Annotated in this window: 53 protein-coding genes and 1 other RNA gene; 18 read left to right on the forward strand and 36 right to left on the reverse strand. The window is 61.6% G+C overall.

Annotated features, from left to right (window positions below; translation table 11 throughout):
- Positions 1-15: 15 nt before the first annotated feature.
- The 11 genes from BJ928_RS32520 to rimP form a co-directional block, all read right to left on the reverse strand.
- The gene (locus BJ928_RS32520) at positions 16-1032 is read right to left on the reverse strand and encodes a class I SAM-dependent methyltransferase (protein WP_047635768.1); all 1017 of its coding nucleotides are present in this window, start codon (positions 1030-1032) and stop codon (positions 16-18) included.
- A 316-nt stretch (positions 1033-1348) separates the two neighbouring features.
- On the reverse strand, positions 1349-3487 hold the full coding sequence (pnp, locus tag BJ928_RS32525) for a polyribonucleotide nucleotidyltransferase (protein ID WP_047635767.1): 2139 nt from the start codon (positions 3485-3487) through the stop codon (positions 1349-1351).
- A gap of 326 nt (positions 3488-3813) precedes the next feature.
- Positions 3814-4083 carry a 30S ribosomal protein S15 gene (gene rpsO, locus BJ928_RS32530; RefSeq protein ID WP_047635766.1) on the reverse strand — a complete coding sequence of 90 codons (270 nt, stop codon included), beginning with the start codon at positions 4081-4083 and terminating at the stop codon, positions 3814-3816.
- A 153-nt stretch (positions 4084-4236) separates the two neighbouring features.
- Positions 4237-5088, reverse strand: coding sequence for an alpha/beta hydrolase (locus BJ928_RS32535; RefSeq protein ID WP_047635765.1), 852 nt, complete (start codon positions 5086-5088; stop codon positions 4237-4239).
- Positions 5089-5182: 94 nt separating this feature from the next.
- Entirely contained in the window at positions 5183-6115 is a 933-nt protein-coding gene (gene truB, locus BJ928_RS32540; protein ID WP_047635764.1) for a tRNA pseudouridine(55) synthase TruB, read from the reverse strand.
- Between the two features lie 12 nt (positions 6116-6127).
- On the reverse strand, positions 6128-6535 hold the full coding sequence (rbfA, locus tag BJ928_RS32545) for a 30S ribosome-binding factor RbfA (protein ID WP_047635763.1): 408 nt from the start codon (positions 6533-6535) through the stop codon (positions 6128-6130).
- Between the two features lie 68 nt (positions 6536-6603).
- Positions 6604-7212 carry a hypothetical protein gene (locus BJ928_RS32550; RefSeq protein ID WP_047635762.1) on the reverse strand — a complete coding sequence of 203 codons (609 nt, stop codon included), beginning with the start codon at positions 7210-7212 and terminating at the stop codon, positions 6604-6606.
- Positions 7213-7300: 88 nt separating this feature from the next.
- Positions 7301-10048 (reverse strand): translation initiation factor IF-2, encoded by a 2748-nt coding sequence (gene infB, locus BJ928_RS32555; RefSeq protein ID WP_047635761.1) that lies wholly within the window; start codon positions 10046-10048, stop codon positions 7301-7303.
- A 101-nt stretch (positions 10049-10149) separates the two neighbouring features.
- On the reverse strand, positions 10150-10842 hold the full coding sequence (locus BJ928_RS32560) for an RNA-binding protein (RefSeq protein ID WP_047635760.1): 693 nt from the start codon (positions 10840-10842) through the stop codon (positions 10150-10152).
- Positions 10839-12449: a transcription termination factor NusA gene (gene nusA, locus BJ928_RS32565; RefSeq protein ID WP_047635759.1), complete on the reverse strand. Its 1611-nt coding sequence runs from the start codon at positions 12447-12449 to the stop codon at positions 10839-10841. Before nusA ends, BJ928_RS32560 begins: the two co-directional genes overlap by 4 nt.
- A 63-nt stretch (positions 12450-12512) precedes the next feature.
- Entirely contained in the window at positions 12513-13121 is a 609-nt protein-coding gene (gene rimP / locus BJ928_RS32570) for a ribosome maturation factor RimP (RefSeq protein ID WP_047635758.1), read from the reverse strand.
- Positions 13122-13399: 278 nt separating this feature from the next.
- On the opposite strand from rimP, the gene BJ928_RS32575 reads away from it, so the two are divergent.
- Both BJ928_RS32575 and BJ928_RS32580 read left to right on the forward strand, forming a co-directional pair.
- Positions 13400-13960, forward strand: a complete 561-nt coding sequence (locus BJ928_RS32575) for a hypothetical protein (protein WP_147413965.1) — start codon at positions 13400-13402, stop codon at positions 13958-13960.
- Positions 13960-14262 carry a transcriptional regulator gene (locus BJ928_RS32580; protein WP_047635756.1) on the forward strand — a complete coding sequence of 101 codons (303 nt, stop codon included), beginning with the start codon at positions 13960-13962 and terminating at the stop codon, positions 14260-14262. Before BJ928_RS32575 ends, BJ928_RS32580 begins: the two co-directional genes overlap by 1 nt.
- 107 nt (positions 14263-14369) lie before the next feature.
- On the opposite strand, the gene BJ928_RS32585 is transcribed toward BJ928_RS32580, so the two are convergent.
- A complete protein-coding gene (locus BJ928_RS32585; protein WP_082011988.1) occupies positions 14370-15644 on the reverse strand; it encodes a lytic murein transglycosylase in 1275 nt (424 codons plus the stop codon).
- A gap of 212 nt (positions 15645-15856) precedes the next feature.
- Positions 15857-16462, reverse strand: coding sequence for a recombination mediator RecR (gene recR, locus BJ928_RS32590; protein WP_047635755.1), 606 nt, complete (start codon positions 16460-16462; stop codon positions 15857-15859).
- Positions 16463-16519: 57 nt separating this feature from the next.
- On the opposite strand from recR, the gene BJ928_RS32595 reads away from it, so the two are divergent.
- Positions 16520-17143, forward strand: coding sequence for an MOSC domain-containing protein (locus tag BJ928_RS32595; RefSeq protein WP_047635754.1), 624 nt, complete (start codon positions 16520-16522; stop codon positions 17141-17143).
- Between the two features lie 2 nt (positions 17144-17145).
- On the opposite strand, the gene BJ928_RS32600 is transcribed toward BJ928_RS32595, so the two are convergent.
- The 4 genes from BJ928_RS32600 to ffs form a co-directional block, all read right to left on the reverse strand.
- Positions 17146-17757 carry a LysE family translocator gene (locus BJ928_RS32600; RefSeq protein WP_047635753.1) on the reverse strand — a complete coding sequence of 204 codons (612 nt, stop codon included), beginning with the start codon at positions 17755-17757 and terminating at the stop codon, positions 17146-17148.
- A 213-nt stretch (positions 17758-17970) separates the two neighbouring features.
- Positions 17971-18294 carry a YbaB/EbfC family nucleoid-associated protein gene (locus BJ928_RS32605; RefSeq protein ID WP_047635820.1) on the reverse strand — a complete coding sequence of 108 codons (324 nt, stop codon included), beginning with the start codon at positions 18292-18294 and terminating at the stop codon, positions 17971-17973.
- Positions 18295-18392: 98 nt separating this feature from the next.
- The gene (locus tag BJ928_RS32610; protein WP_047635752.1) at positions 18393-20264 is read right to left on the reverse strand and encodes a DNA polymerase III subunit gamma/tau; all 1872 of its coding nucleotides are present in this window, start codon (positions 20262-20264) and stop codon (positions 18393-18395) included.
- Positions 20265-20331: 67 nt separating this feature from the next.
- An RNA gene (ffs, locus tag BJ928_RS32615) (signal recognition particle sRNA small type) lies at positions 20332-20429 on the reverse strand.
- Between the two features lie 91 nt (positions 20430-20520).
- Between ffs and BJ928_RS32620 the strand changes: the two genes are divergently transcribed.
- From BJ928_RS32620 to BJ928_RS32640, 5 genes are all read left to right on the forward strand, one after another.
- The gene (locus tag BJ928_RS32620; RefSeq protein WP_047635819.1) at positions 20521-20931 is read left to right on the forward strand and encodes an HIT family protein; all 411 of its coding nucleotides are present in this window, start codon (positions 20521-20523) and stop codon (positions 20929-20931) included.
- Positions 20928-21887, forward strand: coding sequence for an NAD(+) diphosphatase (gene nudC, locus BJ928_RS32625; protein ID WP_047635751.1), 960 nt, complete (start codon positions 20928-20930; stop codon positions 21885-21887). Before BJ928_RS32620 ends, nudC begins: the two co-directional genes overlap by 4 nt.
- Before the next feature lie 13 nt (positions 21888-21900).
- Positions 21901-22587, forward strand: a complete 687-nt coding sequence (locus tag BJ928_RS32630) for a YafY family protein (RefSeq protein WP_047635750.1) — start codon at positions 21901-21903, stop codon at positions 22585-22587.
- An 82-nt stretch (positions 22588-22669) separates the two neighbouring features.
- Complete coding sequence (locus tag BJ928_RS32635; RefSeq protein ID WP_047635749.1) at positions 22670-22906, forward strand: hypothetical protein; 237 nt, start codon at positions 22670-22672, stop codon at positions 22904-22906.
- A 221-nt stretch (positions 22907-23127) separates the two neighbouring features.
- Positions 23128-23496 carry a VOC family protein gene (locus BJ928_RS32640; RefSeq protein ID WP_047635748.1) on the forward strand — a complete coding sequence of 123 codons (369 nt, stop codon included), beginning with the start codon at positions 23128-23130 and terminating at the stop codon, positions 23494-23496.
- A gap of 183 nt (positions 23497-23679) precedes the next feature.
- Here BJ928_RS32640 and BJ928_RS32645 read toward each other — a convergent pair whose 3' ends face one another.
- Both BJ928_RS32645 and BJ928_RS32650 read right to left on the reverse strand, forming a co-directional pair.
- The gene (locus BJ928_RS32645; protein WP_047635747.1) at positions 23680-24534 is read right to left on the reverse strand and encodes a prephenate dehydratase; all 855 of its coding nucleotides are present in this window, start codon (positions 24532-24534) and stop codon (positions 23680-23682) included.
- A gap of 24 nt (positions 24535-24558) precedes the next feature.
- Positions 24559-25314, reverse strand: a complete 756-nt coding sequence (locus BJ928_RS32650) for a 3-deoxy-manno-octulosonate cytidylyltransferase (RefSeq protein ID WP_047635746.1) — start codon at positions 25312-25314, stop codon at positions 24559-24561.
- Between the two features lie 151 nt (positions 25315-25465).
- On the opposite strand from BJ928_RS32650, the gene BJ928_RS32655 reads away from it, so the two are divergent.
- Positions 25466-26044 carry a cytochrome c family protein gene (locus tag BJ928_RS32655; protein WP_047635745.1) on the forward strand — a complete coding sequence of 193 codons (579 nt, stop codon included), beginning with the start codon at positions 25466-25468 and terminating at the stop codon, positions 26042-26044.
- A 62-nt stretch (positions 26045-26106) separates the two neighbouring features.
- Here the strand turns inward: BJ928_RS32655 and BJ928_RS32660 are convergent, their stop codons facing one another.
- Positions 26107-27264, reverse strand: a complete 1158-nt coding sequence (locus BJ928_RS32660; protein ID WP_047635744.1) for a patatin-like phospholipase family protein — start codon at positions 27262-27264, stop codon at positions 26107-26109.
- 119 nt (positions 27265-27383) lie between these two features.
- Entirely contained in the window at positions 27384-28328 is a 945-nt protein-coding gene (locus tag BJ928_RS32665) for an AEC family transporter (RefSeq protein WP_047635743.1), read from the reverse strand.
- Between the two features lie 396 nt (positions 28329-28724).
- On the opposite strand from BJ928_RS32665, the gene BJ928_RS32670 reads away from it, so the two are divergent.
- Positions 28725-29717, forward strand: coding sequence for an adenosine kinase (locus BJ928_RS32670; protein WP_047635742.1), 993 nt, complete (start codon positions 28725-28727; stop codon positions 29715-29717).
- 83 nt (positions 29718-29800) lie between these two features.
- Here BJ928_RS32670 and BJ928_RS32675 read toward each other — a convergent pair whose 3' ends face one another.
- Positions 29801-30403, reverse strand: a complete 603-nt coding sequence (locus BJ928_RS32675; protein ID WP_245432655.1) for a cadmium resistance transporter — start codon at positions 30401-30403, stop codon at positions 29801-29803.
- Between the two features lie 97 nt (positions 30404-30500).
- Positions 30501-31040, reverse strand: coding sequence for an SH3 domain-containing protein (locus tag BJ928_RS32680; protein WP_047635740.1), 540 nt, complete (start codon positions 31038-31040; stop codon positions 30501-30503).
- A gap of 191 nt (positions 31041-31231) precedes the next feature.
- Here BJ928_RS32680 and BJ928_RS32685 point away from each other — a divergent pair, with 191 nt between their 5' ends.
- The gene (locus BJ928_RS32685) at positions 31232-32233 is read left to right on the forward strand and encodes a D-glycerate dehydrogenase (protein ID WP_047635739.1); all 1002 of its coding nucleotides are present in this window, start codon (positions 31232-31234) and stop codon (positions 32231-32233) included.
- Between the two features lie 141 nt (positions 32234-32374).
- Entirely contained in the window at positions 32375-33688 is a 1314-nt protein-coding gene (gene murA / locus BJ928_RS32690) for a UDP-N-acetylglucosamine 1-carboxyvinyltransferase (protein ID WP_047635738.1), read from the forward strand.
- Positions 33689-33715: 27 nt separating this feature from the next.
- On the opposite strand, the gene BJ928_RS32695 is transcribed toward murA, so the two are convergent.
- The 3 genes from BJ928_RS32695 to recF are packed head-to-tail and all read right to left on the reverse strand — an operon-like array spanning position 33716 to position 36126.
- Positions 33716-34186 carry a GNAT family N-acetyltransferase gene (locus tag BJ928_RS32695; protein ID WP_183079486.1) on the reverse strand — a complete coding sequence of 157 codons (471 nt, stop codon included), beginning with the start codon at positions 34184-34186 and terminating at the stop codon, positions 33716-33718.
- Positions 34187-34191: 5 nt separating this feature from the next.
- Positions 34192-34962, reverse strand: a complete 771-nt coding sequence (locus tag BJ928_RS32700; protein WP_047635736.1) for a molybdopterin-synthase adenylyltransferase MoeB — start codon at positions 34960-34962, stop codon at positions 34192-34194.
- Between the two features lie 36 nt (positions 34963-34998).
- Complete coding sequence (recF, locus tag BJ928_RS32705; RefSeq protein ID WP_047635735.1) at positions 34999-36126, reverse strand: DNA replication/repair protein RecF; 1128 nt, start codon at positions 36124-36126, stop codon at positions 34999-35001.
- Positions 36127-36532: 406 nt separating this feature from the next.
- Between recF and BJ928_RS32710 the strand changes: the two genes are divergently transcribed.
- Positions 36533-37336 carry an APH(3'') family aminoglycoside O-phosphotransferase gene (locus tag BJ928_RS32710; RefSeq protein ID WP_245432653.1) on the forward strand — a complete coding sequence of 268 codons (804 nt, stop codon included), beginning with the start codon at positions 36533-36535 and terminating at the stop codon, positions 37334-37336.
- Positions 37337-37426: 90 nt separating this feature from the next.
- Here the strand turns inward: BJ928_RS32710 and dnaJ are convergent, their stop codons facing one another.
- From dnaJ to BJ928_RS32725, 3 genes are all read right to left on the reverse strand, one after another.
- A complete protein-coding gene (gene dnaJ / locus BJ928_RS32715; protein WP_047635734.1) occupies positions 37427-38563 on the reverse strand; it encodes a molecular chaperone DnaJ in 1137 nt (378 codons plus the stop codon).
- Positions 38564-38646: 83 nt separating this feature from the next.
- A complete protein-coding gene (dnaK, locus tag BJ928_RS32720) occupies positions 38647-40563 on the reverse strand; it encodes a molecular chaperone DnaK (RefSeq protein WP_047635733.1) in 1917 nt (638 codons plus the stop codon).
- Between the two features lie 510 nt (positions 40564-41073).
- Positions 41074-43470 (reverse strand): transglycosylase domain-containing protein, encoded by a 2397-nt coding sequence (locus BJ928_RS32725; protein WP_047635732.1) that lies wholly within the window; start codon positions 43468-43470, stop codon positions 41074-41076.
- Between the two features lie 339 nt (positions 43471-43809).
- On the opposite strand from BJ928_RS32725, the gene BJ928_RS39505 reads away from it, so the two are divergent.
- The 3 genes from BJ928_RS39505 to BJ928_RS32735 all read left to right on the forward strand — a co-directional run bounded on the left by BJ928_RS39505 (position 43810) and on the right by BJ928_RS32735 (position 44687).
- Entirely contained in the window at positions 43810-43998 is a 189-nt protein-coding gene (locus BJ928_RS39505) for a hypothetical protein (RefSeq protein WP_047635731.1), read from the forward strand.
- A 92-nt stretch (positions 43999-44090) separates the two neighbouring features.
- Positions 44091-44213, forward strand: a complete 123-nt coding sequence (locus BJ928_RS39765) for a hypothetical protein (RefSeq protein WP_281024163.1) — start codon at positions 44091-44093, stop codon at positions 44211-44213.
- Between the two features lie 231 nt (positions 44214-44444).
- Positions 44445-44687: a DUF982 domain-containing protein gene (locus tag BJ928_RS32735; protein ID WP_047635730.1), complete on the forward strand. Its 243-nt coding sequence runs from the start codon at positions 44445-44447 to the stop codon at positions 44685-44687.
- 229 nt (positions 44688-44916) lie between these two features.
- Here the strand turns inward: BJ928_RS32735 and BJ928_RS32740 are convergent, their stop codons facing one another.
- The 6 genes from BJ928_RS32740 to BJ928_RS32765 form a co-directional block, all read right to left on the reverse strand.
- Positions 44917-45819 carry an SH3 domain-containing protein gene (locus tag BJ928_RS32740; protein ID WP_047635729.1) on the reverse strand — a complete coding sequence of 301 codons (903 nt, stop codon included), beginning with the start codon at positions 45817-45819 and terminating at the stop codon, positions 44917-44919.
- A 449-nt stretch (positions 45820-46268) separates the two neighbouring features.
- Positions 46269-46493 (reverse strand): hypothetical protein, encoded by a 225-nt coding sequence (locus BJ928_RS32745; RefSeq protein WP_047635728.1) that lies wholly within the window; start codon positions 46491-46493, stop codon positions 46269-46271.
- Between the two features lie 30 nt (positions 46494-46523).
- The gene (locus tag BJ928_RS32750; RefSeq protein ID WP_047635817.1) at positions 46524-47978 is read right to left on the reverse strand and encodes an efflux transporter outer membrane subunit; all 1455 of its coding nucleotides are present in this window, start codon (positions 47976-47978) and stop codon (positions 46524-46526) included.
- A gap of 352 nt (positions 47979-48330) precedes the next feature.
- On the reverse strand, positions 48331-49275 hold the full coding sequence (locus BJ928_RS32755; protein WP_047635816.1) for a phosphoribosylaminoimidazolesuccinocarboxamide synthase: 945 nt from the start codon (positions 49273-49275) through the stop codon (positions 48331-48333).
- 146 nt (positions 49276-49421) lie between these two features.
- Entirely contained in the window at positions 49422-50105 is a 684-nt protein-coding gene (locus tag BJ928_RS32760; protein WP_047635727.1) for a phosphoribosyltransferase, read from the reverse strand.
- A 13-nt stretch (positions 50106-50118) separates the two neighbouring features.
- A complete protein-coding gene (locus tag BJ928_RS32765) occupies positions 50119-50847 on the reverse strand; it encodes a pseudouridine synthase (protein WP_245432654.1) in 729 nt (242 codons plus the stop codon).
- A gap of 422 nt (positions 50848-51269) precedes the next feature.
- On the opposite strand from BJ928_RS32765, the gene BJ928_RS32770 reads away from it, so the two are divergent.
- The gene (locus BJ928_RS32770; protein WP_047635725.1) at positions 51270-51989 is read left to right on the forward strand and encodes a response regulator; all 720 of its coding nucleotides are present in this window, start codon (positions 51270-51272) and stop codon (positions 51987-51989) included.
- 3 nt (positions 51990-51992) lie between these two features.
- A complete protein-coding gene (locus BJ928_RS32775) occupies positions 51993-53345 on the forward strand; it encodes an ATP-binding protein (protein ID WP_047635724.1) in 1353 nt (450 codons plus the stop codon).
- Positions 53346-53409: 64 nt separating this feature from the next.
- Here BJ928_RS32775 and BJ928_RS32780 read toward each other — a convergent pair whose 3' ends face one another.
- The gene (locus BJ928_RS32780) at positions 53410-53616 is read right to left on the reverse strand and encodes a hypothetical protein (RefSeq protein ID WP_047635723.1); all 207 of its coding nucleotides are present in this window, start codon (positions 53614-53616) and stop codon (positions 53410-53412) included.
- Between the last annotated feature and the right edge of the window lie 300 nt (positions 53617-53916).

The raw sequence follows: 53916 nt of genomic DNA on the forward strand, positions 1-53916 counted from the left end.
GGCCGCCTTCGTCGCTTACTTCTTTGCCCAGAGAACCTTGAAGCGGGCATTGCGGCAGGTTTCGCCGAACTCCTTGAAGTTTTCCGCCAGAACCGGCTCGTAGGGCAGGCCGCGATTGGCGACCAGCATGAGCCGTCCGCTGCCGCGCAGGGCCGACGCGGCGGTCTTGATCATCGCCTGGCCGAGCGAGGGCTCGGCGGCATGGCCCTCATGGAAGGGCGGGTTCATGATGATAAGGTCGTACTTGTCCTTGACCGGCTCGCTCGTGAGATCGTGCCAGAAGAAGCGCTGGGCGACCTTCGGGCAGTTTGCCAGCAGATTGGCGCGCGCGGCCTCCAGAGCGCCGTAGTGGGCCTCGTAGAGGTCGATACGCTCGATCCTCGGTGATTTCGTCGCGAGCTCGACGGAGAGGTAGCCCCAGCCGGCACCGAAATCGGCGGCGTCGCCGGCAAAGTCGGTCGGCAGACGCGAGGCGAGCAGTTCCGAGCCGGCATCGATCCGGTCATGGGAGAACATGCCTGGCGCCGTGGTGAAGCGGCCCTCGACACGTGTTGCCGGCTTCGCAAGCTGTGCCGTCGCCGCCTTGATGTCGGCAGGGCGTGCAAACCAGAAGGCAACGCCGTGATATTTCGGCATGTGCTCGATTGCGAGACCGAAGGCCTCGATGCGCTTGCGCAATGGCTGGATGCCGTCTTCCTTGCCGCCGGCAACGACGATGAGGCCGCCTTCCCTAACGCGAGCAAGCGCTTCGGCGATATGATCTTCATTCTCGCCCTTGTGTTTGCCGCAAAGCACCAGCGCGCCATCATAGCCGTCGCCTTCGATCTCCGGCGTCACATTGATGCGCTGCGCCTGCAGCTGGCGATAGAAGGGGCGGAAGCCCTGAACGGCGGACAACTCGGCGGCAAAGCCCCCCGGCAGCGAGAAACCCGCTTCGGCGCCGAGAAACAGGATGCGCTGACCCTCGCCGGGCGCGTCGACAGTGCCGGAGGCAAAGGGGTGAAACAGGGTCTTCAGGGCATCGCGGCTCATGGGCGTGGTCTCGTCTCGGGAATGGGTTTCGTCTGTCGGATATGCGCCGCTTACTTGAGCATGCTTGCCCCTCACCCTAACCCTCTCCCCGTTGAAACGGGGAGAGGGGACGACAGAGCAAGACGACATGCCTCCGGATGGGGAGGATAGTGATCGAGCACGGTCATGATCCCCTCTCCCCGCATGTGCGGGGAGAGGGCTAGGGTGAGGGGCCGGGAACACGGTTTCAACGAAAGCGGGCCAAGCCGGCGGCATTCAATACAAAAAGGGGCGCGGAAAAAATCCCGCGCCCCGGAACGTCGATGAAGGCGCGGGCTTATTCGGCCGCGTCGTCCTTCTTCTTGTCGGCGGCGATTTCCTGGCCGGTTGCCTGATCGACGACCTTCATGGACAGGCGAACCTTGCCGCGCTCGTCGAAGCCGAGCAGCTTGACCCAGACCTTGTCGCCTTCCTTGACGACGTCCTGCGTCTTGGCAACGCGCTCGGAAGCGAGCTGCGAGATGTGAACGAGGCCGTCACGGGCGCCGAAGAAGTTGACGAAGGCGCCGAAGTCGGCGGTCTTGACAACAGTGCCTTCGTAGATCTGGCCGACTTCCGGCTCGGCGACGATCGAGTGAATCCACTTGCGGGCCGCTTCGATTTCCTTGCCGGAAGACGAGGCGATCTTGACGGTGCCGTCGTCTTCGATGTTGATCTTCGCACCGGTCTTTTCGACGATTTCGCGGATGACCTTGCCGCCGGAGCCGATGACTTCGCGGATCTTGTCGACCGGAATGTTCATGACTTCGATGCGCGGTGCGAATTCGCCGAGCTGGCCGCGGCTTTCGGTGATGGCCTTGGCCATTTCGCCGAGGATGTGGGCGCGACCGCCCTGTGCCTGGCTGAGAGCGACCTTCATGATCTCTTCGGTGATGCCGGCGATCTTGATGTCCATCTGCAGCGAGGTGATGCCGTCGGCAGTGCCGGCGACCTTGAAGTCCATGTCGCCGAGGTGGTCTTCGTCGCCGAGAATGTCGGAAAGAACCGCGAAGCGTTCGCCTTCCAGGATCAGACCCATGGCAATACCGGCAACCGGCTTGGCCAGCGGAACGCCGGCGTCCATCAGAGCGAGCGAGGTGCCGCAAACTGTTGCCATCGAGGACGAGCCGTTCGACTCGGTGATCTCGGAGACGACGCGCAGCGTGTAGGGGAACTGCTCAGCCGACGGCAGCATCGGGCGGATAGCGCGCCATGCGAGCTTGCCGTGACCGATTTCGCGGCGGCCCGGGGAGCCCATGCGGCCGGTTTCGCCAACCGAGTAGGGAGGGAAGTTGTAATGGAGCAGGAAGCGCTCCTTGTACATGCCCGTCAGGCTGTCGACATACTGCTCGTCTTCGCCGGTGCCGAGCGTGGCGACGACGATTGCCTGCGTTTCACCGCGGGTGAAGAGAGCCGAGCCGTGCGTGCGCGGCAGCAGGCCGACTTCCGAGACGATCGGACGAACGGTCGACAGGTCGCGGCCGTCGATGCGGCTCGAGGTGTCGAGAATGTTCCAGCGAACGATCTTGGCCTGAAGGTGCTTGAAGATGGCGCCAACTTCTTCGGCCGTGTACTTGGCTTCGCCTTCCTCGGGAAGGAAGTGTGCCTTGACCTTCGCCTTGACGGCGTCGACGGCGGCGTAGCGATCGGCCTTCTGGGTGATTTTGTAGGCTTCGCGCAGTTCGCCTTCGGCAAGGCCGAGCATTTCGGTTTCGAGCGCGGAGAAATCCTCCGGCGTGAAATCGCGCGGTTCCTTGGCGGCGACTTCGGCGAGCTGGATGATCGCGTCGATCACAGGCTGGAAGCCGCGATGACCGAACATGACGGCGCCGAGCATGACGTCTTCAGGCAGTTCCTTGGCTTCGGACTCAACCATCAGAACGGCGTCCTGCGTACCGGCGACGACGAGGTCGAGGGTCGACTCGTCCATCTCGTCGAGATGCGGGTTCAGCACGTATTCGCCGTTGATGTAACCGACGCGGGCGCCGCCGATCGGGCCCATGAACGGAATGCCGGAGAGCGTCAGGGCTGCAGACGTCGCGACCATGGACAGGATGTCCGGATCGTTTTCGAGGTCATGCTGGATGACGGTGACGACAACCTGGGTGTCGTTCTTGTAGCCTTCCGGGAAGAGCGGGCGGATCGGGCGGTCGATCAGGCGGGAAACGAGCGTTTCGTTTTCGCTCGGACGTCCCTCGCGCTTGAAGTAGCCGCCGGGGATCTTGCCGGCGGCATAGGTCTTTTCCTGGTAGTTGACGGTGAGCGGGAAGAAGTCCTGGCCCGGCTTCGGCGACTTGGCGGAAACGACGGTCGCAAGCACTACGGTCTCGCCATAGGTGGCGACGACGGCGCCATCGGCCTGGCGGGCGATCTTGCCGGTTTCCAGCTTCAGCGGGCGGCCTGCCCACTCGATTTCTACGGTATGGATATCGAACATATCTTATCCTTGCACTATGCGGGAAAAGGCGCCGTGGCCGACGATTTCGGCAGGGCGCATCTTCAACCGCACGAAATGTGACGCATCACGGGCAAGACAACGAGAGGCTTTCGAAATCAGGCCGAAGCGCTAGGCTTCGGCTGAAAGCATCCAGCAATCCTGCCCCATGACAGGTCAACGGTTGTTTTTGGCAGGTCCGGCCCATCCGGCCCGCCGGCAGCTTCGCGTTGCGCCAATGTAAAGGCGCCAAGCGAAACAGTCTTGAGGGTTCATACCCCTCATAAGCATCCGGCGGGCGTTCAGCAGAACGCCCGCCGGAGATTCTATTAGCGGCGGATACCGAGGCTGGTGATCAGCTTGGTATAACGGCCTTCGTCCTTCTTCTTGAGGTAGTCAAGAAGCGAGCGGCGGCTGGAAACCATCGTCAGAAGGCCACGACGGGAGTGGTTGTCCTTCTTGTGGTCCTTGAAATGGTCCGTGAGGTTGTTGATGCGCTCGGTCAGGATCGCAACCTGGACTTCCGGAGAACCGGTGTCGCCTTCGACGGTAGCGTATTCCTTGATCAGCGCAGCCTTGCGCTCAGCAGTGATCGACATCGGATGATCCTTTCTATGAGAGGAGATTGAAGTCGCCAAACGCCGGGATGTCGTCCAGCATTGGCCGCGAATGCAATCAGGCATGCCTGATGCTGGCGCTGCCTATAAACCAAATGAGCGGCAATGGAAAGAGGCTTCTCCCCGGGGCGCTTTTCAGCGGCCCGCCATGGCATTCCGGATCATCGCATCGTAGCCTTCTGGGTCCTGCAGCATGGCGAAATGGCTGGCGTCCTTCAGGATGACGAGCTTGGCGCCTGGGATCTCCTTTGCCATCATCTGCGTATGGTCGAGCTTGACCGCCTCGTCATGGTCGCCGATCGCAAGCGTCACGGGCACCGTGATCTTGCCGAGGTCGGCTGCGGTCCATGCCGGCTGCGTCGCCCACATCTGCGAGATCTGGTTGACGAAGGCATCGTATTCGTTCGGCGTCGGCGACAGCTTCTTGTAGTAGTCGCCGGCGACATTAATGTAGTCGTTGAAGGTCTTGTTGCTCATGACGTCGGGCTTGACGCCGTCGGTGGTGACATTGGCCGCCTGGGCGATCACGCGCGTCAGCTTTTCGGGATGCTTCGTCGCCATGTCGATGCCGATGATGCCGCCGTCGGACCAGCCGACCAGCGTCACCTTGTCGATCTTCAGATAGTCGAGCAGCGCGACGTAGTCCGCGGTCATCAGGTCGTAGCCGAAGGGCTGCTGGCTGCGCGTCGAACGGCCGTGTCCGCGGCTGTCGGCAACGATGACGAGATGATCCTTGGAGAAGTCGGCAACCTGATGGCCCCAGATGTCAGCATTCCCGAGACCGCCGTGGATGAAGAGGATGGGGTCGCCGGCTCCGTATTCGGCGTAATACATCTTGATGTCGTTGACATCGGCCATGCCGCTCGTTTTCGGCTGCGGCATGGGCGGGAAAGCCGGCAGACTGGCCCAGCGCTCGGCGGAATTCGCACTCGCCATTGTGAGGAACAATGAAAGGACTGCCAGTATCCCGATGGTCATTCTGCGCATGTTCTCCCCCCTTGAACGGGCCGCCATGGCCCGTCGGGGAGCATATCGCATCGCCATTGTCTCGCAATAGCCGCCTGTGCCGGCTGGCCGAAGGTCAGCCGAAGACGCGCTTGGGGCGGAATTCGCCCTGGCCGATCTCGCCGATGGCGATCAGCTTGCCGCGCGCCGTGGCGTAGGCCTCGGTCTCGGCAACCGGCGCATCGCGGCCGCGCACCAGGATCGGGTTGCCCATCTTCAGGCGATGCGCCTGATCATCCGTGATGACGAGATGCGGCAGAGACGACAGGGCCTCCGCCGTGTCGATCAGCAGGGCATCGAGGGCTGCAAGCCGCTCGTCCGCATCCTCGATCGCTTCAAGCGCCACGAGATCGGCAAGCGGCACCATCGTCTCTTCGGCGAAGGGAGCGACGAAGCTGCGGCGCAGGCCGGAAATATGGCCATAGCAGCCGAGGTCGCGGCCGAAATCGCGGGCAAGCGCGCGTACATAGGTACCCTTGCCGCATTCGACTTCGAAATGCGCCGTGTTGGCATCGGGGCAGGCAAGCAGCGTCAGGCGGAAGATTTCGACCTCGCGCGAGGGGATCTCGACCGTCTCGCCCTCGCGAGCCAGATCGTATGCGCGTTCGCCTGCGATCTTGATGGCGGAAAACTGCGGCGGGATCTGCTGGATGACGCCGGTATAGTTCGGCAGCAGCGCGCGGATGTCCTCTTCGCCCGGACGCTTGTCCGATGTGGCGGTCACTTCGCCTTCGAGGTCGTCGGAAGCGCGTTCCTCACCCCAGGTCACGGTGAATTCATAGATCTTGCGGCCGTCCATGACGTAGGGAACCGTCTTGGTGGCGTCGCCGAGCGCGATCGGCAGCATGCCGGAGGCGAGCGGGTCGAGCGTGCCGGCATGGCCGGCCTTCTGGGCCTTGAACAGCCACTTGATCTTGGAAACAGCTTCAGTCGAGCCGAAATCGATCGGCTTGTCGAGGATGAGCCAGCCCGAAATCGGGCGGCCCTTGGGCTTGCGTGGCTTGGACATTCTCTGTCTCTGTTATTGATCTTGGTCGTTGTCGTCTTCGAGGTCGCGGCTGACCTCGGGCGAGCGCAGCAGCGCATCGATCTTCTTGTAATTGTCGAAGCTCGTATCGTCGCGGAAGCGGACTTCCGGCATGTACTTCATCTGGCGAAGCTGCGGGCCGAGACGGCCGCGGATATATTTCGCATGGCGGTTCAGCGCCTCGATGACGGCGTTGTGGTCGGAAACGCCGAGCGGGGTCACAAAGGCGGTGGCGATCTTCAGATCCGGTGACATGCGCACCTCGGAAATGGAGATCACGGTGCGCTCGATCAGGTCGTCGCGCACTTCGCCGCGCTGCAGAACCTGCGTGATCGCTGAGCGCACCTGCTCGCCGACGCGAAGCATGCGCTGCGAAGGCGCGGAAGAAGTTGGTCTGGTCATGGTTGTTCCGTTAGCAGCGTCCCTTGGACGCGATAAAGCGGGTCACATGACTCGATCCGGCGCAAAGGTCAAGGCTGGACCGGGTTTGCCGCCCGCCAGAAGCCGAGAATCCTTGCAAAAGCGGCGTCCTGTGCCGCCTGATCGGCAAAAGCGGACGTCGGGATATAGGTGACGAAGGATTCGGTGTCGAATTCGATGCGCCCGTTGCGACGCCCTATATTGCGGATCTCGCGCCAACCAAGCCAGATCGATGTCTGTGCCGAAGCCCACGTGCCGCCCTCAGATGTGATCGTCACGGTGATGGCGACGTCGGGCCGTATGCGCGATTGCATCGCGGCGAGACGCCGTCGCGTGAGCCAGCGCGAGTAGATCAGGATGAACGCATAGATGATCAGGGTGGGGATAAGCCAGATGATCGCCATGTCGCCGAGATCCATGGATCGCGACATTCCGAAGACAGGTACGAAGATATATGCGCGCAGCAAATGAAACAGCACCGGCAGACCCGCGCCGACACCGATTGCCGAGACGAAGAACCAGGCGGCCCGATTATGGGCGTTGGCAGGTCGGCGAAGGGCGAGGCGCCGCCCTGCCTGACGCATGACGTCAACATGCTCTGCCGGCTGGCGAACGAAGGAGACGGTGATGGAACGATCGTCTTCAGGCTCTATCGTCATGGCTGCAGCTCATTCTCGCCCGGTTTCGCCTAAGAAAAAACCGCCGGTTTTGGCCGGCGGTTTTGTATCTCGCAAATCGAAGGATCGATTACAGTGTGCGGGTGATGTGCTCGACGCGGAAGCACTCGATCGTATCGCCGACGCGGATGTCTTCGTAGTTTTCGAAGGCCATGCCGCATTCCTGGCCCATGTTGACCTCGGAGACTTCGTCCTTGAAGCGCTTGAGCGTCTTGAGCTTGCCTTCGTGGATGACGACGTTGTCGCGAACCAGGCGGACGCCGACGCCACGCTCGACCTTGCCTTCGGTGACGCGGCAACCCGCGACCTTGCCGACCTTCGTGATGTTGAACACCTCGAGGATCTCGGCATTGCCGAGGAAGGTTTCGCGGCGCTCCGGAGAGAGCAGGCCCGACATCGCCGCCTTCACGTCATCCACCAGGTCGTAGATGATGTTGTAGTAGCGGATTTCGATGCCTTCGCGCTCGGCGAACTGGCGTGCCTGGGCGTTGGCGCGAACGTTGAAGCCGATGATGGCCGCGTTCGAGGCTTCCGCCAGCGAAATATCCGATTCCGTGATGCCGCCTGCGCCCGAATGGACGATGCGGGCGCGGACCTCGTCGGTGCCGAGCTTGTCGAGCGCGCCGGCAATGGCTTCGATCGAGCCCTGCACGTCGCCCTTCACCACCAGCGGGAATTCCTTCACGCCGGCGCTCTGCAGCTGGGTCATCATCTGTTCGAGCGAACCGCGCTGACCGGACTGGCGTGCGGCCGCCTTGTCGCGGGCGAGACGCTGACGATATTCGGAAATCTCGCGGGCACGGCTTTCGTTTTCGACGACGGCGAACTTGTCGCCCGCAGCCGGCGTGCCCGAAAGGCCGAGAACCTCGACCGGGGTGGCCGGACCGGCTTCCTTCACATGCTCGCCCTTGTCGTTGACGAGTGCGCGCACACGCCCCCACTGGTCGCCGGCGACGACGATCTGGCCCGGACGCAGCGTGCCCTTCTGTACGAGGACGGTGGCGACGGAGCCGCGGCCGCGATCGAGTTGGGCTTCGATGACGGTGCCTTCCGCCGTGCGGTTCGGATTGGCCTTGAGATCAAGGATTTCCGACTGCAGCAGGATGGCTTCGAGCAGCTTGTCGAGGTTGGTGCGGTTCTTCGCAGAGACTTCCACGTCGAGCACTTCACCGCCCATGGATTCGACGAAGACTTCGTGCTGCAGCAGTTCCGTGCGGACCTTCTGCGGGTTGGCTTCGTGCTTGTCGATCTTGTTGATCGCCACGATGATCGGAACACCGGCCGCCTTGGCGTGGTTGATCGATTCGATCGTCTGCGGCATCACGCTGTCGTCTGCGGCAACCACCAGGATCGCGATGTCGGTCGCCTGGGCGCCACGGGCACGCATCGCCGTGAAGGCGGCGTGACCGGGCGTGTCGATGAAGGTGATCTTCTGACCGTTCTGCTCGACCTGATAGGCGCCGATATGCTGGGTGATGCCACCGGCTTCGCCGGCAACCACGTTCGCATGGCGGATGGCGTCGAGCAGCGAGGTCTTGCCGTGGTCGACGTGACCCATGATGGTCACGACCGGCGGACGGGAAACCAGTTCGCCTTCCTCGTCGGCAACGTTGAAGATGCCCTGTTCGACGTCGGATTCCGAAACGCGCTTGACCGTGTGGCCGAATTCGCCGGCGATGAGCTCGGCCAGATCGGCGTCGATGACGTCGCCCGGCTTCATCATCTGGCCTTCCTTCATCAGGTACTTGATGACGTCGACGGCGCGTTCGGACATGCGCTGCGACAGTTCCTGAATGGTGATGGTCTCGGGCAGCACGACTTCACGCGAGATCTTTTCGCGGGTCTCCTGCATCTGGCTGCGGCGGAACTTTTCCTGCCGGCGGCGCATGGCCGAAAGAGAACGACCGCGGGCGTTGCCGTCTTCGTCGACGTCAGCCGTGGTGACCGTCAGCTTGCCGCGGCGACGCTCTTCGTCGGTCTTCGGACGTGTGGTGACGGGCTTTGCCGGCTCGGGCCGGGTAACCTTGCCGCGGATCGGAGCACCGCGAGGCGGGCCACGGCTCTCCTCTTCCTCACCGCCCGGACGACGGCGATTGGCCGGCGCTTCCGTGGTTGCCGCGCCGGGGCGGGCAGACTGCGGGGCAGGGGCATCGGGGCGGCGTGCGACGGCCGGTGCCGGAGCGGGCTGCGTAGCCGGCTTCGGAGCTTCGACCTTGGCTTCGACCGGAGCGGCTGGGGCCTGTTCCGCGACCTTGGCGGCTGCTGCGGCCTGAGCAGCCTCTTCGGCAGCCCGGCGAGCGGCCTCGGCCTGTTCGGCGACGCGGCGTGCTTCTTCTTCTACGCGGCGGCGTGCTTCTTCCTCGGCGCGACGAACGGCATCGGCGGCGTCACGAGCCTGGGCGTCGGCGAGCGCGCGGCGGCGAGCGTCCATCTCGTCGGCCGACAGATGGTTCAGAACCACCGGACGCGACGAGCGCTCCTGCTGCGGGCGCTGCTGATAGCCCTGGTTGGATTGGGCCGGACGCTGCTGCTGGCCACCTGGCTGATGAATGCGCGGAGCCGGCTGCGGCGGACGCGGCGGCTGCGGCGTCGGCTCGGCAACGCGCGTCACCGAAGGTGCGGCTGTCGTCGTCGGCGTGATTGGCTTTTCGTCTTCAGGACGTAGCGGGCGGCGCTTACGGGTCTCAACCACGACCGCCTTGGTGCGACCGCGGCCCATGTCCTGGCGCACGGTGCCCTGGTTTACGCCTGAAGGCTTCAAGGTGAGGGTCTTCTTACCCGAAACACTCAGCGTCTTGTCGTCTTGATTGTCGGTCATTCCGTTCCTGTTCCTTCGGACAGGGCTCGGAAATGTCCGTCAGACCCTGTCGTTCAATGCATGTACCTTAATGAGGCGTCCGGCAGAGGCCGGTGACCGCGTCATTGTTTTCGCCGGCCAGCGCCGCCCGTTGCCCGGGACTGACCGCCGTTGCGGTACCGTTCGAGCAGGTTTGCGCGCTTCACTACACCCTCACCCGCCTGCCCTGCAAGCGCTGCGGCATGGATAAAAGCATTCTGGCCCATCAGTTCTTCCATTTCCGCCTCCGTAAAGACACGGAAGGACGGTATTTCCGCTTCGGTCTCCATGCCGAGATGCCAGGCCTTGCGCGCCTGGTCGATCTTGCGCACGCCATCGGCGGCAGCGCTGATCGCATGGAACACGGCAAGTGCCGAGCCGTTGCGAACGGCGCCATCCACCTTCGACGAGCCGGATACGAACTGGCCCGCCTTGCGAGCCATGTTCATCATCCCGGCCAGTTGCGCCGCAAGCAGGCGGTCGACGGTGGCACCGAGATCGCTCGGCACGGCCACCTCCGCCTTCAGGGCGCGGGAGAACAACTTCTTTGCCACTGCCTTGTCCACGAGCGCCCGGTCGACCTTGACCCAGCATCCGCGTCCCGGCAGCTGCCGCTTCAGATCCGGAACCACGGTTCCGTCCGGAGCGGCGACGAAGCGGATCAGCTCATCCGGCGATCCGCTTTCGCGTGTTACGATGCACATACGGCCATTTGTGCCGTCACCCGCAAGATCATCGTCTTCGGGTGGAGCCTTCGGCCCGTCTGCGCTCATCATGCTTCCTGCTCGGCCTCGCCTTCACCCTCCGATGCCTCTTCGGCTTCGGCGGCGAGATCGGCTTCGGTGATCCAGCCGGCCAGCAGGCGGGCCTGCACGACCATCTGTTCGGCTTCGACGCGCGAGACTTCGAGCTTGGAGAACAGACCTTCGAATTTCTTCGTCTCGCCGTTCTTGCGCTCGCTCCAGCCGACGAGGTCGTCAGCGGCGCAGCCGGCGAAGTCCTCGATCGTCTTGATGCCGTCTTCGCCGAGCGCGACCATCATCTGGGCGGTCATGCCGTTGATCTCGCGCAGTTCGTCGGAAACACCGAGCGCCTTGCGCTTCTCGTCCATCTCGGCTTCGAGCTTTTCGAGATATTCGCGGGCGCGGGTCTGGATTTCCTGCGCGGTGTCTTCGTCGAAGCCATCGATCGAGGAGATTTCGTCGAGATCGACATAGGCCAGTTCCTCGACGGCGGCAAAGCCTTCGGAAGCCAGAACCTGGCCGACCATTTCGTCAACGTCGAGTGCGTCCATGAAGAGATTGGTGCGCTCGTTGAATTCCTTCTGACGGCGCTCTGATTCCTCGGCTTCCGTCATGATGTCGATGTCCCAGCCGGTCAGCTGCGAGGCGAGACGGACGTTCTGACCGCGGCGGCCGATGGCCAGCGACAGCTGCTCGTCCGGCACCACGACTTCGATGCGTTCTGCATCTTCGTCGAGAACGACCTTGGCGACTTCGGCCGGCTGCAGCGCATTGACGACGAAGTTCGCCGGCTCGCTGGACCAGGGAATGATGTCGATCTTTTCGCCCTGCAGTTCGCCGACGACGGCCTGAACGCGCGAACCGCGCATACCGACGCAGGCGCCGACCGGATCGATCGACGAGTCGTTAGAGATGACGGCGATCTTGGCGCGCGAGCCCGGATCGCGGGCAACCGACTTCACCTGGATGATGCCGTCGTAGATTTCAGGCACTTCCATGGTGAAGAGTTTGACCATGAACTGCGGATGCGTGCGCGACAGGAAGATCTGCGGGCCGCGCTGTTCGCGACGGACGTCGTAGACATAGGCGCGGACGCGGTCGCCGTAGCGGAAGTTTTCGCGCGGGATCATCTCGTCGCGGCGGATGATGCCTTCGCCGCGGCCGAGATCGACGATGACGTTGCCATATTCGACGCGCTTGACGGTGCCGTTGACGATTTCGCCGACGCGATCCTTGAATTCGTCGAACTGGCGATCACGCTCGGCTTCGCGCACCTTCTGCACGATGACCTGCTTGGCCGACTGCGCGGCGATGCGGCCGAAATCCATCGGCGGCAACGGATCGGCGATGAAATCGCCGAGGGCTGCGTCCGGATTGCGGTCGCGGGCCAGTTCCAGCGGGATCTGCGTGGAATAATCTTCAGCCTTCTCGACCACTTCGAGCAGGCGCTGCAGGCGAATCTCGCCCGTCTTCGGGTTGATGTCGGCGCGGATGTTCGATTCCGTGCCGTAACGCGAGCGCGCCGCCTTCTGGATCGCATCCGCCATTGCGGCAAGCACGATCTCGCGGTCGATGACCTTTTCGCGCGCCACTGCATCTGCGATCTGCAGAAGTTCTAGCCGGTTCGCACTGACTGCCATTGTCTTAAGTCTCCGTCTTCCTGCCTTCAGGGTTCCCGTTCCGTCCGGCGGTTCGTTGATCGGTTATTCTTCGTCTTCGTCCGCTTCGTTCTGGTTCGCTGCCTGGGCTTTCGCCAGCTTGTCGGCGCGCAGAGCGTCGCGGATGAGATCGTCCGTCAGGATCAGCTTGGCATCGGCCAGCGTGCTGAACGGAATGGTCACCCTGAGCTCTTCGCCGCGGGTGGCCTCGTCGCGTTCGATCGTGAAGCTGTCATCGGTGACAGCGGCGATCTTGCCGCGGAAACGCTTGCGGCTTTCGACGAGGATCGACGTTTCGCATTTGACGATATGGCCGATCCAGCGCTGGAAATCCGATTTGCGCACCATCGGTCGGTCGATACCCGGCGAGGATACTTCCAGATGATACGCCTTATCGATCGGATCTTCCACATCCAGAACCGGCGAAATGGCCGTGGAGACCTCTTCGCAGTCCTCGACGGTCATGGTGCCGTCGTTGCGCTCGGTCATGATCTGAAGCGTCAGGCCGTTCAGATTGAGGAGGCGCACGCGCACGAGGCGAAAGCCCATGCCCACAAGGACGGGCTCGATGATGGCGGCGACGCGCTGATCAAGGCCGGTTTCGACGATCAGCCTGGGTTCGTTGGTATTGTCTGCGTTTGTCACGTCCGACAAGCATTCACTCCTGCATTGTGCATGCATTGGGAGATCGCGCTAATAAAAAAGAGCGGGTCCTTGCGGCCCACTCTTCATCACACGATCAAGAATTTGAAGCAGATATAAGCCCCTTTCCAGCAAATTGCAAGGCTTCCGCCAGATTCAGCTCGCGCATCCCGATCACAAGGAGGCAGAGGACTCTGCTTGACAGAGTAATGGAAGATATGCACTCTGTGTTACAGAGGGCAATGCTGGGCAAAGCAGGCTGCCTTCTCCACTTGGCAGGAGCATCGATCATGGAACTTTCTCCCTCAGAAGCCCGGCACGCATTGCGCGAGGTTGATGAGATAACCTTGCGCAGCAACCGCTTGCGAGGTTACCGAACCTCCTCTTCCTACCTGATCCTCTGGGGCATCATCTGGCTTGTCGGCTATTCGAGCATGTTCTTCTTGCCGACACTGTCGGCGAACCTGATCTGGCTCGTATTGGATGGCGTCGGCTTGGCAGGCAGCGTCCTGATCGGCATGCGGACATTTCGCGCCGGCGAGGATCTGAAGAAGGTCAACGTTAGAATATTGGCGGTCTTTGCGATCGTCACGCTTTTCATGCTTGCCACGCTCAAAGTGATGCAGCCGATGCACGCGGCCCAATATGAAGTCTACCCCGCGCTGGTTCTCGGCCTCACCTACGGATTGATTGGCGTGTTCTTCCTTCGCGGCTTCGTGTGGCTTGCCGCGGTCGTATCGCTCGGAAGCCTGCTGTCATTCTTCTTCTTGCAGCCCTGGCTGCCCCTCTGCATCGCCGTCTTCGGCGGCGGCAGTCTGCTGGTCGGCGGCGTGTGGATGAGGAGACTGTAATGGCCGCCCTCAATGAAGTGATTCACCAGTCCCTTCGCCTCAAGATCATGGCCGCTCTCCATGCCCATACCGCGAGCGAGGCATTGGAATTCATCGCGCTCAGGAAGATTACCGGTGCGACGGACGGCAATCTGGGCAGCCATCTGACGACGCTGGAGCAGGCGGGATACATAGAAACCGCAAAGGCCTTCGTCGACAAGAAGCCGCAGACCCGCATATCCCTGACGCGGGAAGGACGCCGCGCGTTTCGCGAGCATGTCGCCTATCTCAAGGAAATAGTCGAACTGGCGGAAGGCAGATAGGCCCCGTTTCCGCATAGTGCGATGGGCGGGTCGATACAGACCCGCTTCAGATTTCGCCGATCCGGATTGCAGCCCTATATTCGCCGGTCGGCGTATCCGCCATTTGCTTACTTCAGCGTGCCGAGCATGGAGCTATCGGGATAGCAGGTGGGTTTCATGCCGCCCTTTTCCTGCCATTGGCCGATCGACCGCCTGGTCTTGTAGCCCGGCAGCCCGTCCGTGCCGCCGACATCATAGCCCTTATGCTCCAGAACCTTCTGCATATTGGCGACATCGGAGCGCAGCATCTTGCCGACATCGCCCCATTTTTCCTCGAAGGCGCCGCTGCCATTGGCGATGCGATCGGCGAGATTGCCGATATAGAGGCCGTAAAGGTCGGAGTTATTGTATTCCTTGATGACGTAGAAGTTCGGCGTGACGATGAATTCCGGCCCGTCGCGGCCGGCCGGCACCAGCATCATGCCGCTGGCGCGCATTTCGTCCGACGGAAACGCCTTGCCGGAGACGCGGGCGATCCCGAGCGAGGCCCATTGCGAGATCGGCTTGGCGAGATCGGGCCCTTCCTGTGCGCAGGAAACATTTTGCGGGATCGTGACCTCGTAGCCCCAGCCTCGGCCGCGCTGCCAGCCCTTTTGAACCATATAGTTGGCTATGGAGGCCAGCGTGTCCGGCACGGAGGTCCAGATGTTGCGATGGCCGTCGCCATCGAAATCGACGGCATATTTCAGATAGTTGGTCGGCATGAACTGCGGCTGGCCGAGCGCACCGGCCCAGGAACCCTTGAACTGATCCGGCGTGACGTCGCCATGTTCGAGGATGCGCAGCGCCGCGATGAGTTCGGTGCGGAACATGTCCTTGCGGGTAGACATGAAGGCCTTGGTCGCCAGCACCTGGATCGCCGAATTCGGCAGCTTGGCGGCGCCGAAGCCGGTCTCGCGGCCCCAGATGGCGAGCAGGATCGGTCCCGGCACGCCATAGGTTTTCTCGATCCGCCGCAGCACCGGCGCATATTGCGAGGCAAGGCTCCGGCCAGTCGCCGCCAGCTTCTGCAGTCGCGCCTCGTTGAAATAGGGGGCGGGAGAGGAGAATTCCGCTTGCGTCTGCTTCTGCTCCTTCGGCTTCGGAAAGCCCGGCGGTACGAGGTCAGGCAGATCCCAGTTCAGCGTCACGCCGGCAAATGCGGCCTTGAAGGTCTTTTCGGAAATTCCGGCTTTCCGTGCCTCCGGCCAGAGATCTTTCTGAATCCAGACCTGAAACTGCGCTTCGACATCGGCCTTGGAGGCCGCGAGCGCTGGCAGGGGGAGGAGGGCGAGGAGGAGGATGCAAAGGAACGAGAGAAAATGCCCGACCGCCGATACCCCCCTCTGTCCCTTTCGGGACATCTCCCCCACAAGGGGGGAGATCGTTGGGAGTTCGCTGCTGCCTTTAACAATACGGCGCGCTTCAGTCTCTGTGGATACAGTGTTGATTTGAGTTAGGTCGGTGCGGCAGGCTACCAATCTCCCTCCTTGTGGGGGAGATGTCACGAAGTGACAGAGGGGGGTATGCACTCTCCTCATACGCAGTCCTTTATGTCTTCGCGAAAACAATCGCTTCAAATCGCCGTCCGAGCCCTGAGCGCTGCCGCCAGCGTGCCCTCGTCGAGATAATCGAGCTCGCCGCCAACGGGCACGCCATGGGCAAGACGGCTGATCTTGACCTCGAGCCCGTCGAGCTGGTCGGTTATATAGTGCGCTGTGGTTTGCCCTTCGACCGTCGCATTGACGGCAATGATGATCTCGCGGATGCCGCCTTCGCTGACACGCGCGATCAGCCCGCGAATGTTGAGATCATCAGGCCCGACGCCATCAAGCGGCGACAGCACGCCGCCGAGAACGTGATAGGCGGCATTCATCGCGCCTGATCGCTCCAGCGCCCAGAGATCGGAGACATCCTCGACGACAATGATGACGGACTGGTCGCGGCGATCGTCGGTGCAGACCGTGCAGGGGTCGACGGTATCGACATTGCCGCAGCGCGAGCAGATCTTCACCTTGTCATAGGCATCGCCCATGGCATGGGAGAGCGGCCCGAGCAGCTGGTCCTTCTTCTTGATCAGATGCAGTGCTGCGCGACGCGCTGAGCGCGGCCCGAGGCCTGGCACTTTCGCCAGAAGCTGGATGAGTTTTTCGATTTCGGGGCCGGTGACTCGCTTTGCCATGGGAGGCTTTTAGCTCATATGCTCACGGAACGGAATCACGGAAGGGACGGTTGAGCGATGAAAATTCTGGCCGTTTGCCTCGGTGCCCCCGAAACGCTCCCAGGCAGAAAAACGAAAACCGGCATCAACAAGCATGCCGTCGGCGGCGCCGTCATGATCGATGAACAGGGGCTGCTTGGCGACGCCATCTGCAATCGCGAGCATCATGGCGGCCGCGATCAGGCCGTTTATGTCGAGGGTTCGCTGACGCTGGATTGGTGGGCGAGCGAACTCGGGCAATCGTTGGAACCGGGTGCCTTCGGCGAGAATCTCGTCATAGACGGTCTGGACAATTGCCAGGTTGCCGTGGGTGACAAATTCATAGTAGGCGATCTTGTTTTGGAGGTGACCTCTGCGCGCATTCCCTGCTCTACCTTTGCGGCAAAGATGGGCGATCCGAAGTTCGTCAAGCGTTACACGCAAGCCGGGCGCCCCGGTATCTATTGCCGCGTTCTGTCGAGCGGCACGGTGAGCGTGGATATGCCGGTTTCCCATCTGCCTCATACGGGCGAGAGGGTGACGATGCCGGAAATGATGGCGACATTCGGCAGGCGCTTATCGCCGAAGGATCGGGCGCGTTATCTGGCGGTCCCCATTCATTACAAGCTGCGCGCCCTCATAGAAGGCGACGCAGCAGTCTAATATCACCGCATGGCAATCGCGACGGCCGCGCCGGCCATGGTACCGGCGCTGGCGCGATTGGCGATGCGCACCGCCCGGCGGCTCTTGAGGAAGGTTCTGGCCTTGGCGGCCAGCATCGCCCAGGAGAAATCGATGACGATAAGCACCGCAAACATCGTCGCCACCAGCTCGGCCCAGCCGGAAATCGTTACGCCGTGCAGGTCGATGATCGAAGGCAGCAGCGCCACGTAGAACACCATGATCTTCGGATTGCCCATGGTCACCGTGAAGCCGGCAAGGAAGAGCCGTGTGGCGGATTGCTCATCCGGCAACTCCTCCCCGGCTGTATCGGAAGACGCAAACCACATCTTCCAGGCAAGATAGAGCAGATAGGCGACGCCGACCCATTTGATCACGATGAAGGCGAGGTGGAAGGTTTCGGCAATGGTCGCAAGGCCCGCAACGGCGCAGGTCAGCCAGATCGCTTCGCCGAGCCACATGCCGGAGAGAAACGGCAGCACGTTGCGCGCGCCCTTTGTCAACACGCGCGCCACCAGCGCCGCAATGTTCGGCCCCGGCGAGCCCGCCGCAATGAACAGGGCACCGGCAAAAACAAGCAGCGTCGACAGGCTCATAACATTTCCTCCGATCGGGCAGGCCAGACGGTATCTGGAAAGAGACATCCAGAGATAGCACTCCGTCCCGTCATTTCCAAATGCCTGATTTACGTCCAGCTTAGCTGGGCGCGAAAGCGTTCGAAGATCGCCTTGCCTTCAACGAAGCCGCAAAAGGTGATCGGCCGCGAGTTGACCGTTGGGCGGGACTGCTGGTTGAACGAGGCGCTTCTCTCAGAACGGCAGCTTGAAGCCGGGCGGGATCGGCAGGCCGGCGGTCAATTCGCGGGTCTTTTCGGCCGCGATTGCCTCGGCCTTTTCCTGGGCATCCTTGTTGGCGGCGACGATCAGGTCCTCGAGGATCTCGACATCGTCTTCCTTGAAGAGCGAGGGATCGATCTTGAGGCCGAGCATCAGGCCCTTGCCATTGACGGTGACGGTGACGAGGCCGCCACCGGCCTTGCCTTCGACGCGAATGTCGGCGATTTCCGACTGCATCTTCTCCATCTTCGCCTGCATTTCCTTCACTTTGCCCATCATGCCCATGATGTCGCGCATCGTCTTTGGTCCTTCTTCTGCAAGTGTTTCTTTGATCAGCCAGGATGTCTCGCCAACGGCCTCAGGCCGATGCGGTTCCATTGGCATCCATTCTAGCGTTAGAATTCTATATCGTCGCCCGGCAGAATATCGCCATCGATGGATTCGGCGGCTGCCGGCGCAGCAGTCTGCTCTTCTTCCTCGATCTCCGGTGCCCGCACCCTGACGTCGATGATCTTTGCGCCGGGAAATTGCGCAAGAATCGCCGCGACATCGGGGTCCTGCCGCGCATCGGCGACCCGCTGCTTCTGGGCGTTCGCTTCGGCCTCGACCAGCGTCGGCTGGCCTTCCTCGCGGCTGAGGCTGACGATCCAGTGGATGCCGGTCCATTCCTTCAGCTTGACGGCGAGTTCGTTGAGCAGCGTGCCGGGAGCGCCGGAGGTCAGGCTGACATCGAGCCGGCCCGGCTCAAGCTTGACCGGGCGTACGAAGGTACGCACCAGCGCCTTCAGCTTCGGATCGCGCTTCTGGCTGGCAAGTTCGGCGATATCGGCCATGGAGTTGATCGGTACGAGCGGCTTCGGCGCTTCGGCCGGCTTCGGCTCGATGCGTCCGACAGGCTGCGAATCCGGCTGTGTATTCGGCACGGCGCGCAGCATGGCGACCGGTGCCGAAGGCGCGGGTCGTGGTGCCGTCGTTTCGACCGCACGCGCTATCGTATTGCCCTGATAAGACACTGCTCCGCCACCATTGCCGCCGCTCGGAGAGGGCGACGAGCGCGAACCGCCATTGCTGTCTGAAAATTCGGCAAGCCTGCGGGCGGCATCTTCCGGCGCCGGCAGATGCGCGGCATGTGCGAGCCGGATCAGCACCATTTCGGCAGCGCCGGCGGTGCGCGAGGCGTTCTCTGTCTCGGTGATGCCCTTAAGAAGCATCTGCCAGATGCGGGAAAGTGCTGTCACCGCGATACCTTGCGCGAATTCCGCCGCTTTCGTGCGCTCGATTTCGCTGAGCGACGGATCGTCGGCGGCATCGGGCACATATTTGAGGCGGGTCACGAGATGGGTGAAATCGGCAAGGTCGGTGAGCACGACGACGGGATTGGCGCCGGCCTCGTACTGGCTGTTGAATTCGGCAAGCGCTGCCGAAACATCGCCTTTGACGACATGGCCGAAGAGATCCACGATGCGGGCGCGGTCGGCAAGCCCGAGCATTGCGCGCACGGCATCGGCGGCAACGAAACCGCTGCCATGGGCGATTGCCTGGTCGAGCAGCGACAGGCCGTCGCGCGCCGAGCCTTCTGCTGCGCGGGCGATCATGGCGAGCGCTTCCGGCTCGGCCTCGATGCCTTCCTTGCCGGCAATGGTGGTAAAGAGGCCGACGAGATCCGACGCGCTGATGCGGCGCAGGTCGAATCGCTGGCAGCGCGACAGCACCGTGATCGGCACCTTGCGGATTTCAGTCGTCGCAAAGATGAACTTCACATGCTCGGGCGGCTCTTCGAGCGTCTTCAGCAAGCCGTTGAAGGCCGCCGTCGACAGCATGTGCACTTCGTCGATGATATAGACCTTGTAGCGGGCCGAGACCGGCCGGTAGCGCACCTGCTCGATGATTTCTCTGATATCGTCGATACCGGTGTGCGAGGCGGCGTCCATCTCGATCACGTCGACATGCCGGCCTTCCATGATCGCCTGGCAATGATCGCCGGGCTCACGCAGGTCGATGGTGGGGCGATCGACGTCAGCGGTCTTGTAGTTGAGGGCGCGGGCAAGGATGCGGGCGGTCGTGGTCTTGCCGACACCGCGCACGCCGGTCAGCATATAGGCCTGGGCGATACGGCCGGTTTCGAACGCGTTGGTCAGCGTGCGAACCATCGGTTCCTGGCCGACCATCAGGTCCGTAAAGTCCTTGGGTCTGTATTTGCGGGCCAGCACCCGGTAGCCGGTGCCGGTCGAAGCGGCATCTTTTGCTTGTCGCTCGGTGTCGCTCATCGCCCTGCTTGTTGCCCGGTGCCTAGCTTATTGCCCGGCGAAAGCCGGGTCTTGCTTTCGGAAAAGGGTGGGAGGCTGGCACGAATGACCCGTGCCGGGCTCGTTAGGGCTGCTTCCTTCCGGACCTGACCCGGTTGGCGAGTGGCTCGTCCACCACCAACCTCCCGGATGCACATATCGGCAATATCGCCATCAAAAGCAAGCCAAGGTCAAAAAAAACTGCTAAACATTTGATAAAACAATGGAGGATGCCCCCTTGAAGGAGTTTACGCTCGACGATCGTCTTGCGAATGACAGCGTTTCCGTCGCGATCACAGGCCTTTGCGACGTCAGGCTGATGAAGGATAGCCGTTGGCCATGGCTCGTGCTGATCCCCCGCAGGCCTGATAAATCGGAGGTTTTCGAGCTCACCCCGCTCGATCGGATCTTGCTGACCTTCGAAACGGATAAGGTTGCGAGCGCGTTGAAGACGGCGACGGGTGCAACAAAAATCAATGTCGGGGCACTTGGAAATATCGTCCGCCAGCTTCATGTTCATGTCATTGCGCGGTTCGAAGGTGATGCCAACTGGCCGGGCCCGGTCTGGGGCTACGGCAAGGCGGAACCCTATTCGGACGACGACATGAACAGCCTCATAGCCAAGTTGCGGGACACGCTTTCACAATGAGCCATTCCATCTTTTCCTCGGATGTGCCGCATCCGGAACCAAGCAGTCTCACCGCTTTTGCGGAAAACCAGCTCGACCGGGATGCCGAGCATCGCGACGAGGAATCGATCAAGCATGCGCTCGCCAAGGAAGGCACGCATATCCTCGCCTTCGCTCAGGAGCGGCTTGTCCTCAAGCATGACGGTCAGGTGCTCGATCCGCTGTTTGCCCGTTATGAGCTGAACGATCTCGATCCGAATTGGGAGGAGGCCGTTCTTCTCGGCTATCGCAAGACCGGCGAGCCCCGACTTGCCGTGCCGGTGCGCGTCAATGCCGACGAACTTGCCTGCCAGTACAAGCCGGCCGATATGCGTTCGCTCTGGCGCGATCTGCTGCTGGAAGGCGAAATCCTCGGCGAAGCCGCGCAAGGCATGAGCCTTATCCGCTGGAACAGCGACAACCGCTTCTGCGGCCGCTGCGGCTCGGTGATGGAGAGCCGAATCGGCGGCTACAAGCGGGTCTGCACGGCCTGCGAGCACACGATCTTCCCGCGCACCGATCCGGTCGTCATCATGCTTGGTATCGATGAGGAGAGAAATCGTTGCCTGCTCGGCCGCAGCCATCATTTCGCGCCGGGCATGTATTCCTGTCTCGCCGGTTTCGTCGAACCGGGCGAAACCATCGAGAATGCGGTGCGCCGCGAGACGCATGAGGAATCCGGCATCCAGATCGGCCGCGTGCGCTATCATGCCTCGCAGCCCTGGCCGATGCCGCATTCCCTCATGATCGGCTGCTATGCCGAGGCGAAGTCCCTCGAAATCCATATGGACGACGCCGAGCTTGAGGATTGCCGCTGGTTCACGCCGGAGGAGACGCTTGCCATGCTCGACCGCGTCTCGGCCTCCGGCAACACGTCTCCGCCGAAAGGCGCCATCGCCCATCGCCTGATGCGCGATTGGGTGGAATGGAAACGCTAGGTCTTATTCTGCCATGGCACGCTCGGAACGCTTGTTGACGCTGTTGCAGACGCTTCGGCGTTATCGCCGTCCGGTCAGCGGCTCCGTTCTGGCGGAGGAAACCGGCGTCAGCTTGCGCACGCTCTATCGCGATATCGCCAGCCTGCAGTCGCAGGGCGCGATGATCGAGGGCGAGCCGGGCATCGGCTATATATTGAAGCCCGGTTTCATGCTGCCGCCGATGATGTTCTCGCAGGATGAGATTGAGGCGCTGGTGCTGGGGTCGCGATGGGTGGCGCGCGCAACCGACGCCCGCCTGGCGGCGGCCGGCGCCGATGCCCTCGCCAAGATCGCCGCGGTGCTGCCTGCGGACCTTCGCGATGCGGTCGACCAGGCGGCGGTGGTCGTCGGTACGCGTCGCATCACCGAAGACAAGGCCGATCTTTCCCTGATGCGTAAGGCGATCCAGACGGAGCGCATGGTGCAGCTGACCTATGGCGATGTGAACGGCGCTATCTCGACCCGGCGCATCTGGCCTTTTGCGCTCGGCTATTTCGACAATTCGCGCATCATCATGGCCTGGTGCGAACTGCGCCAGGATTATCGTCATTTCCGCGCCGATCGCATCGTCGATTTCGCGGTGCTGGAGGCGCGCTATCCGCGCCGCCGAGTCGCCCTCGCCAGAGAATGGCAGGCGCGAGAGGGCATGGCTCACAATTGACCCATCGGCGTAACGCTACTGCCAGAAACTGTCAGTAGGCTTGGCTATTATCGGCACCATCCAAGCAGGAAGAGGACCGATCATGACAAGCAACGTTTTCACCATGACGAGGCAGGCCCATCGCGGTGACGTCGAGGTGCGAGAAGGCGGAAATCCTTCAGTGCCGGCATGGACGGCTCGTCTCCTGCAGCTCGTGCGCGGCTACTTCGAGCGTCGCTGGAATCGTCTCGATATCGAGGAGACGCCGGATTCCGTGAAGCGCGATCTGGGCTTTCTGGACGGCCGCGCCGTTTACCGCGAGGAAGACCGGATGCGCTGAAGCGAGCCGCAAGGGCTCATCACCGACTCCGTGACAATGACATACGCATAATCAAAAGCTCAAGCACAACAGGCTGATGCGAACAGCGCAATGCGCTGCGGATACGCTGTTGCGCAAGCACTCTGTCATGCACTGACAAAACCATCCCCGGCGGGCACCGTTCCGCTCGCCGGATTACCTCCGCATGCCCTTATATCCACCAAGCCAAGAGGAATATCCGAATGACCAACCCAAACCTCATCATCTTCTACGTCAAGGACCCCGGCGAAAGCACGCCTTTCTATCGCGATCTGCTCGGCCGCGAGCCAACCTTCGCGGCACCGAACTTCGTGGCCTTCGCCCTCGACAATGGCTTAAGCCTCGGCCTCTGGCGCCGCAGCAGCGTCGAACCGCAACCCTCCGCCATCGGCAATCGCGGCGAACTCGGCTTCATGGTCGAAGGCGCCGGTGCCGTCGAGCAGCATTATAGAGATTGGAAAGCGCGCGGCCTGCCGATCGCACAGGAACTGACGACGATGGATTTCGGCCCGACCTTCGTCGTGCTCGATCCGGATGGCCACCGTCTTCGGGTTTGTGAGCCGGATAAGTAGATTGCTGCTTAGCTACCCGCCCTTGTGGTTCGAGACGGTCCTTCAGGCCTCCTCACCATGAGGGCTGATCTTGCGGGCTCCGCCGCAGAATGTTGTCCGCCTCATGGTGAGATGCAGCGCCGTTAAGCGCAGCGAAAACGGCGGTGCCTCGAACCACGAGGTGGCTCCGGTTCGCGCCGGATCTTAAAGATCGCCCCGCGTCGGATGGCCCTTGTAGACGCCGAGGATGCGGACCTTTTCGGAGAAGAAGCGCAGCTCTTCCAGCGCCCGGCGCACATGCGGATCGGAGGGATGGCCCTCGATGTCGGCGTAGAACTGTGTCGCGACAAAACGGCCGCCGAGCTGGTAGCTTTCGAGCTTCGTCATGTTGATGCCGTTCGTCGCGAAGCCGCCGAGCGCCTTGTAGAGCGCGGCTGGAATGTTGCGGACGTTGAAGACGAAAGTGGTGACGATCTTTTCGTCCGGCGCGCTGCGCTCCGCCCAGTTCTCGTCGCGCGACAGCACGACGAATCGCGTCATGTTGTTTTCGGTGTCTTCAACATTCTCGGCGATGATTTCCAGCCCGTAGAGATCGGCTGCAAGCCGCGGCGCCAGCGCCGCCATGCTGCGGTCGCCGGTTTCCTTCACCAGCTTGGCCGCACCCGCCGTATCGCCGGCGATAACGGGCTTCCAGCCGTTGGCGCGCACGATGTTGCGGCATTGGCCAAGCGCGTGGATGTGGCTGTGCACCGTGCGGATCTCTTCCTTCTTGACGCCGGGCAGAACCATCAGCTGGAAGCGGATCGGCATGAAATATTCGCCGACGATGTGCAGGCGCGATTCCGGCAGCAGATGATGGATATCGGCGACGCGGCCGGCAATCGTATTTTCGATCGGAATCATGCCGAGATCCGCATCGCCGTTGTCGATGGCGGTCAGCGCATCCTCGAAGGTCTGGCAGGGCAGCGGCTCCATGGTCGGGAACATGTCACGGCTCGCCATGTCGGAATTGGCGCCGTAGTCGCCCTGGAAGGAGATCTTGTTGGTCTTGGTGATCATGGGACTGCCCTTGGGGGAATGCCGTCAGAGAGAAGCGGCGGAGAGGATGCGTCTGGCCTTTTCAAGGTCGGCGGGAGTATCGACACCGAGCGGGACCGTGTCAACGATCTCGACATCGATGCGCATGCCGGCTTCGAGCGCTCTCAGCTGCTCCAGCGATTCGCGCCGTTCCAGCGTCGATGGGCCGAGGCTCACGAATTTTTCGAGGGCGGCGCGGCGATAGGCGTAAAGGCCGATATGATGATAGAGCGGGCCAACGCCGTAGGGCGCGGTGGCGCGGGTGAAATAGAGGGCGCGCAGGCGATTTTCCGAGATGGGCGAGCCGATGACCTTGACCACGCTCGGCAGGGTCTTTTCTTCCTCGTCCTTGATCTCGACGGTCAGCGTGGCGATGTCGACGGCCGGGTTTTCGAGCGGGCGCAGCGACGCGCGGATGGTCTCGGGGTCGATTGTGGGAAGGTCGCCCTGGACGTTGACGATGATTTCGGCGCGGCCCTGCGGATCGACGGCCTGCAGCGCCTCGTGGATACGGTCGGAGCCGGACTGATGATCCTGGCCGGTCATCACGACGTCGAAGCCGGCATTGGCGACTGCGGCATAGGTATCTTCATGGTCGACGGCGACGACGATGCGACCGATCGCCGCCTCGCGCGCGCGCTTGGCAACCTGTACGATCATGGGCAGGCCGCAAATATCGGCGAGCGGCTTGCCCGGCAGGCGCGTGGAAGCCAAGCGGGCGGGAATGAGGACCAGCGTCTTGTCTAAATTTGAATCAGTCATTGTTGGGCCTTCTATTCCCGAGGGAAAAGTGTCAAAACGTCTCACGGTGGAGACCGTTTACAGAGTTGCAAGAAACAGCCAAAAGACATAGGTTTCGCGCGAATTCAAGATGGGCCGGCGGAGGATGCCGGCGGCGAGGGGAGCATAGCAGATGAATTCATCCTACGTGAACATGGGTGTCGGGGCGCTTTTGGCCACGCTGTTCGTGTTGAAGTCCGTGTCGCTCGCGTCAGGATTTATTTTCCATTCAGAGACGCCGGAAAAGCCCGGTTTCGCCATCGTCGCGACCGAGGAACCGGCTGCGGGCGATAAGCCTGCTGCCGCCAAGGCGGAAACGCCGATCGCTCAGCTGCTGCAGAAGGCTGATGCCAAGGTCGGCGAAACGATCTTCAAGAAGTGTCAGGCCTGTCATTCCGGAGAGAAGGGAGGGCCAAACAAGGTTGGCCCCGATCTTTGGGGTATTATCGACCGTCCGGTTGGCGAGCACGAGGGCTTCGCCTATTCGTCCGGCATGAAGGACTTCTCCAAGGGCGGCTCTGAAAAGTGGACTTACGACCACCTCTATCACTTCCTTGCCGCGCCGAAGAAATTCGTGGCCGGAACGGCGATGGGCTTTGCCGGCCTGCCGAAGGAAGAGGATCGCGCCAACGTGATCGCCTATCTGCGCACGCTCGCAGACACGCCGGAGCCGCTGCCGGACCCGAACGCAGCTCCCGCTGCAACGAACTAAGCCGATCCGCATGACGGATTGAAAACCCGGCCGTCAGGGCCGGGTTTTTCGTGTTGCGTCGTTCAGATCGCGTGTCGGCGAGAGCGCGTCCTTTGATCGAGGTCGAAGACCTTCAATCCGTCCTCGGCGCTCGGCGGCATGCGCCAGTCCTCCGCAACCAGCGCCTTGCGGGCATCGCGCAATCCGGCCTCCCAATGCTCGTGCATGGACAACGCCGAAAACTCGTAATCCTTCGAATGCGAGCGGAACTGCTTGTTGCGATAGATCAGGTGGATGATGGTGACGCCATAGTCGGAGCAATGCTGCTCCAGCTTCTTGATCTCCGGATCGGCCTTGGCATCTTCGGGAAGGCGGGCATAGAGATCGGATATGGCGCGGCGCAGGCGATGCCGCTCGAGGAAGAGATCGGTATTGAGCCGGGTACGGCTTGAATAGGTGATATCCTTGCGCCGCTCCTCGACTTCCTCGAGGTCCTGCGGCAGCGGGCCGGTGGCGCTGAAGAGATCGACCTGGAACACGACGGTATCGACGTTCGCGCCATTGCGCAGCACGTAGCTGAGCGGCGTATTCGAGACCAGGCCGCCGTCCCAGTAATGTTCGTTGCCGATCTTGACCGCCGGAAAGCCGGGCGGCAAGGCGCCGCTCGCCATCACATGTTCCGGCCCGATCTTGATGTCCTTGTTGTCGAAGAATGCGAAGTTGCCTGTGCGCACGTTGACCGCGCCGAGGCTCAGGCGCACCGGTCCGTGGTTGATGCGATCGAAATCGACGTGGTCGAGCAGTGTCTGGCGCAATTGCTCGGTGTCGTAGACGCTGGTCGCGCCCGCCGAGCCACGCGTCTGGAACCACGCCGGGATCTGCCAGGGAGAGAAGAAGCCGGGCACGCCGAAGGTCGAAACCCACCAGCTGCTGACCGAGCGATAGAAGGGGTTGGTTTCGCGCCGTTCCTGCATCAGCAGGTCGACGGGAAGATGAACCGTCACCTTGTTCCAGAAGGAGCGCAGTGCCTCCAGCCGCTCGCCGGGCACATTGCCGGCCATGATCGACGCGTTGATCGCGCCGATCGAGATGCCGGCGATCCAGTCCGGCTCGATATTCTGCTCGCGCAATGCCTGAAAGGCGCCAGCCTGATAGGAGCCGAGCGCGCCGCCTCCTTGCAATACGAAGACCTTATGCGAATAGGCTGACGCGGGATTGGTGAGTGAAGCTGCAATATTCATGTGCCATCCTTTGTTGCGCTCCGGGTGGGAGGGCCGGGATGCGCAAATATATGACCGTTTTCCTGCCTGCCTCTCCAAATGCGGAGATGGCCGTTACCGTCGGTGGGCTCGGGCCTCCGCTATCCGAGCAGATAAGCCCAAAACGACACCGAGAATGCCCCGAGCGCTGTCGTCAAGGTAATCGTCGAGGCGGCGAGACTGTGGCCCACCCCGAAGCGATTGGCAATCAGCCAGGCGTTCACACCTGTAGGAACTGCGGCTGTCAGCACGAGTGCTGTCCGCCATTCCGGGCTCAGGCCGAGGAGAAGTCCGGCGACCAGCACGCAGGCCGGCAACAGAATGAGCTTGAAGCCCGAGATGACGCTGGTAATGCCGAGATTGCCCGACAGTCCGTATTGGCGCAGCGCCATGCCGAGCGAAATCAGCGCCGCCGGACCGGCGATATTGGCGATGCTGTCGACCACGGTGCCGAGTGTCGCGGGGATCGGAATGCCCGTGAGGTGAACGATGAGGCCGCAGAAAAGGCCGATGACAAGCGGATTGCGGACAAGGTTGCTGCCGACCTGTCGCAGCAGTTCGCCGATGCTGCGGCCGGCGCCGGCATTCTCCTTTCGCTCGGCCTGTTCCATCAGCAGCGTGCCGGCGATCATCATCGTCGGCAGGTGCACGGCAATCAGGATCGACATCGCCATGACACCGTCCGGTCCGACCGTGCGCCCCACCAGCGGCAGGCCGATGAAGATCGTATTGGCAAAGGCCGAAGAAACGCCGGCAAGCACACCGATCCTGGCATCTCGCCCGAAAAACCGGGTCGCGACGATATGGCCGGCCGTCCATGTAATGGCGACGCCGGAGAAATAGGCGATCCACAGCCGAAACGGCGAAGCGCCGCGAAAATCCGCCGTCGCGATGGTCTGAAACAGAAGTAGCGGCACGGCGATCTTGAAGACGAATTCGCTCATCGCCTCGCCGACCTCGGCTTTCAGCAGGCCGGTGCGAACGATGACCCAGCCGACGAGAATGAGCAGAAAGACTGGAAGGACATCGGTAAAGATTTCGGACATGCCGGGCGTGGCCGTGAAGATTGTGGCTCGGGAAGGGCGATCCGGAGGTTGTAGCAGCTTGCTTCCGTGCGGGAAGCGGTAAAAACAAAAAAGCGGGCAATGCCCGCTTGTGTGTCCGATCTCGCCGGAAGATCCCCCCGGTGCACATGCCGCCAGTTCATCCGTGGTCGGCCCGCGTACCGGTGAGGCGGAAGGTATCATTCCTTCCCAGACTGGCTCGGAAGTATTTCGAGCTTCCCATCCCAGCCGCTTGATAAGCATTTAAAGATAGAAAGTGACAGCGAAATGACTGAATGGAACGAAGTTGGTCGCGCTGGCGCTGTTTTTTCTTCCAAACTTCGGAAAAACCGATATTACCGGATACCGGCTATCACCAATTCCGGGACCCTCCTATAGATGACTCGTTTCGATGTATTGACCGTTGGCAACGCCATCGTCGACATTATCGCCCGTTGCAATGATCAGTTCCTGATCGACAACAAGATCACCAAGGCCGCGATGAACCTGATCGACGCCGAGCGCGCCGAGCTTCTCTATTCGCGTATGGGACCGGCTCTGGAAGCCTCGGGCGGCAGTGCCGGCAATACGGCTGCAGGCGTCGCGAATTTCGGCGGTAAGGCCGCTTATTTCGGCAAGGTCGCCGAAGATCAGCTCGGCGAGATCTTCGCCCATGATATCCGCGCTCAGGGCGTGCATTACGAGACCAAGGCGAAGGGCACCTTTCCGCCGACCGCCCGCTCGATGATCTTCGTCACCGAGGACGGCGAGCGTTCGATGAACACCTATCTCGGCGCCTGCGTCGAGCTTGGCCCTGAGGACGTCGAGGAAGATGTCGTTGCCGATGCCAAGGTGACCTATTTCGAAGGCTATCTCTGGGACCCGCCCCGCGCCAAGGAAGCCATCCGCGAATGCGCCCGCATCGCCCATGCCCACGGCCGGGAAATGTCGATGACGCTCTCCGACAGCTTCTGCGTCGGCCGCTACCGCGACGAATTCCTCGATCTCATGCGCTCGGGCACTATCGATATCGTCTTCGCCAATCGCGATGAAGCCCTCTCGCTCTATGAGACCGACGACTTCGACAAGGCATTGAAACTGATTTCGGCCGATTGCAAGATCGCCGCCGTGACGACGGGCAAGGATGGCGCGGTGATCGTGCGCGGCGACGAACGCTATGTCGTCGACGCCCATCCGATCGAGGAGCGCGTCGACACGACCGGTGCAGGCGATCTTTTCGCCGCTGGCTTCCTGTTCGGCTATACGCAGGGCCGCGGCCTGGAAGATTGCGCCAAGCTCGGCAATCTCGCCGCCGCCATCGTCATCGAACAGATCGGCCCGCGGCCGATGCGGTCGCTCTCGGACGCGGCAAAGGAATTCGGGCTTCTCTGATCGGGACCATTTTTCGTGATTGCGAAAGCCGCCCGCCGTGAAATGCCGGGCGGCTTTTGCTTTTTGACGCTGGCGCCAATCCCCTAGCGCCAGAAGAGCGTTATTGTTTCGGCCTCATGCAGGATGAGGATGCCGAGCACGATCAGAACGAATGGCACGATCCTGTGCCCGTAGCGCCGAATGGGCGCTCCCAAGGTCGGATGATTGACGAGGGAATGCGCCGCGCCGAGCCAGATCGCGGTGAGCACCGCGAAGATGCAGCCCATGGTCAGGATTTCATAGATCGAGCGCGTGGCGAAGATGGGTGTGTAGACGCTGAGATTGTCGCCGCCATTGGCGAGCGTTACCAGCGTGACGGCCACGATGTTGCCATGCCCCGCCGAGGCTTTCTCATGATCTTCCGGATTGTCGCCCGTCTCGATGCCGTTCCAGAGTTCCCAGAGCCTCCTGAGGCCGAAATAGATCGGCGCAAAGCCAAGCAGACCGATATAGGCGGCGGGAATGACGAGAACGAGGAGCGAGGCAACGACGCTGATGCCGTAAAGAATGCCTATGCCGAGATATTGCCCGATGACGATCTGCTTCGCGCGGAACTTCGGGTCTGCGAAGAATCCGAGAAGAACGAAGATGTCGTCTATGTTCGTCGAGGCGAACATGACGATGGCAACCCCGAATACACCCAGCACATAGCCCAAAATCGCCGGTCTCCTTGTCCGATTCCGGATACAGCATTGCGTGGGAAAAGTCGCGCTGTTGCTGACGTCGTGGTGCGGTCGGGTTTCGTTATTTGAAGGCTTCGCCGGGGTATGCGCCCCAGATCTCGGATTGCGCCACCCATCCCTCGGTGCCGTCGGCGGTAACGAGGCACCAGTCGCCGGTGCATTCCTTGACGCTCATCATCACGCCGGGCTGAAGCTTGGCGATGACGGCGGAGGATGGCTGCGATTCGCGACGCATGTTGACGAAGACGGCCTTGCCCTTGCCCTTCATCCACGGCGCAGCGATGGCCGAACGCTGACCCGACAGCAGCGACTGGTTGACCCAGCCTTCCGTGCCGTCGGCATCGCGCACGCGCCGCCAGTTATCATATTCCTGGATGATCTCGACCGGCAGGCCCTGCTTGAGATAGAGCCACGATACCGCATAGTCGGAGCTGGGCCCGATGCGCAGATTGACCCGCTTCGACTTCAGCGTGACGAAGCGCGGCAGCGGCAGGCCGCTCGGCCCCTTGGCAGCCTGCGCGGCGGCAAGATCGGCCGTACCGGCGGCCAGCATCAGGCCGATTGCGAAAATGGCGCAGGACTTCAATGCTTTGCCACGCATGGGGATTTCCGTTCGTTCGTCATGACAAAGGCGCCGTTTAGGCAACCTTTCGCTCCGGTGGGCGGCAAATCCCCGGATCGCGTCAGCGAGTTTTATTTGTCTTCGCCTGCGGGTCTGGTAGAAATGCCCGGAACGGGAAAATTATCCCGCTTCTTGGTTAAGAACATCTGAACAAGGCATCGCCGCTCGCCATGACGACGAAGAAAAAACCGAAGGTCTACGTCACGCGCAAACTGCCCGACGCGGTGGAGACGCGGATGCGCGAGCTCTTCGATGCCGAGCTCAACATCGATGATCGCCCGCGCACAAAGTCTGAGCTGATCCAGGCGATTCGGGTGGCCGACGTGCTTGTGCCGACCGTTACCGACCGGATCGATGCCGAGGTGATCGACGAGGCTGGCCCGCAGATGAAGCTGATCGCCAGCTTCTCCAACGGCACGGATCACATCGATGTCGAGGCTGCGGCCCGCCGCGGAATCACCGTCACCAATACGCCGAACGTGCTGACCGAAGATACCGCCGACATGACCATGGCGCTCATCCTCGCCGTGCCGCGTCGGCTGGCGGAAGGTGCGCGCGTGCTGACCGACAATCCCGGCGAATGGGCGGGCTGGTCGCCCACCTGGATGCTCGGTCGCCGCATCCACGGCAAACGAATCGGCATCGTCGGCATGGGGCGCATCGGCACTGCGGTTGCCCGCCGCGCCAAGGCGTTCGGCCTCTCGATCCATTATCACAATCGCAAGCGGGTCAATCCGGCGACCGAGGACGAGCTGGAGGCGACCTATTGGGACAGCCTCGACCAGATGCTCGCCCGCGTCGACATCGTCTCGGTCAATTGCCCGTCGACGCCGGCGACCTACCATCTGATCTCGGCCCGTCGCCTGGCGCTGCTACAGCCGACGAGCTACATCGTCAACACGGCGCGCGGCGACGTCATCGACGAGGCCGCGCTGATCAAGATCCTGCGCGAGGGAAAGATCGCCGGCGCCGGCCTTGACGTGTTCGAGAACGAACCATCAGTCAATCCGAAGCTGGTGAAGCTCGCCAATGAGGGCAAGGTGGTGATCCTGCCGCATATGAGTTCGGCCACGCTCGAGGGCCGTATCGACATGGGCGACAAGGTCATCATCAACATCCGCACTTTCATCGACGGCCATCGTCCGCCCAATCGCGTGCTGCCGTTCCGATAAGCGAATCGCTGATTCTCCAGCCAAAGCGAAGCGGACGACGCCCGCTTCAAATTTGATCTTTATTGCCTCCGGCCGGTCATGTGCATGTCACAAAGCCGGCCCAGAGGTGACGGCAAACACAAATCAGGAAGGGCGGAAACGATGGCGCGGGCGCTGCCGCATGAGCGGATTCAATATGTGGTCGAGGGCGGCTTCAAGCTGTCGGGCGAGATCGAACCGAGCGGCAACAAGAATGCCGCATTGCCGATTATCGCCGCATCGCTTCTGACCGACCAGCGCGTCGAGCTCAGCAACGTGCCGCGCATTCGCGATGTCGAGGCGCTGGTGGAGTTGATCCAGTCGGTCGGCGCGAAAGTTCGTTGGCTCGGCCGCAACGAGCTCGAAATCGAGGCGCGCGAGCTTCATCCGGCCAATCTCGATCCCGATCTCTGCGCCCGCATCCGCGCCTCCATTCTGCTTGCCGGCCCGATGCTGGCGCGCTGCGGCGAGATCACCTTGCCGCCGCCGGGTGGCGATGTTATCGGCCGCCGGCGCGTCGATACACACTTCTTGGCGCTGGAGCAGCTCGGCACCAGGATCGAGGTCAACAGTGTCTACAGCTTCCGCACCGAAGGGCTGCGTGGCGCCGATGTCTTCCTCGACGAACCCTCGGTGACGGCAACGGAAAACGCGCTTTGCGCCGCCGTCTTCGCTGAGGGAACGACGATCCTGCGCAATTGCGCCTCTGAGCCGCATGTTCAGGATCTTGCGCGCTTCCTCATTGCCATGGGCGCACGCATCGAGGGGGTCGGCACCAACATGATGACGATCCACGGCGGTCAGCGGCTCGGCGGCGCATCGCACCGTATCGGCCCCGATCACAATGAAGTCGGTTCGCTGATCGGCCTTGCCGCCGTCACCGGTTCGGAGATCACCATCCGCAGGGCGGGGGTCGAGCATCTGCGCTCGACCCTGATGACCTTTGAGCGCCTCGGCATCCGCTGCCAGATCGATGGCGACGATCTTATCATCCGCTCCGGTCAGGAGATGAAGATCCAGCCCGATTTCGGTGGTCATATTCCGAAGATCGAGGATCAGCCATGGCCGGCTTTTCCGGCCGACACGATGTCGATCGCCATCGTCACCGCCTCGCAATGCGACGGCGTCGTGCTGATGTTCGAGAAAATGTTCGAAAGTCGGATGTTCTTCGTCGACAAGCTGATCGCCATGGGCGCCCGCATCGTTCTGTGTGATCCGCACCGCGCCATCGTCGCCGGCCCTTCGAAGCTGCGCGCCGCACAGCTTGAAAGCCCTGATATCCGCGCCGGCATGGCGATGCTGATTGCGGCGATGTGCGCCGAGGGCACGAGCGTCATCAACAACGCCCAGCAGATCGAGCGCGGTTACGAGCGCATCGAGGAACGACTGAATGCACTGGGCGCTCGAATCACCCGCATTCCGCCGCGCGAGGCGTAAGAATCCGACCCCATAGCGAAGGATGCGCTAGGCGATCGCCTTGCGCATCTCGATCGATGTCGTCCGATCGAAGCCGGCATGGCGATTTTCGGCTGTTTTTTGAAAGCCCCAGGCGGCGAAGGTGGCGTGATTGTCGATGAGCTCGATCCGTGTCTCCAGCCGCAGGTCCTTGAGGCCGAGATCCCGTGCGGCCGCCTCTGCCAAGACAAGCAGACGTTTGCCGATACCCCGGCCCTGCGCCGCCGGCAGCACAGCGAGCTTGCCGACATAAAGGCTTTCCGCCTCTGGTCGGCAGAAAATGCAGCCGACCAGCTGCTCGCCCTCAACTGCAATGTATGCGATCTCGTCGATCGCCTTGGTCTTTAAAGTCTCCGCCGTCAGCGCCAACGCAGAGGAGGGCGGATCGATGCGGCCATTCATGTAAGCGAAGGATGTCAGGATGAGATCCAGCAACGCATCCCAGCGGCCAAAGCCCTCATCGATACGGCGAAGCGCGATTTGGTTCATTCCGCCGCGACCCGAGGGCGTTTGCGGCGATAGCGCACGGTTTCGAAGCGTGCGGAAAGCCCGTCATAGAGGAGCAGCCGGCCGATCAGCGGCTCACCGATGCCGGTGATGAGCTTGATTGCCTCCATCGCCATCAGCGTGCCGATGACACCAGTCAGGGCGCCGATAATGCCCGCCTCCGCGCAACTGGGGATGAGACCTTCCGGCGGCGGGGCGGGGAAAAGATCGCGATAGCGTGGATTGGGATTGCCCTCCACGTCGCTTTCGTAAGGCTTCAGTGTCGTCACGGACCCGTCGAAGCGGCCGACAGCGCCGGTCACCAGCGGCAGGCGCGCCGCCTCGGTCGCATCGGCAGCCGCATAGCGCGTGTCGAAATTGTCGGAGCCATCGATGACGAGATCGAAACCGGCGAGGTGCCGCGCAGCGCTATCAGCACTAAATCGTTCTTCGAAACGGATGACCCGCACATGCGGGTTAAGCCGCGCGATCGCGTCCGCCGCGCTCTGCGTCTTCATTTCGCCGATCGTACCCGTGTCGTGAATCACCTGCCGCTGCAGGTTGGATAGCGAAACGCGGTCGTCATCGGCAATGCCGAGCGTGCCGACACCGGCGGCGGCGAGATATTGCAGCACGGGTGCGCCAAGGCCGCCGGCGCCGATGACGAGAACGCGCGCCGCCTTCAACTTTTGCTGGCCGGCGCCGCCGACCTCCGGCAAGAGGATATGGCGGTGATAGCGGCCGATTTCGTCTGAGCTCAAAGGGTCCATGTGCTGAAGTCTAGCACAATCGCCGGCAAGGAGGCGCTAGGATTTCGTAATGCCGCCATGCGCCACGGTAAAGAATTGCGCGCGTTCGCCAAGGGCCGAGAACATGGATTTGTCCGTGCCGGTCATGAAGGCCTGGCCGCCGAGCCCGTCGATAAGGTCGAAGAGCGCCGCGCGACGTCCCTCGTCGAGATGCGCGGCGATCTCGTCAAGCAGCAGGATCGGCGCATAGCCCGTCAGGTTGCCGACGAGGCGCGCATGGGCAAGGATGAGGCCGACGAGAAGCGCCTTCTGTTCGCCCGTGGAGCAGCGCTCCGCCTCCATGTCCTTTTCGCGGTGCCGTACGAGAAGATCGGCCCGGTGAGGTCCGTCCAGCGTGCGGCCGGCGGCGGAGTCACGGTAGCGCCCCTCGCGCAGCATGTCGGCATAGGCGTCTTCCAGATCGACGGCGGGCCGATCGAACTGTCCGTCGAGGAAGCCGGAAAGTTCAAGGGCCGCCGAGGGGAATGGCGTCGTCTCGTGTGTGTCGGCAATCAGCCGGGAGAGAAGGCCGAGCATTTCCTGCCGCGCGATCGCCATGGCGATACCGAGGCTTGCCATCTGCTGTTCGATACCGCCGAGCCAGGATGGATCGAACCGGCCATCCGACAAAAGTTTGTTGCGGCTGCGCATGGCGCGCTCGAAATCGCTGGCCCGGCGGCCATGCGCGGGGTCGAGCGACAGCACCAATCGATCGAGGAAACGGCGGCGCTCGGAGGAGCCGCCGGTAAACAGCCCGTCCATGGCCGGCGTCAGCCAGAGAACGCGCAAATGGTCTGTGAGTTCGTCGACGGTCTTGGCCGGCGTGCCATTGATTCGCAGCTTGCGGGCGGTCGATTCGTCCGTCGCATCGATGCCGGTGCCGATTTCGACGGCGCCATCCATGCCTTCGAGTTCGGTGAAGATCGAGAATCCGCCTGATGCATTGACGCGGGTGACATCGGTGTAGGCGGCGCGGCGCAGCCCGCGGCCGGGAGACAGCAGCGAGACCGCCTCCATGAGATTGGTCTTGCCTGCGCCATTGTCGCCGGTCAGGACCACATGCCGTTCATCAAGCGTCAGCGCCGCCGCCGCATAGTTGCGGAAGTCGGTCAGCTTCAGGCGCGAGATGAAAACCTTGTTCGGCATAGGCCCTTGGGATTCTTGGTCGATGGGGCGAGGGGTATGCCGAACACCGCTCCAGTGCAAGGATTTTACCGATTGTTCGCGATGCCAATCGAATGAAGCGCCGCCGGGGCCACCCTCGTCCTTCGACGGGCTCAGGATGAGGGTGGAGCGAACTGCGCTTCTGGGGGAAGTTATGGGCACGACGAGAGGATCAGCCCTCATGGTGAGGAGGCCCGTAGGGCCGTCTCGAACCAAGAGGGCGGGTGAATCGCTCTTCCAACAAAAGTCCGGCCGAATCATCGCCGGGGTCTGTGCAAAACAATCTGAGTCGCCACCTCGTGGTTTGAATCCTGCAACGGTTGGTATTGGCGTACAGCACTCCCTATATCGCCATGCTCGGAGAGATTTTGGGATGAGGAGGCATCTATTGGATTCTGCAAAAACACTGCTTGCGCATACGCGTTTCGATTGGACGCCGGTTAAATCGGGCGAATCGGGCGATCTCGTCTATCGCCGCGAAGACGGCCTCGCTTATGCGAAAATTGCGTCGTCAGACCGATCGGCAGATCTCGCCGGTGAACGCGACCGGCTGCTTTGGCTGCAGGGCAGGGGTATTTCCGTCCCTGAAGTCATCGACTGGCGCGATGTTGAGGAAGGGGCGTGTCTCACCATGACGGCAATCCGCGGCATCCCGGCGGTCGATCTGGATGGAGACGCCTTGCTGAAGGCATGGCCATCGATGGCGCGGCAATTGAAATCACTTCATGAGCTGCCGGCCGATCAATGCCCCTTTAATCGCCGCCTGTCGCTGATGTTTGCGCGAGCAGCGGATGTGGTCTCGTGCGATGCCGTGAACCGGGATTTCCTGCCGCCGGAGGATCGGGGTAAGCCGGCCCGTGAATTGCTTGATCGCGTCGAGCGCGATCTGCCTCTCCGATTCGCGCAGGAGGCGGCAGATAGAGTTCTCTGCCATGGCGATGCCTGCATGCCGAACTTCATGGTCGATCCGCATAGCCTGCAATGTACCGGGCTGATCGACTTCGGCCGTGTCGGCAAGGCGGATCGCTATGTCGATCTCTCGCTGATGATTGCCAATGCCGAGGAGAGCTGGGCGGCACCGGAACAGGGCGAGCGGGCGTTTGCGATCCTGTTCGAGACCCTGGGGATCGCGGAACCGGATCGCGAGCGTCTCGCCTTCTATCTCCGGCTCGATCCGCTCACCTGGGGCTGATTCGCAAGCAGACGCGTGATTCGTTCGCTGAAACAAAAAATCCGGCCGAATCATCGGCCGGATTCATGTGAAACATTTTTGATTCGCTGCTCAGTCGCTGAACGTATCGAAGAAATCCTTCATCCGGGCGAAGAAGCCCGTCGATTCGGGATTGTTGTCCTTCGAAGAGATCTGCTCGAATTCCTGCAGCAGCTCGCGCTGGCGCTTGGTCAGCTTCTGCGGCGTCTCGATCTGGATCTGGATATAGAGATCGCCGACCTGGCTGGAGCGCAGCACCGGCATGCCCTTGCCCTTCAGGCGGAACTGCTTGCCGACCTGCGTTCCCTCCGGAACAGAAACGCGCGACTTGGTGCCGTCGAGCGTCGCGACATCGAAGGTGCCGCCGAGCGCCGCAGTCGTCATCGAGATCGGCACGGCGCAATAGAGGTCGGCGCCGTCGCGCTGGAAGAACTCATGCGGCTTGACTGAAAGGAAGATGTAGAGGTCGCCCGATGGGCCGCCGCGCACGCCGGCTTCGCCTTCGCCCTGCAGGCGGATGCGTGTACCGTCTTCGATGCCGGCGGGGATGTTGACGGAGAGCGAACGCTCCTCGGTCACACGGCCCTGGCCATGACACTTGGTGCAGGGATCGGGGATAATCTGACCGCGGCCATGACAGGTCGGGCAGGTGCGTTCCACGGAGAAGAAACCCTGCGCGGCGCGCACACGGCCGGAGCCCTGGCAGGTGCCGCAGGTCTTCGGCTGCGTGCCCGGCTTGGCGCCGGAGCCGGAACAGACGTCGCAGGTGATCGAGGTCGGAACCCGGATCTGCGCCGTTTTGCCGCTGAAGGCTTCCTCCAGCGAAATTTCCATATTGTAGCGAAGATCGGCGCCGCGTTCGCGACCGCCGGAGGAGCGTCCGCGCGAGCGACCGCCACCCATCATCTCGCCGAAAATATCCTCGAAAATATCGGAGAAGCCGCCGCCGCCGAAACCGGCTCCGAAGCCGCCACCGCCGCCGTGCTCGAAAGCAGCGTGGCCGTAGCGGTCATAGGCAGCGCGCTTTTGCGGGTCCTTGAGCGTTTCGTATGCCTCGTTGATTTCCTTGAACTTCCGCTCGGCATTACTGTCATTCGGATTCTTGTCCGGATGATATTGCATTGCCAGCTTGCGAAAGGCGCTTTTCAGCTCTTTCTCGTCCGCCGTCTTTGAGACGCCCAATGTCTCGTAAAAATCCGCTTTTGCCATATTAAGGATTAGAACCCCGGAAATGGATTTCCGGCTGCCATGAGGCAGCCGGATCTAAGTTTCCTGAACCTTTCGGTTCGCGCTTATGCAGACCGCTTGTGGTCGCCTTCGTCCTTGATTTCCTCGTAGTCGGCATCGACGACATCGTCCTTGCCGGCTGCCGAGGCGTCGCCGGAACCGGCTTCCGCCTGCTGCGACTCATAGATCGCCTGGCCGAGCTTCATGGAAACTTCCATAAGCGTCTGGGTCTTGGCCTTGATGTCTTCGGCGTCCGGCTCGGAAGCTTCGGTTGCCGTCTTCAGCGCTGCGATCGCGTCGGAGATCGCGGTGCGGTCGGCTTCCGTGACCTTGTCGCCGTAGTCCTTCAGCGACTTCTCGCTGGAGTGGATCAGGCTTTCAGCCTGGTTCTTGGCTTCGACACCCTCGCGGCGCTTCTTGTCTTCCGCAGCATGGGCTTCGGCATCCTTGACCATCTTTTCAATGTCGGCGTCGGAAAGACCACCGGAGGCCTGGATGCGGATCTGCTGTTCCTTGCCGGTGCCCTTGTCCTTGGCCGAAACCTGAACAATGCCGTTGGCGTCGATATCGAAGGTGACTTCGATCTGCGGCACGCCGCGCGGTGCCGGCGGCAGGCCGACGAGGTCGAACTGGCCGAGCAGCTTGTTGTCGGCAGCCATTTCGCGCTCGCCCTGCGAGACGCGGATGGTCACGGCCGACTGGTTGTCGTCGGCGGTCGAGAAGGTCTGCGACTTCTTCGTCGGGATCGTCGTGTTGCGTTCGATCAGACGGGTGAAGACCCCGCCGAGCGTTTCGATGCCGAGAGACAGCGGGGTCACGTCGAGGAGCAGAACGTCCTTGACGTCGCCCTGCAGAACGCCGGCCTGGATGGCGGCGCCGAGAGCGACGACTTCATCCGGGTTGACGCCCTTGTGCGGCTCCTTGCCGAACAGCTGCTTGACGACTTCCTGTACCTTCGGCATGCGGCTCATGCCGCCGACGAGAACGACTTCGTCGATTTCAGCGGCGGTAACGCCGGCATCCTTGAGGGCTGCCTTGCACGGAGCGATGGTGCGCTGGACGAGATCGTCGACCAGGCTTTCGAGCTTGGCGCGGGTCAGCTTCAGCGTCAGGTGCTTCGGGCCGGTCGCGTCTGCCGTGATGAAGGGCAGGTTGATTTCGGTCTGTTGTGCGGAAGAAAGCTCGATCTTGGCCTTTTCGGCAGCTTCCTTGAGGCGCTGCAGGGCAAGCTTGTCGCCCTTGAGGTCGATGCCGTTGTCCTTCTTGAACTCGGCAACGAGGTATTCGACGAGGCGCATGTCGAAGTCTTCACCGCCGAGGAAGGTGTCGCCGTTGGTCGACTTCACTTCGAAGACGCCATCGCCGATTTCGAGGATGGAGATATCGAAGGTGCCGCCGCCAAGGTCGTAAACGGCGATGGTCTTGCCGTCCTTCTTGTCGAGGCCGTAAGCAAGGGCTGCAGCCGTCGGCTCGTTGATGATGCGCAGGACTTCAAGACCGGCGATCTTGCCGGCATCCTTGGTTGCCTGGCGCTGAGCGTCGTTGAAGTATGCGGGAACGGTGATAACGGCCTTGTCGACCTTTTCGCCGAGATAGGATTCGGCGGTTTCCTTCATCTTCTGAAGGATCATTGCGGAAACTTGTGCGGGCGAATAGCCCTTGCCCTGCGCTTCTACCCAGGCGTCGCCATTGTCACCCTTGACGATGTTAAAAGGAACAAGGTGCTTGTCCTTCTCGACGGTCGGATCTTCGTAGCGGCGGCCGATGAGGCGCTTGACAGCGAAGAGGGTATTCGTGGGGTTCGTCACAGCCTGGCGCTTGGCCGGCTGGCCGACGAGACGTTCGCCGTCGTCGGTGAAGGCAACCATGGAGGGGGTCGTCCGGGCGCCTTCGGCATTCTCGATCACTTTCGCGTCCTTACCGTCCATGACGGCGACGCAGGAATTTGTCGTTCCAAGGTCGATACCAATTACTTTTGCCATGTCATTCTCTCCTTGAAGCAAGCTGTCGGAACCCCTGTCAGGCATTCCATTGACAGCCCCTTACGGGATGGTCTTGAGGATTGCGCAGCCATGACTGCGGTGATGCCGCGTATATAAGTAGCGGTTTTACTGACTGCAAGGCAGGAAATGGCCTGAAATCCAGCAAAACAAATGGTTTGTCGTCCAAATTCCACGCGGTCCCATATGCGCCGGGGACAGGCGGATTTGACGCGACCGCGTATCAGAGCAGCCTTGCCGCGACCATGCAAGCGTCTACTGCATAATTCCTTAAATCGGGATCGATTTAGGGATAAAATCATCCAGCAGATCTAAAGCGCCACGGCGACCTTGGAGCCGGATGATTTCAGGTCAAATCGACCCGAAATATGAATCCGTCTCCAAATCAAAAAGTGAGAGCAGTATGTCGTCCGAAAACCGCTCACACTTTTCGGCATCCCGCCGTAACGAGCCCTATAGGACGCGCAGCGCTGCGGCGCAAAAATTGCGATCTTATCGGCCGAGGATGACGTCGAGCAGCGACGAGCGATGCGGCCGCGGGCTTGCGGCGGGAGCACCATTGTCGCCGACATCGGCCGGCGGAATATCGCTGTTGTCATAGGGGTTCGAGCTGTAGGGATTCGTATCGTCGGCAAGGTTTGCCGGCGGCAGGTCCTGCGGGTCGTCGTTGGCGGAAGCCTGGTTGACGATCTGCGGCTGGACCGGCTGCTGCGACGGTCTTTGCTGCAGGGTCGGCTGCTGCATCGGTTGTCCGCCGTCGGCGACGCCGGAGATGATGTTGCCGATCGTCGTCGGCTGGTCGCCGTTCGGCGCCGTCTGCGCCATCGGCAGGCCGTTGTCGATGATCTGGCCGCCACCGAAGATCGGCGTCGGCGTGATGCCCTTGTGGGCGGCGATCATGAATTCCTTCCATGCCCTGGCCGGCAGCCCGCCGCCGGTCACCTTGCGCATCGACTTGCCGTCGTCATTGCCGAACCAGACGCCCGTGGTGAGGTGGCTGGTAAAACCGACAAACAGCGCATCGCGGAAGGATTGTGTCGTGCCCGATTTGCCGGCCGCCTGCCAGCCGGGGATGCGCGCCGACTTGCCTGTACCGTAGGCGATGACGCCTGCCATCATGGCGTTCATGTTGGTGACGATATCCGGGTTCAGCACCCGCTGCGGATTGTCGGTATTGGCCTGATAGAGCACCTTGCCGGAAGCGGTCGTCACCTTGGTGATGACATGCGGCGCCACCTTGTAGCCACCGTTCATGAAGGTAGCATAGGCGGAGGTGAGTTCCAGCAGCGACACTTCGGAGGTGCCGAGCGCGATCGAGGCGTTGGACTGCAGGTCCGATTCGATGCCGAGCCTGTGGGCAACCTTGATGACCTGATCCGGCCCGACCTCGGTGACAAGCTGCGCGGCAACCGTGTTCAGCGATTTGGCGATTGCAGTTGCAAGCGTCACGGGGCCGCTATAGCGCTGTTCGTAATTTTCAGGCGCCCAATTGCCGATCTTGACCGGCATGTCGTTGCGGATCGAATTGGGCGTCAGCCCCATTTCGAGCGCTGCGGTATAGACGAACGGCTTGAAGGCCGAGCCCGGCTGACGCTTGGCGGTGACGGCGCGGTTGAACTGGCTCTGCGCGTAGTCGCGGCCGCCGACCAGCGCCCGGATGGCGCCCGTCGCATCGACTGATACGAGCGAGGCCTGCGAGGCGTTCAGTTTCTTGCCATCCTTTTCGAGCACGTCGCTCAGTGCCTTCTCGGCTTTTTCCTCCAGCGACATGTCGAGCGTGGTGTCGACGATCAGGTCTTCCTTGACGTCGCCGCCGATCAATTTGGGGAGCTGATCCATGACCATGTCGGCAACATAGTTCTCCGCACCGCTCCAATAGCTCTTGGATCGCGTCGGCGGCTGCGACATCGCCGTCTTGACGTCGGATTCCGAAATGAAGCCCTGTTCGCGCATGGCCTGCAGCACCAATTGCGCGCGCGCCTCGGCGGCGGCAGGATCGCGGGCGGGCGACAGCCGCGAGGGCGCCTTGACCAGGCCGGCGAGCATGGCTGCCTCGCCGAGATTGACGTCCTTGGCGGACTTGTTGAAGTAGCGCCGCGATGCCGCTTCGACGCCATAGGCGTTCGAGCCGAAATAGACCCGGTTCAGATACATCGTCAGGATCTGGTCCTTGGTGTACTTGTGCTCAAGCCACAGCGCCAGCAGCACTTCCTGCACCTTGCGTTCCAGCGTGCGGTCCGGCGACAGGAACAGGTTCTTGGCGAGCTGCTGCGTCAGCGTCGAGCCGCCCTGAACGGCGTGGCCGGTCACCACATTCGTCACGACGGCTCGCGCAAGGCCGATCGGATCGAAGCCGAAATGCGAATAGAAGCGACGGTCCTCGATGGCGATGATCGCCTCGGGAATGTAGGGCGACATGTCGCTGAGCGCCACGGCCTCGCCGCCAGTCGTGCCGCGATTGGCGATCAGCGTTCCGCCAAGGTCGTTGATCTTGACGTTCGGCGGCCGCTCGGGGATCGACCAGGTGCTGGCGCTCGGCATGCGGGAGCCGTAATAGACGACAAGGCCCGCAAGCCCGATGCCGGCCCAGAGGCAGAGCACCAGACCCCAGTAGATCGTCGAACGGATGAAGCCGAAGAAGCCGCGCCGCGGGCGGGCACGGCGCGCGGGCTTGCGGCGGCTCCGGGTGCGGCGAGGCTTCTCGACCACGGGCTCATCCTCGTCGTCTTCATCCTCGTCTTCGTCCGGTTCAGGCTCTTCGTAATATTTCTTCGCTGAACGCCTGTTTGCAACGATGCGTTCGCCGGCATTGAATCCGTCGTCAGTGCGTTCCCGGCCGCTGGAAAAGGATGGTTCTATCCTCTGGCGTGATTTCTTTTTATCTGCCATTGCCGGCCGGTCGTACCTCGGTGCCCAGTGTTTCCATGTCTTCTAGCAGGCTGATCACGATAGCGGTAGGAATCTTTGAGCCCGCTCGGCCGTCCCGGGCCGACATGGTACCCCGAAAACCGATGCCGGCTTTCGAGGCGGAGCAACCCGCCATTGGTTCAAGGACCTTCGTGAAGACATCAAGTCCCGCCTGAACTGTAAATGCGGCGATTTAAGGAGGAATTAAGAACATTCCGATCCGCAATGTCGGTGCGTCCCAGCACATCCGGCAGGCGTACTTCGGGGAACTTTTCGCTATTCTGGGCATTATCTCCTCATAAGAAGAAGGAGGGCGAACAGATGAGTTCATTTTTGAAGATAGAGGAAGTTGACCAGAGCAAGTTGCGCGAGGTCTGGAGCGTCGAGGATTTCGCCCGGCGCCACCGGATTTGTAAGGAGGAGGAAGCCCGGCTGAAGAAGCTGTTTGGCGACTTCGCAACGAAGCAGGAACTGCTCTCCAACGCGCAGCGGCCGCCCCAGTTTCGCTGACAGTTTTAGCTGGGCGGAAATTGGCAGGCCGGGCGCGATATTCATTGTCGGCTGCTGCGCCGGAAGGGTTTGCAGCGGAGGAGGCTATGCCAATGTGGAAACATTTCGAACTGTGGCTGGTCGACCAGATCGACCGGATATTCGGTCTTGAAAGGCTCGCGCGCCGCGCCGGTTTTTCCCCGGACGAAGCACGGCGGATCGCCCGTGACAAGTAGATTGCCCGCACGCCTGCGAATATCCGCAACCACACCCGTTTTCGTCATACTTCAAGATGCAGTCTTGCTCGATTCAGCGGGCGAAGCCTGCGGCATGGGCTGCGGCGATACTTCGCGTAATGCACGCAATCTTCCATATTTTCGAATGCTCTGATCGAGGTTATAGTACTGTCATGTGGCTGTCTTGGAGGACAGTTCCAAGCAATTGGTAGCGCGTGAGGAGGAGTGTTCATGCGACACATCAAATGGAGCAATCCAATCGAGATCGGATTTGCTCAAGATACGTTTCAAGTCGTCACGGGTCCTTCCGAGGCCTTGAATTGCATGGCCAATCTCTGGCCCGACCGGCGTGGCCCGCTCTATGTGGCGGCGAGAAGCCTGTGCCGGGCTGCCATTGACGGCCGCAGGTCGGCCGAAGAGGCGCGGGAAATGTTCATCTCGGCGACGCGGGAAGCGCATCTGAAGATGCATTGACGCGCAGCGGCAATCCCATAGTCGTTCGACCGTTCCGATCTTGCCAGCCGGCGAAAGCGGCGCAAGGGACAGAGTATTTGAACCTGCAGCACCCTTCTGCGAGACCGATTAATCCCCACGCTGCCGCATGGCGCGAAACGCGGGTGTTTTTCGAAACAGCGCATCGTTTCATTGAAAAAAGCCAGCGACTTTTAGGGTCGCTGGCTTTTTCTGGATCTGAGGCATGCCGTTACCGGTTCGAGCCTCGGACGGACATCCGGCAATTCGGTTCCGATGCCGGGCATGGGTCCCTGTGGTCAGGGCTGTAAGGTCCCGGCGTGCCGGCATTCGGCCGCGGGTTATTCTGCGGTTGCGGTTGCGGTTGCGGCTGTGGCTGTGCCTGAGGCGGCCGTTGCGGTTCGGGGCGCTGACGATTGTCCGGGCGATTGTTGTCTGGCCGATTGTTGTCGCGCTGGCGATCCGGGCGGTTGCCCCAATCCTGATTGTTGTCCGGCCGCTGGCGGCCCCAATCGCCGTTACCATTGCGATTGCCGTCGCGCTGCCTGTTCCAGTCGCGATCCCGGTCATCAGGGCGGCGATCCCAGTTGCGGTCCGGTCTATTGTTCCAGTCCGAACCGCGATCCCAATCGCGGTTACGGTCGGGACGGCGGTCCCAATTGCGATCCGGGCCGTTATCCCATCCGGGAGGATTGCGATCCCAGCCGCTGTCTGGCCGGCGATCGACCCAGCCCGGGCCACGGCGCCAGCGGTCGCGGTCGCGATAGAAGTCGCGGCCCCGATAGTAGCGGCCCCAATAGTCGTCGATGTTGAAGACCACCGTCGGGATGCCGAGTGGACGATAATATTGCGGGCCGACATAGATGCGGCGCGACTGGTAGGTCGCCTGGATGTAACGGCCGGCAACCCATCCGCGGCCGCCATAGAAGGAGACATCGCACCAGGGCGTCTCGTTGAGGCAGCCGTTGATCTGCAGCGGCACGCCGACGGGAATCATCGTCACCGCCGGATAGGCGGTGCTCGGGCCTGAGCGCATGTTGACATTTGCAGTGGCAAAGCCTTCCGCGGCTTCGGCGATGGCCGGCAGCACGACGAGGGCTGCCAGAATGCCCGCCGCAAGAATCTTGAACTTCATAGACTATTCTCCCTTTGCGCACCTTCGCCGCGAAGTCGCCGTCCGGTGCCAGTTCCGCTATCGTGCGCCTACCCCGGCGCCATTCGGTAAGACTTTCCAATTTCGGCAAGATAAAGGCCTGCCCATGCACGGAATCTGATAGGATTTCGTGACGCCTCTTCAATCTTTGCATGTGTTGTAGAAGTATCTGCATGAATGCAGCTTGAACGGTGTCGTGGAATGCTCAAACTCTGCTGGATCTTCGGTAAGGCTTACTTAGCTTTGCAGGCATTGCTGTCGCGATGGCATCGGCCGCGCCAAAAGCCTATTCGAAAAAACTGGAGAGGTGGCCTTGAAATTGCCACCTTGCACGCCGATATACGCTTCAGTCATGCAGCCGATGGGTGCTGGCGCGCTGGCAAGCGAGCCGTTTTATCCGTCGATGACATGGAAGTGGCGTTAACTCTTCGTTAACCTTTCATGATCAATCTGGCTGCAGTTCCGCCCTTGCCTTTGACCACGGATGTACTGGCACTGATGCGAAGGCGGATGGCGAAAGGCCGGATTATTCCGGCCTTTTTGTTTTTGGCGATGGCGTGCTCCTTGCGAAAGCGGAGCGCGCCATTTTCATTTTCAGCAATTCCGCACCAAAAGGAAAGACCGCCGCAGATGGCTGCAGCGGTCTCTGATGTCAAGCAATGCACCCGCCGGAGCAGGCGGGATCGTCAGTTCGCCTTCTTGGCCGAAACCTTGACGACCTTGGCCGGAGCCGCAGCGATGGTCGCCTTGCTCGCCGGCACATAGCCTGCGCCGATGTTGATGTTCAGCGAGATATAGTCGAGGGCGCTCTGCTGAATGGCCTGAACCAGGCTCTGCTGGGCAGCCGTCACGTTGCGCTGTGCGTCGAGAACATCGAGCAGCGAGGATGCGCCGTCCTTGTAGCTTGCAGTCGAGAGCTGCAGGGCTTCCTGGTAGGACTTGACCTGAGCCCGCTGTGCGGCAACCGTCTGTGCGTCGCGGCTGACGGCCGACAGTGCGTTTTCAACGTCTTCGATGGCCGTGCGTACCGTCTGCTGCCAGGCGAGATAGTTTTCGCGGCTCGTCGATTCCGCACTCTTGACGCCGGCGCGCAGGGCGCCGCCATCGAAGATCGGCAGGTTCAGCGACGGACCGAACGACCAGCTCGTCAGGCCACCGTTTGCTGCGTGGGTGCTGACATAGGACGGCGAAATCGAGCCGCTGAGCGTGATTGACGGGTACAGCTTGGCTTCCGCCACGCCGATCTGAGCCGTCGAGGCAGCGAGAGTGCGTTCTGCAACGCGAATGTCCGGACGGTTGCGGATCAGGTCGGCGGGAACGCCGGTGCGGACGCTGCCACGGAACACCGGCTGGCTGCCACCGCGCTGCATCTGCGCGATGATCGTTGCCGAAGGTACGTTCAGCAGCGTTGCGATATGATGCACCTGCTGGCGGTAGCTGATTTCATAGCCGGGGACCAGGGCCAGCGTCTGGTTGACGAGGCCTTCGGCCTGAACCACGTCGAGGCGGGATGCCGCACCGGCGTCGAGCTGGAACTTCGTCAGTGCAAGCGTGTCGCGCCGCGACTTCAGGTTTTCCTGAGCGATCGAAATCAGTGCCTGGTAATAGCGGGCGTTGACGTAGCTATTTGCGAGATCCGACAAAAGGGCCAGGCGCTGGACGTCGACGTTGGAATAGGCGACATCGAGCGAGGCATTGGCGCTTTCGCGCGCCCGGCGATACTGGCCCCACAGGTCGAGCAGCCAGGAAGCCGAGGCAGTGCCGGTGGTTACATTTTGGTGTCCGGTCGGAGAAAGCGACCTGGTTCCGGTCTGATCGCTGGTCGTATTGCTGCCGCTGACGGTGAGGCTTGGGAGGCCACCAGCACCTGCGGTTACGACGGCGGCTTCCGCCTGATTGATGCGCTCCAGCGTCTGCTGGATGTTAAGGTTCTGGGCAAGTCCCTGTGCGGCGAAGGCATTCAGCTTGGAATCGCCGAAAGCAGTCCACCATTGCGAGCCGGCGACATCGCCGTTCGCCTTCGTACCGCCCTCCGAGAACTTGGCCGGGAGCGGCATTTCCGGTGGCTTATGGTCTGGGCCGCTCACGCAACCTGCCAAAACAAGCAGCAGGGCGGGGGCGGCAGTACGAATGGAAACCATCACATTGTCCCACAATTCAATTTACTGATCAGTGTTTTTTCGGGATCGAAATGACCCCATGTGTCGGCGCTCCAGTTCTTACGCAATACAAACAATGACCCGAAGCGGTCGGCGTCAATCTAGCAATGAGTTTTGCAATAGCACAGTGGCTTTTACGATTTCTCGGCTGCGAACATATGTGGGATCGGCCGAAATATCAGTGTGCCGTTAAAAAAAAATCTAAGGTGTTGCAAAAAACATACCCTTGTCCACACCACCAGAAGGTGTGGAGCCCTTGCGAATCGATATCGCATGCAACCCTCAGGCGCCGCTCGGCAGGTTCCGGCAGACCAAACGTCCGTTCGGACGGTCTCTAGGGGAAATAGCGGGCCAGGCTTGCGCGAACCCGGTCAAGTGGCGTGGCGCCACGATCATCCGGCACGAAAGACATGCCGGTGATCGCTTCGTAGGCGCGGATATAGACCTTGGACGTCTCCTCGACAAGTTCGCTCGGGATCTCGGGGATCTCATCCTTATAGGGATCGCAGCGTTCGGTGACCCAGGCGCGCACGAAATCCTTGTCGAAGCTTTCGGGTCGCGCACCCCTGTCGAAACGATCCTGATAGCTGTCGGCCAGCCAATAACGGCTGCTGTCGGGAGTATGGATTTCGTCGGCCAGGATGATCTCGCCGTTTTCGTCGGTGCCGAATTCATACTTGGTATCGACCAGGATGAGTCCGCGCCTACGGGCAATCTCCTGCCCGCGGGCGAACAGGGCAAGGGCGTAACCCGTGAGTGTTTGCCATTGCGCCTCGGTCAAAAGCCCGCGCTCGACAATCTCGGCCGGCGTCAGCGGCGCGTCGTGGCCGCCATCGAATTCCTTGCTCGTCGGTGTGATGATCGGCTCCGGCAGGATCTGGTTGTCGCGCATGCCGTCCGGCAGCGTGATGCCGTACATCTCGCGCTGGCCTTTCTTATAGAGCGTCAGAATGGACGTGCCGGTGGTGCCGGCGAGATAGCCGCGGACGACGACCTCGACGGGCAGGATGTTCAATCGCTTGCCGACGACGACGTTCGGGTCGGGATAGTCGATCACATGGTTGGGGCAGATATCGCGCGTTTGTTCGAACCAATAGCGAGCCGTCTGCGTCAGCACCTGGCCCTTATAGGGAATGCAGGTCAGGATGCGGTCGAAGGCGCTCAACCGGTCGGTGCTGATGATGATACGGCTGCCGTCGGGCAGATCATAATTCTCGCGCACCTTGCCGCGATAGTAATTGGGCAATTCCGGAAAATGGGCTTCGGAGAGAATTCGCAACGCGTCCACCAACAGGCTCGTGCATCCGCCCGACGGATGCTTCTTGAGCGGACCCTTAGCGCATTACCGCGAAAATCGGAACGCCTTTCACATATAATTAAGAGGCACTCCAGTTGCCGGTCGATCGCAATAGTCGAATGACTGCGTCAGTTCGGCCGGCGCCAGCCGCCATTTTGGCTCCGCTCCAGGATCGGCGTCGAAAGCACCCCGACAATCCGCTCGCTCCATTGCCCGCCTTCCAGATCGACGCTATCTCGCCAGCGTTCCGACTGCAGCATTGCCGCACCGATCACGACGGGCCGGATGCCGCAGGACGTCAGAAGTGAAAGCCCGGAAACGATCGAGGCGCCGCTGGAGATGACGTCGTCGACCAGCGCCACGCGCTTTCCTTCCAGCAATGGCAGCATCCGCGGGTCTATATAAAGACGCTTCTCCTGGTTCGGCGTGGTGATGGAGGACAGCGAGACCGAGAGCTCCTCGCGATACCAGAATTTGCGGGAAGTCCCGAGCGGCACATAGCGCGCATGGCCGAGGGCCCGCGCCACCGCGGCTGCCAGCGTCAATCCCAGCGTCGGTAATCCCGCGACGACATCGATATCATAAGCGGCGAGCCGAGTAGCAAGCGCCTCCGCCAGCGCCTCCAGCACGGCAAAGCTTGCCTGATTGACGATCAGCGATGCCAGTGCGCGGTCGCCGTCGGCGAGCACGCGGATCGGCAGGCGCAATTGACGCCCGTCCGGCAGCGCGGCCACGTGGAAATCCTTGCGCTCCTCCGTCGGATCGAAGGTGCCGGGTGCATGCAGCTCCTGCCAGAAGTCATGGGGTAGCATTGCAATCCGCCTTCTATCTATTGACCTTCATTCCCGCGCGCCGGTGCAATCCGAGGACTTCGGCTTCGGTCAGGGCTCGCACCGCGCCCTTCGGTAGATCGCCGAGCGCGATATCGCCGAAAGCGACGCGCACCAGCCGCAGGCATTCGATATCGAGTGCCTCCAGCATGCGCCGGATCTGCCGGTTGCGGCCTTCCTTCAACTCCACCTCGATCCAGCCGTTGCGGTCGCCGCTGCGCAGCAGGCGGGCGGAGCTGGCGGTCAGCAGTTCGCCATCATCAACGATGCCGCGTTCCATGCGCGCAAACTGTTCCTCGTCCATGATGCGGTCGACCTGCACATGATAGGTCTTGCCGACATGGCTGATGGGATCGAGCAGCGCCTGTGCCAGCACCGTATCGTTGGTAAAGAGCAGCAAGCCCTCGCTTGCCTTGTCCAGACGTCCGACGGGAGCAAGATGGCGGGCATCCACGTCCTTGAGGCAGTCATAGACGGTCGGGCGTCCTTCGGGATCGTCGCGGGTCGTCACCAGGCCGCGCGGCTTGTTCAGCATGAAATAGAGCTTCTTCTCGGCGGCGATTGCCTTTCCGTCGACCGCGAATTTCGAATGTTCCAGATCGACCCAGCTTGCCGGGTCCGACACTGTCCGGCCGTCCACGGTCACACGGCCGGCAGCAATCAGCGCCTCTGCCTGCGTCCGCGAGCAATAGCCGAGCTTGGAAAGCGCGCGCGGCAAGGTCACGCGCTTGCCTTCCTGCTCCTGCCTGCCTCTCGCCGCCCTGCCTGATCTTTGCGGTGATTGCCGTTGGCTCAACCGTTTTGCCTCATCCGCTTGTTGTCGTGACCCGACATGGTTGCCGGTTAAGGACAATCCTTTCGCATGGCGGCGGACCGGACGCAAATCGCATCGTCGAAGAGATAGATTAGAAAGGCAGACAGGGCTCGCATTCATGGATGCGAGCCCTGTCGCGGACCGGAGCGGGCGATGGGGTCGGGTAGGCGACAACGAGGTTGTCGCCATTCGCTCCGGAGGGATCGTGCTTGCCGAGAAACTGCGCTGCTTCCTTTGCTGGGATTTTTCAAAACGGAGGAGATTTGTTACAGTTTGTAACGCTGGCCGTTTCCCAGTTGCCAAAACCGTCTCCCGCCCGGCATGGAAGAGCCATGGTTTCCGCATCGCTGCTTCTGGTCGAGGACGACCGCGAGATTAGGGCGCTCCTTGAGGAGTTCCTGAGCCGTGAGGGTTTTTCGGTGCAGGCGGCCGATAGCGCCGCCGCCATGGATCGCATCCTATCCAAGGGCTTTCCCGACCTGATCATCCTCGATCTGATGCTGCCGGGCGAAGACGGCCTGTCGGCATGCCGCCGCATCCGCGCCCGCAGCAAGGTGCCGATCCTCATGCTGACGGCGAAAACGGAAGATATCGATCGCATTCTCGGCCTCGAAATGGGCGCCGACGATTATCTCGGCAAGCCTTTCAATCCGCGTGAGCTCCTGGCGCGCATCCGTGCCATCCTCCGCCGTTCCGGCCCCGAGAGGCCGGAAGACGTCACGACCCCCTCAAGGCGCAAGAGCTTCGCCGGCCTGACCGTCGATCTCGATGGCCGGATCATCGAGATGGAGGGGGAGCGTGTCGTGCATCTGACGACCGCGGAATTCGATCTGCTGGTCTGCTTCCTCGAAAGGCCGCGTCGCGTGCTGTCACGCGAGCAGTTGCTCGACTGGACGCGCGGCCGCGGCGCCGATCCGTTCGACCGCACCATCGACGTCACGGTCTCCCGCCTGCGCACCAAGCTCGGGCACTGCCTGCCGGATGGCGCCCATATCATCACCACCGTGCGCAATGCCGGCTATCTCCTCACAATGGACGTGAAGGATGTCTGAGCCATGCTGAAACTCGGTCTCGTCGCCCGCATCATCATGATCGTCGCCGCGGCATTGTTCGTCATCCAGCTCGCGGCCTTCGTGGCCGCGCAGCTGAAGCCGGATACGCCTTTCAATCCGGAACTGTCGCCGGCGATGCAGGTCAAGACGGCGATCCGTTTGCTCGATGCCATTCCGCCGGAGGCGCAGCCGCTCGCCGTGCGCGCATTGAACGCCAATGGCCTGTCGATCCGCCTTGCCGATGCGCCGGCTGGTGGCGATGGAGCCGGGACTTCGGACTTGACACTCACAGACAAGCTGGCCCGCGAATTTGCGGCGATCGCCCTGGGCAATCGCTACTTCAACATGCGCTCGCTGTCGGAGAAGCCACAGGGCTGGTTCTCCGTCGGCGCGCCGGACAGGATCATGGAAGTCTCGATCGGCGTTGCCGGCGGCAAGATCGCCGTCTTCAACCTGCCCGATACGCCGACGGTGCGATTGAACGGTGTTCCCGTCGGCCTTATCGCCGGCGTCCTCGGCATGTTGGTCGCGGTCATCGCCATTGCCGCCGTGGCGCGCGAAACCCGCCCCCTGACGCGCCTATCGCGAACGGTCAACTCGATCGGCAATGGCTTGCAGCCGGTTCATATTCCTGAAAGAGGCGCCTGCGAGCTGCGCATGCTGATCAAGGCGATCAATGCCATGCAATTGCGCATCGCCGCGCTGGTCAGCAACCGCACCCTCATTCTCGGCGCGATTTCGCATGATCTGAGGACCTATCTCACTCGCTTTCGCCTACGCATGGAAATGATGCCGGAAACGCCGCACCGCGAACGCGCGATCGCCGATGTCGAGGCGATGCAGCGGCTGGTGGAGGATGCGCTCGGCTTTGCCCGCAGCACCGTCATCTCGGAGGGCAAGACCATCATTGATCTCGATGCGGCAATTGATGCCCATCTTGCCGAGCGCCAGGACGATGATGGCCTCATCGCCTTCGCGCCGATCGGGCAGCCACTCGCCGTGACGATGACCGAGACCGCTTTCGCGCGAGTGCTGGACAATCTCATGGACAACGCCCTGCGTTACGGCGGTCGCGCCGATATCGCCGTCGAGCATCGCGGCGAGCATGGCGCCATCGTCGTCGGCGATCGTGGACCGGGCATTCCAGCAGAGCGGCGCAAGGAAGTGCTCGAACCCTTCGTCCGGCTGGAAGAATCGCGCAACCGCGATCTCGGCGGCAGCGGCCTAGGCCTCGCGATCGTTCGCCAAATTCTCGATGCGCATGGCGGTGCTCTCTGTCTGGAGGATCGCGAGGGAGGTGGGCTGAATGCCGTTGTCCTGTTGCCGCTGACGATGATGGAGAGAAAAGCGGCCTGAAATAGGCATGCCTACTAGGTAATCGCGATTGCGCGCGATCGGGGAGTAGCGCGGGGCTGCCTGCTCAATGGCAGGTCAGAAATCTCTGCAGCTCCTGACGGTTCAAGACGATGCCGGCAGCCGCCTTCTGCGGGTCAGGATGGGTATAACTGAAGCTCGGCAGGTCGGGCAGGTCCAATGCCTGGCGCATGCTCATAATGCCGAGCGCGCGGCGGCCATTGACGCTGTCGAAGCTCACTTCGATGATGCTTTCCGGTCTTGCTGTCTGCATTGTTTCCTCCCTTCCTTTATATGTAGCCTAAACCATACCAGAAACCTGGCGGAAAATCTTGGTTTTTCTGAGGCTTGCGGCAATGGATTCGACCGGGAATCGGATCGGTCGTTTGGAAATCCGGAAGGCTGCGTTTCGGCAGCCGGCGGCTGGACTCCGCCTTTGGTGGAAAATTTTGCCACTCGAACAATGTTTCTCGTCCCAATTTGAGTAAGTTTCTTCTGTATTTTGGTTGACGGTTGTAATAGTTGTTTAAAAACAGTGGCTTAGAAAAATGTCAGAATTTTTACAGCGGCGGTG

It is taken from the genome of Rhizobium sp. WW_1 (genome assembly GCF_003610155.1).
GTDB lineage: Bacteria > Pseudomonadota > Alphaproteobacteria > Rhizobiales > Rhizobiaceae > Rhizobium > Rhizobium tropici_A.

Coding starts and splice junctions, on each gene's coding strand:
- BJ928_RS32520 (WP_047635768.1), bottom strand. CDS start 1,032: ATGAGCCGCGATGCCCTGAAGACCCTGTTTCACCCCTTTGCCTCCGGC.
- pnp (WP_047635767.1), bottom strand. CDS start 3,487: ATGTTCGATATCCATACCGTAGAAATCGAGTGGGCAGGCCGCCCGCTG.
- rpsO (WP_047635766.1), bottom strand. CDS start 4,083: ATGTCGATCACTGCTGAGCGCAAGGCTGCGCTGATCAAGGAATACGCT.
- BJ928_RS32535 (WP_047635765.1), bottom strand. CDS start 5,088: ATGCGCAGAATGACCATCGGGATACTGGCAGTCCTTTCATTGTTCCTC.
- truB (WP_047635764.1), bottom strand. CDS start 6,115: ATGTCCAAGCCACGCAAGCCCAAGGGCCGCCCGATTTCGGGCTGGCTC.
- rbfA (WP_047635763.1), bottom strand. CDS start 6,535: ATGACCAGACCAACTTCTTCCGCGCCTTCGCAGCGCATGCTTCGCGTC.
- BJ928_RS32550 (WP_047635762.1), bottom strand. CDS start 7,212: ATGACGATAGAGCCTGAAGACGATCGTTCCATCACCGTCTCCTTCGTT.
- infB (WP_047635761.1), bottom strand. CDS start 10,048: ATGACCGACAATCAAGACGACAAGACGCTGAGTGTTTCGGGTAAGAAG.
- BJ928_RS32560 (WP_047635760.1), bottom strand. CDS start 10,842: ATGATGAGCGCAGACGGGCCGAAGGCTCCACCCGAAGACGATGATCTT.
- nusA (WP_047635759.1), bottom strand. CDS start 12,449: ATGGCAGTCAGTGCGAACCGGCTAGAACTTCTGCAGATCGCAGATGCA.
- BJ928_RS32575 (WP_147413965.1), top strand. CDS start 13,400: ATGGAACTTTCTCCCTCAGAAGCCCGGCACGCATTGCGCGAGGTTGAT.
- BJ928_RS32580 (WP_047635756.1), top strand. CDS start 13,960: ATGGCCGCCCTCAATGAAGTGATTCACCAGTCCCTTCGCCTCAAGATC.
- BJ928_RS32585 (WP_082011988.1), bottom strand. CDS start 15,644: ATGTCCCGAAAGGGACAGAGGGGGGTATCGGCGGTCGGGCATTTTCTC.
- recR (WP_047635755.1), bottom strand. CDS start 16,462: ATGGCAAAGCGAGTCACCGGCCCCGAAATCGAAAAACTCATCCAGCTT.
- BJ928_RS32595 (WP_047635754.1), top strand. CDS start 16,520: ATGAAAATTCTGGCCGTTTGCCTCGGTGCCCCCGAAACGCTCCCAGGC.
- BJ928_RS32600 (WP_047635753.1), bottom strand. CDS start 17,757: ATGAGCCTGTCGACGCTGCTTGTTTTTGCCGGTGCCCTGTTCATTGCG.
- BJ928_RS32605 (WP_047635820.1), bottom strand. CDS start 18,294: ATGCGCGACATCATGGGCATGATGGGCAAAGTGAAGGAAATGCAGGCG.
- BJ928_RS32610 (WP_047635752.1), bottom strand. CDS start 20,264: ATGAGCGACACCGAGCGACAAGCAAAAGATGCCGCTTCGACCGGCACC.
- nudC (WP_047635751.1), top strand. CDS start 20,928: ATGAGCCATTCCATCTTTTCCTCGGATGTGCCGCATCCGGAACCAAGC.
- BJ928_RS32630 (WP_047635750.1), top strand. CDS start 21,901: ATGGCACGCTCGGAACGCTTGTTGACGCTGTTGCAGACGCTTCGGCGT.
- BJ928_RS32635 (WP_047635749.1), top strand. CDS start 22,670: ATGACAAGCAACGTTTTCACCATGACGAGGCAGGCCCATCGCGGTGAC.
- BJ928_RS32640 (WP_047635748.1), top strand. CDS start 23,128: ATGACCAACCCAAACCTCATCATCTTCTACGTCAAGGACCCCGGCGAA.
- BJ928_RS32645 (WP_047635747.1), bottom strand. CDS start 24,534: ATGATCACCAAGACCAACAAGATCTCCTTCCAGGGCGACTACGGCGCC.
- BJ928_RS32650 (WP_047635746.1), bottom strand. CDS start 25,314: ATGACTGATTCAAATTTAGACAAGACGCTGGTCCTCATTCCCGCCCGC.
- BJ928_RS32655 (WP_047635745.1), top strand. CDS start 25,466: ATGAATTCATCCTACGTGAACATGGGTGTCGGGGCGCTTTTGGCCACG.
- BJ928_RS32660 (WP_047635744.1), bottom strand. CDS start 27,264: ATGAATATTGCAGCTTCACTCACCAATCCCGCGTCAGCCTATTCGCAT.
- BJ928_RS32665 (WP_047635743.1), bottom strand. CDS start 28,328: ATGTCCGAAATCTTTACCGATGTCCTTCCAGTCTTTCTGCTCATTCTC.
- BJ928_RS32670 (WP_047635742.1), top strand. CDS start 28,725: ATGACTCGTTTCGATGTATTGACCGTTGGCAACGCCATCGTCGACATT.
- BJ928_RS32680 (WP_047635740.1), bottom strand. CDS start 31,040: ATGCGTGGCAAAGCATTGAAGTCCTGCGCCATTTTCGCAATCGGCCTG.
- BJ928_RS32685 (WP_047635739.1), top strand. CDS start 31,232: ATGACGACGAAGAAAAAACCGAAGGTCTACGTCACGCGCAAACTGCCC.
- murA (WP_047635738.1), top strand. CDS start 32,375: ATGGCGCGGGCGCTGCCGCATGAGCGGATTCAATATGTGGTCGAGGGC.
- BJ928_RS32700 (WP_047635736.1), bottom strand. CDS start 34,962: ATGGACCCTTTGAGCTCAGACGAAATCGGCCGCTATCACCGCCATATC.
- recF (WP_047635735.1), bottom strand. CDS start 36,126: ATGCCGAACAAGGTTTTCATCTCGCGCCTGAAGCTGACCGACTTCCGC.
- dnaJ (WP_047635734.1), bottom strand. CDS start 38,563: ATGGCAAAAGCGGATTTTTACGAGACATTGGGCGTCTCAAAGACGGCG.
- dnaK (WP_047635733.1), bottom strand. CDS start 40,563: ATGGCAAAAGTAATTGGTATCGACCTTGGAACGACAAATTCCTGCGTC.
- BJ928_RS32725 (WP_047635732.1), bottom strand. CDS start 43,470: ATGGCAGATAAAAAGAAATCACGCCAGAGGATAGAACCATCCTTTTCC.
- BJ928_RS39505 (WP_047635731.1), top strand. CDS start 43,810: ATGAGTTCATTTTTGAAGATAGAGGAAGTTGACCAGAGCAAGTTGCGC.
- BJ928_RS39765 (WP_281024163.1), top strand. CDS start 44,091: ATGTGGAAACATTTCGAACTGTGGCTGGTCGACCAGATCGACCGGATA.
- BJ928_RS32735 (WP_047635730.1), top strand. CDS start 44,445: ATGCGACACATCAAATGGAGCAATCCAATCGAGATCGGATTTGCTCAA.
- BJ928_RS32740 (WP_047635729.1), bottom strand. CDS start 45,819: ATGAAGTTCAAGATTCTTGCGGCGGGCATTCTGGCAGCCCTCGTCGTG.
- BJ928_RS32750 (WP_047635817.1), bottom strand. CDS start 47,978: ATGGTTTCCATTCGTACTGCCGCCCCCGCCCTGCTGCTTGTTTTGGCA.
- BJ928_RS32760 (WP_047635727.1), bottom strand. CDS start 50,105: ATGCTACCCCATGACTTCTGGCAGGAGCTGCATGCACCCGGCACCTTC.
- BJ928_RS32770 (WP_047635725.1), top strand. CDS start 51,270: ATGGTTTCCGCATCGCTGCTTCTGGTCGAGGACGACCGCGAGATTAGG.
- BJ928_RS32775 (WP_047635724.1), top strand. CDS start 51,993: ATGCTGAAACTCGGTCTCGTCGCCCGCATCATCATGATCGTCGCCGCG.
- BJ928_RS32780 (WP_047635723.1), bottom strand. CDS start 53,616: ATGCAGACAGCAAGACCGGAAAGCATCATCGAAGTGAGCTTCGACAGC.